At 43.2% G+C, this 57,671-nt stretch carries 47 protein-coding genes (1 of these 47 only partly in view); 20 read left to right on the forward strand and 27 right to left on the reverse strand.

Annotation, left to right across the window (positions count from 1 at the left end; translation table 11 throughout):
- Window positions 1–2: 2 nt before the first annotated feature.
- Window positions 3–1,577 (reverse strand): GMC oxidoreductase, encoded by a 1,575-nt coding sequence (locus J7I42_RS30365; protein ID WP_209143388.1) that lies wholly within the window; start codon window positions 1,575–1,577, stop codon window positions 3–5.
- A 288-nt stretch (window positions 1,578–1,865) separates the two neighbouring features.
- Between J7I42_RS30365 and J7I42_RS30370 the strand changes: the two genes are divergently transcribed.
- The 5 genes from J7I42_RS30370 (at window position 1,866) to J7I42_RS30390 (ending at window position 8,175) form a co-directional block, all read left to right on the forward strand.
- Window positions 1,866–2,354 carry a hypothetical protein gene (locus tag J7I42_RS30370; protein ID WP_209143390.1) on the forward strand — a complete coding sequence of 163 codons (489 nt, stop codon included), beginning with the start codon at window positions 1,866–1,868 and terminating at the stop codon, window positions 2,352–2,354.
- Between the two features lie 230 nt (window positions 2,355–2,584).
- A complete protein-coding gene (locus tag J7I42_RS30375; protein WP_209143392.1) occupies window positions 2,585–3,988 on the forward strand; it encodes a tetratricopeptide repeat protein in 1,404 nt (467 codons plus the stop codon).
- A 416-nt stretch (window positions 3,989–4,404) separates the two neighbouring features.
- Window positions 4,405–5,493: a type I restriction endonuclease gene (locus J7I42_RS30380; RefSeq protein WP_236065615.1), complete on the forward strand. Its 1,089-nt coding sequence runs from the start codon at window positions 4,405–4,407 to the stop codon at window positions 5,491–5,493.
- Between the two features lie 215 nt (window positions 5,494–5,708).
- The gene (locus J7I42_RS30385; RefSeq protein WP_209143394.1) at window positions 5,709–7,169 is read left to right on the forward strand and encodes a tetratricopeptide repeat protein; all 1,461 of its coding nucleotides are present in this window, start codon (window positions 5,709–5,711) and stop codon (window positions 7,167–7,169) included.
- Window positions 7,170–7,728: 559 nt separating this feature from the next.
- Complete coding sequence (locus tag J7I42_RS30390) at window positions 7,729–8,175, forward strand: hypothetical protein (RefSeq protein WP_209143396.1); 447 nt, start codon at window positions 7,729–7,731, stop codon at window positions 8,173–8,175.
- On the opposite strand, the gene J7I42_RS30395 is transcribed toward J7I42_RS30390, so the two are convergent.
- On the reverse strand, window positions 8,167–8,760 hold the full coding sequence (locus J7I42_RS30395) for an RNA polymerase sigma factor (RefSeq protein WP_209143398.1): 594 nt from the start codon (window positions 8,758–8,760) through the stop codon (window positions 8,167–8,169). The genes J7I42_RS30390 and J7I42_RS30395 overlap by 9 nt on opposite strands.
- Before the next feature lie 784 nt (window positions 8,761–9,544).
- Between J7I42_RS30395 and J7I42_RS30400 the strand changes: the two genes are divergently transcribed.
- Both J7I42_RS30400 and J7I42_RS30405 read left to right on the forward strand, forming a co-directional pair.
- A complete protein-coding gene (locus J7I42_RS30400) occupies window positions 9,545–11,374 on the forward strand; it encodes a hypothetical protein (protein WP_209143400.1) in 1,830 nt (609 codons plus the stop codon).
- Window positions 11,375–12,100: 726 nt separating this feature from the next.
- Window positions 12,101–12,736, forward strand: a complete 636-nt coding sequence (locus tag J7I42_RS30405) for a hypothetical protein (protein ID WP_209143402.1) — start codon at window positions 12,101–12,103, stop codon at window positions 12,734–12,736.
- Window positions 12,737–12,833: 97 nt separating this feature from the next.
- On the opposite strand, the gene J7I42_RS30410 is transcribed toward J7I42_RS30405, so the two are convergent.
- Window positions 12,834–13,325: a hypothetical protein gene (locus J7I42_RS30410; protein ID WP_209143404.1), complete on the reverse strand. Its 492-nt coding sequence runs from the start codon at window positions 13,323–13,325 to the stop codon at window positions 12,834–12,836.
- Between the two features lie 265 nt (window positions 13,326–13,590).
- Between J7I42_RS30410 and J7I42_RS30415 the strand changes: the two genes are divergently transcribed.
- The 3 genes from J7I42_RS30415 to J7I42_RS30425 all read left to right on the forward strand — a co-directional run bounded on the left by J7I42_RS30415 (window position 13,591) and on the right by J7I42_RS30425 (window position 15,581).
- Window positions 13,591–13,869 carry an Atu4866 domain-containing protein gene (locus J7I42_RS30415; protein WP_236065616.1) on the forward strand — a complete coding sequence of 93 codons (279 nt, stop codon included), beginning with the start codon at window positions 13,591–13,593 and terminating at the stop codon, window positions 13,867–13,869.
- Complete coding sequence (locus J7I42_RS30420) at window positions 13,862–14,653, forward strand: SDR family oxidoreductase (protein ID WP_209143406.1); 792 nt, start codon at window positions 13,862–13,864, stop codon at window positions 14,651–14,653. The genes J7I42_RS30415 and J7I42_RS30420 overlap by 8 nt, the downstream gene beginning before the upstream one ends.
- Before the next feature lie 109 nt (window positions 14,654–14,762).
- Window positions 14,763–15,581: a helix-turn-helix domain-containing protein gene (locus J7I42_RS30425; RefSeq protein WP_209143408.1), complete on the forward strand. Its 819-nt coding sequence runs from the start codon at window positions 14,763–14,765 to the stop codon at window positions 15,579–15,581.
- A 110-nt stretch (window positions 15,582–15,691) separates the two neighbouring features.
- Here the strand turns inward: J7I42_RS30425 and J7I42_RS30430 are convergent, their stop codons facing one another.
- Entirely contained in the window at window positions 15,692–16,024 is a 333-nt protein-coding gene (locus tag J7I42_RS30430; protein ID WP_209143410.1) for a hypothetical protein, read from the reverse strand.
- A gap of 112 nt (window positions 16,025–16,136) precedes the next feature.
- Between J7I42_RS30430 and J7I42_RS30435 the strand changes: the two genes are divergently transcribed.
- Window positions 16,137–16,946 (forward strand): class I SAM-dependent methyltransferase, encoded by an 810-nt coding sequence (locus J7I42_RS30435; protein ID WP_209143412.1) that lies wholly within the window; start codon window positions 16,137–16,139, stop codon window positions 16,944–16,946.
- Between the two features lie 16 nt (window positions 16,947–16,962).
- Here the strand turns inward: J7I42_RS30435 and J7I42_RS30440 are convergent, their stop codons facing one another.
- Window positions 16,963–17,208 (reverse strand): hypothetical protein, encoded by a 246-nt coding sequence (locus J7I42_RS30440; RefSeq protein ID WP_209143414.1) that lies wholly within the window; start codon window positions 17,206–17,208, stop codon window positions 16,963–16,965.
- A gap of 234 nt (window positions 17,209–17,442) precedes the next feature.
- Here J7I42_RS30440 and J7I42_RS30445 point away from each other — a divergent pair, with 234 nt between their 5' ends.
- Complete coding sequence (locus J7I42_RS30445) at window positions 17,443–18,186, forward strand: acyl-CoA desaturase (RefSeq protein WP_209143416.1); 744 nt, start codon at window positions 17,443–17,445, stop codon at window positions 18,184–18,186.
- 28 nt (window positions 18,187–18,214) lie between these two features.
- On the opposite strand, the gene dapF is transcribed toward J7I42_RS30445, so the two are convergent.
- Window positions 18,215–19,078 (reverse strand): diaminopimelate epimerase, encoded by an 864-nt coding sequence (dapF, locus tag J7I42_RS30450; RefSeq protein WP_209143418.1) that lies wholly within the window; start codon window positions 19,076–19,078, stop codon window positions 18,215–18,217.
- 731 nt (window positions 19,079–19,809) lie between these two features.
- Here dapF and J7I42_RS30455 point away from each other — a divergent pair.
- The 6 genes from J7I42_RS30455 (at window position 19,810) to J7I42_RS30480 (ending at window position 22,997) form a co-directional block, all read left to right on the forward strand.
- The gene (locus J7I42_RS30455) at window positions 19,810–20,175 is read left to right on the forward strand and encodes a helix-turn-helix domain-containing protein (RefSeq protein ID WP_209143420.1); all 366 of its coding nucleotides are present in this window, start codon (window positions 19,810–19,812) and stop codon (window positions 20,173–20,175) included.
- Between the two features lie 403 nt (window positions 20,176–20,578).
- The gene (locus J7I42_RS30460) at window positions 20,579–20,755 is read left to right on the forward strand and encodes a hypothetical protein (protein ID WP_209143422.1); all 177 of its coding nucleotides are present in this window, start codon (window positions 20,579–20,581) and stop codon (window positions 20,753–20,755) included.
- Window positions 20,756–20,940: 185 nt separating this feature from the next.
- Window positions 20,941–21,324: a helix-turn-helix domain-containing protein gene (locus J7I42_RS30465; RefSeq protein ID WP_209143424.1), complete on the forward strand. Its 384-nt coding sequence runs from the start codon at window positions 20,941–20,943 to the stop codon at window positions 21,322–21,324.
- Between the two features lie 295 nt (window positions 21,325–21,619).
- Entirely contained in the window at window positions 21,620–22,120 is a 501-nt protein-coding gene (locus tag J7I42_RS30470) for a MauE/DoxX family redox-associated membrane protein (protein ID WP_209143426.1), read from the forward strand.
- On the forward strand, window positions 22,117–22,608 hold the full coding sequence (locus J7I42_RS30475; protein WP_209143428.1) for a TlpA family protein disulfide reductase: 492 nt from the start codon (window positions 22,117–22,119) through the stop codon (window positions 22,606–22,608). Before J7I42_RS30470 ends, J7I42_RS30475 begins: the two co-directional genes overlap by 4 nt.
- Window positions 22,609–22,778: 170 nt before the next feature.
- Window positions 22,779–22,997 carry a hypothetical protein gene (locus J7I42_RS30480; protein ID WP_209143430.1) on the forward strand — a complete coding sequence of 73 codons (219 nt, stop codon included), beginning with the start codon at window positions 22,779–22,781 and terminating at the stop codon, window positions 22,995–22,997.
- 107 nt (window positions 22,998–23,104) lie between these two features.
- On the opposite strand, the gene J7I42_RS30485 is transcribed toward J7I42_RS30480, so the two are convergent.
- From J7I42_RS30485 to J7I42_RS30525, 9 genes are all read right to left on the reverse strand, one after another.
- Window positions 23,105–25,945: an alpha/beta hydrolase family protein gene (locus J7I42_RS30485; protein WP_209143432.1), complete on the reverse strand. Its 2,841-nt coding sequence runs from the start codon at window positions 25,943–25,945 to the stop codon at window positions 23,105–23,107.
- Window positions 25,946–26,041: 96 nt separating this feature from the next.
- The gene (locus J7I42_RS30490) at window positions 26,042–27,343 is read right to left on the reverse strand and encodes a thioredoxin family protein (protein ID WP_209143434.1); all 1,302 of its coding nucleotides are present in this window, start codon (window positions 27,341–27,343) and stop codon (window positions 26,042–26,044) included.
- A 99-nt stretch (window positions 27,344–27,442) separates the two neighbouring features.
- On the reverse strand, window positions 27,443–28,891 hold the full coding sequence (locus tag J7I42_RS30495) for a RagB/SusD family nutrient uptake outer membrane protein (RefSeq protein ID WP_209143436.1): 1,449 nt from the start codon (window positions 28,889–28,891) through the stop codon (window positions 27,443–27,445).
- Between the two features lie 30 nt (window positions 28,892–28,921).
- A complete protein-coding gene (locus J7I42_RS30500; protein WP_209143438.1) occupies window positions 28,922–32,143 on the reverse strand; it encodes a SusC/RagA family TonB-linked outer membrane protein in 3,222 nt (1,073 codons plus the stop codon).
- 454 nt (window positions 32,144–32,597) lie between these two features.
- On the reverse strand, window positions 32,598–33,779 hold the full coding sequence (locus tag J7I42_RS30505) for a FecR family protein (protein WP_209143440.1): 1,182 nt from the start codon (window positions 33,777–33,779) through the stop codon (window positions 32,598–32,600).
- An 88-nt stretch (window positions 33,780–33,867) separates the two neighbouring features.
- Window positions 33,868–34,476: an RNA polymerase sigma factor gene (locus tag J7I42_RS30510; RefSeq protein WP_209143442.1), complete on the reverse strand. Its 609-nt coding sequence runs from the start codon at window positions 34,474–34,476 to the stop codon at window positions 33,868–33,870.
- A gap of 361 nt (window positions 34,477–34,837) precedes the next feature.
- On the reverse strand, window positions 34,838–35,431 hold the full coding sequence (locus J7I42_RS30515; protein WP_209143444.1) for a dihydrofolate reductase family protein: 594 nt from the start codon (window positions 35,429–35,431) through the stop codon (window positions 34,838–34,840).
- Between the two features lie 302 nt (window positions 35,432–35,733).
- Window positions 35,734–36,561: a hypothetical protein gene (locus tag J7I42_RS30520; protein WP_209143446.1), complete on the reverse strand. Its 828-nt coding sequence runs from the start codon at window positions 36,559–36,561 to the stop codon at window positions 35,734–35,736.
- 329 nt (window positions 36,562–36,890) lie between these two features.
- Window positions 36,891–37,763: an alpha/beta fold hydrolase gene (locus tag J7I42_RS30525; RefSeq protein ID WP_209143448.1), complete on the reverse strand. Its 873-nt coding sequence runs from the start codon at window positions 37,761–37,763 to the stop codon at window positions 36,891–36,893.
- A 141-nt stretch (window positions 37,764–37,904) separates the two neighbouring features.
- On the opposite strand from J7I42_RS30525, the gene J7I42_RS30530 reads away from it, so the two are divergent.
- Both J7I42_RS30530 and J7I42_RS30535 read left to right on the forward strand, forming a co-directional pair.
- Window positions 37,905–38,249 (forward strand): lipocalin family protein, encoded by a 345-nt coding sequence (locus tag J7I42_RS30530; protein WP_209143450.1) that lies wholly within the window; start codon window positions 37,905–37,907, stop codon window positions 38,247–38,249.
- A gap of 464 nt (window positions 38,250–38,713) precedes the next feature.
- The gene (locus tag J7I42_RS30535) at window positions 38,714–38,941 is read left to right on the forward strand and encodes a superinfection immunity protein (protein ID WP_236065617.1); all 228 of its coding nucleotides are present in this window, start codon (window positions 38,714–38,716) and stop codon (window positions 38,939–38,941) included.
- Window positions 38,942–39,019: 78 nt separating this feature from the next.
- On the opposite strand, the gene J7I42_RS30540 is transcribed toward J7I42_RS30535, so the two are convergent.
- The 12 genes from J7I42_RS30540 to J7I42_RS30595 all read right to left on the reverse strand — a co-directional run.
- Entirely contained in the window at window positions 39,020–39,472 is a 453-nt protein-coding gene (locus J7I42_RS30540; RefSeq protein WP_209143452.1) for a hypothetical protein, read from the reverse strand.
- A 69-nt stretch (window positions 39,473–39,541) separates the two neighbouring features.
- Complete coding sequence (locus tag J7I42_RS30545) at window positions 39,542–40,162, reverse strand: hypothetical protein (protein WP_209143454.1); 621 nt, start codon at window positions 40,160–40,162, stop codon at window positions 39,542–39,544.
- Between the two features lie 4 nt (window positions 40,163–40,166).
- Window positions 40,167–41,684 carry a DUF4329 domain-containing protein gene (locus J7I42_RS30550; RefSeq protein ID WP_209143456.1) on the reverse strand — a complete coding sequence of 506 codons (1,518 nt, stop codon included), beginning with the start codon at window positions 41,682–41,684 and terminating at the stop codon, window positions 40,167–40,169.
- Complete coding sequence (locus J7I42_RS30555) at window positions 41,672–42,049, reverse strand: hypothetical protein (RefSeq protein ID WP_209143458.1); 378 nt, start codon at window positions 42,047–42,049, stop codon at window positions 41,672–41,674. Before J7I42_RS30555 ends, J7I42_RS30550 begins: the two co-directional genes overlap by 13 nt.
- Before the next feature lie 157 nt (window positions 42,050–42,206).
- Window positions 42,207–42,875 carry a hypothetical protein gene (locus J7I42_RS30560; protein ID WP_209143460.1) on the reverse strand — a complete coding sequence of 223 codons (669 nt, stop codon included), beginning with the start codon at window positions 42,873–42,875 and terminating at the stop codon, window positions 42,207–42,209.
- Window positions 42,876–42,896: 21 nt separating this feature from the next.
- Window positions 42,897–43,298, reverse strand: a complete 402-nt coding sequence (locus J7I42_RS30565; protein WP_209143462.1) for a hypothetical protein — start codon at window positions 43,296–43,298, stop codon at window positions 42,897–42,899.
- Between the two features lie 250 nt (window positions 43,299–43,548).
- The gene (locus J7I42_RS30570) at window positions 43,549–43,788 is read right to left on the reverse strand and encodes a hypothetical protein (protein ID WP_209143464.1); all 240 of its coding nucleotides are present in this window, start codon (window positions 43,786–43,788) and stop codon (window positions 43,549–43,551) included.
- Between the two features lie 569 nt (window positions 43,789–44,357).
- Window positions 44,358–46,736, reverse strand: a complete 2,379-nt coding sequence (locus tag J7I42_RS30575; RefSeq protein ID WP_209143466.1) for a glycoside hydrolase family 127 protein — start codon at window positions 46,734–46,736, stop codon at window positions 44,358–44,360.
- 166 nt (window positions 46,737–46,902) lie between these two features.
- Window positions 46,903–49,014, reverse strand: coding sequence for a S9 family peptidase (locus J7I42_RS30580; protein WP_209143468.1), 2,112 nt, complete (start codon window positions 49,012–49,014; stop codon window positions 46,903–46,905).
- A gap of 160 nt (window positions 49,015–49,174) precedes the next feature.
- The gene (locus J7I42_RS30585) at window positions 49,175–49,630 is read right to left on the reverse strand and encodes an Imm26 family immunity protein (protein WP_209143470.1); all 456 of its coding nucleotides are present in this window, start codon (window positions 49,628–49,630) and stop codon (window positions 49,175–49,177) included.
- Between the two features lie 11 nt (window positions 49,631–49,641).
- Window positions 49,642–55,758: a DUF6443 domain-containing protein gene (locus J7I42_RS30590; protein ID WP_209143472.1), complete on the reverse strand. Its 6,117-nt coding sequence runs from the start codon at window positions 55,756–55,758 to the stop codon at window positions 49,642–49,644.
- A gap of 38 nt (window positions 55,759–55,796) precedes the next feature.
- Window positions 55,797–57,671, reverse strand: the 3' portion of a protein-coding gene (locus J7I42_RS30595; RefSeq protein WP_209143474.1) for a hypothetical protein. Its footprint extends 1,785 nt past the window's final position; 1,875 of the gene's 3,660 nt are visible here — the last part of the coding sequence; its start codon lies off the right edge, out of view; the stop codon is at window positions 55,797–55,799.

The following is a 57,671-nucleotide window of genomic DNA, read 5'->3' on the forward strand; positions in this document are numbered from 1 at the left end:
AGCTATTTATTATTAACAATGTTTCTCGCTCCTCTTACAGCTAATGCGACATTGGTAAGGGTTGGATTACAAGCGTTAGAAGTAGGAATAATACTATTACCGCCTATGTACAAGTTATCAATATTCCAAACCTTTGAATATGGGTCAACCACACTTTTGCCATCATCTTTTTCGCCCATTCTACAGGTTCCTTGCGCGTGAAGACAAAGTCCCCAAGGCATAAATTTGGGTTCTGAACCGGGTAAAAATCCCCCAAGAGATTGTGCTGCATTTGTCATATCAATCATCATTTCGTGCATTAGCTTAGCATCTGCCTCACTAAAACCATATTCAAAAGTAGGTTGAGGCATGCCAAATTCATTAAAGATATCCTCTTCGAAAATTACCCGATTTTCGGGGCGCGTTTCAATACGGGCAAACCATCTTAAATCAACAATAACTCTATCATCAACATTTGCAGGCAGATCTCCGTAATGAAATGCATCCTTCGTTATTTGGCAATGCCAGGGACGTCCTTCTGAAACCGGAATCCAAATATTAGGTGCGGGATCATTAATTGGAATAGGTAGAGGATCATTTGCGGCAAACGACAGTTTATTTTCACTAGACCTCAATTCGGAGCTCATTTTTTCAATAAGTTCCTTACTTAGTATTACCTGGCAAAAGGCAATCGGATGGTCATATAAATATCTCCCCAAAGCTTCTGGCCTGATTCCTGACGCCCAAAGCAGTTGCGCACTCATAATAGTACCACAGGCGACAATGAATCTACTTGCATAAATATTGATACGTTCACCATTTTGTAAATCATCAACTTCCGCATACACAACGGCTCCATTTTCAACATGCAATCTTTTAACACGATGCTGAGGCCTTATTTCAAACCGGCCATCATTTATTTCAGGGTTATCGATAATGGGAGATAAAATTGTATCAGTACCAGTAAAGCGAACCAATTCACTATTTATTGAACTTCGTTCAGCTCCCATCGGTAAGTTTTGCACGTGGTACGGATATTTAAGATGAGGATAATAACTAGATAACACATCTTTTAATACCGAATTACGAATCGATTTTTCATATACATCAGTATGTTTATTTAATATTTTTTCCGCTTCTGTATAAAGATCCTCCCATTCATCATTAGAAATAAATTTAATTCTCTCAAGTTCGGGATGGTGCCTTGGAACTGCCCCGGTCCAATGAAGAAGCATACCACCTACAGAATAGGCGGCAGCAGCGCCATCAAGGTTTTTATTTGGATCTTGACGAGGATTCATTGCATTTTTTATAAATCCGGAATCTGGTTTATATGTGATCGGATCTAAAAAAGCTGAGCTTCCTCCTGAGGTAGGAACAGAAATTAAATGTAAAAATCCTCTAATCATACTCGCGAAATTTCCCATATTCCTTTGGAAGGGGAAGGAATTTTTCAAATTCTCTCCAGGCCTTTTACTGTATTGAGGGCCTGTATCAACCATAATTGTTTTTAAACCTTCTGACACTAAAACCCGGGCATATGTACTTCCAGATGGGCCTGCTCCGATTATTAGAGCATCGCATGTTATTCTTTTCATTGTAAAAAAATTGAAGTTGAATAGTAAGCAGACAAGATTCATCTTGAGGATGTAAATAAGCAAGCTATTTGATTTCTACATATCACAGGTACCGTTTTTTCACCCAATTTAAACTGATAACCGTATTGAAAGAATATAAAGTCGACAATTACCTTTTTATGATTCTTATCAGAAATTTACTTTTGAATGGGCTTTAAAAAAATAGCAACACGACTGTAATGGTTTAAAAACAGGAAAAACACCCTTGTCAATAAATTCATAAATATATATTTTCAATAAATTTTATTGATGAAGATGCTTTCACTATATACCGCAGTAACACTAACATTTGCCGCATGCGATAGTTATCACAAAATTGAAAATAAGACTCTCGCTGATGGCAGCCCTGACACAGCAAAACAACAACAAATATGTTCAAATTCCGCTGTCCCAAACGGCTACGTAATAACAGGTTATAGCAACTGCATTAGTTGTCCGGGAAATGGGAACAACTGCATAACTATCCAAACTCCTTTTCCTTATCCTAATAGCACAACAATTTGTGCTTCATCGCCCATTCCAGCAGGGTATGTAATTATTGCTCATGCCTTTGCAATTGCCTGCCCCAACAATTCCGGCAACAATGCATTCACAATTAAAATACCAAGTGACCAAGAAACCATATGTAATGGATCACCTATTCCTCCAGGCTACCACATGATAGGTCAAACACATTCGAATGTTTGTGCCAATTGGAATTTACCTGGCAATAATGCCATAATCATTCATAAGAAATAGATGTTATAATAAACGTAGGCTTGAGGAGACGGCACCTCAACTCCCAAATGGGCGGGGCCTTGTAAATTGGTATTTTTAATGTATTGATAGTTTTTGCACGCTGAAAAGAAATGTCAAATATTAAAATACTTTAGGTGTAATCGACCCTATAGCAATACAGAGGTGATTTCCATCACCCTTACCTCATAAGGGCTTAAGATGTGTTAAATTAGCATTCGAAAAGCACAACCATGAAACCGCTGCTGCTTTTGTTGATGCTGGTTGTTCTGTCGAATGATCGCCTCCATTCGCAGGAGATAAAAAAGCGGCTGTTTTATTGTAGTTATGGAGAGGGGGATGACGATATTGAGCAATGCAAATTGCAACAGCAAAACTTCTTTACAGGCAACGACCAGGCTGAAAAAGCTGTCGACAGGATACTTAAACCCTTGGGACTGTCAGGAAACTTTGTATTGCTCCCCTGCCCTTACATTAAAAATGCGGCTGCAGTCATTTCTGAAGATGGTATTCGCTATATCGTTTATGAAAACAAATTCATGGAGCGAATCAACAATGTCGCTAAGACAGATTGGGCAAGTACTTCCATACTAGCCCATGTGATCGGCCATCATCTTTGCGGACACACCTTAAGAGGTTCTGCAGACCCCGCAGAACAGCAGCAAAAGGAACTGGAAGCAGATGAGTTTTCAGGTTACATGCTATTTAAGTTGGGCGCCTCACTGAGCCAGGCAACTAAAGCGGTGAATCTTGTTGTCAGCGATGACAATGACAGCAACTCTGACCACCCTAATCGCAGCAAACGTTTGACGGCAGTAGAAGCAGGCTATAATAAAGCCAAAAAGAAACAACCGATAGCCAATGTTGACAATTCACCCAGTGCAGAAAAGTTCATTAATGATGGCAATAGATTACGTAAACAAAAGAGGTTTCAGGACGCCATTGACCAATATACCAGGGCTATTGAATTGAAGCCAGCTTTCGGCGATGCTTATATCTGGCGGGGACTTTCCAGGCATGACGCAGAAGACTATCAGGGAGCCATTGCTGATTACAACAAAGTATTAGAACTCGATCCCAATAATGCTATCGCTTTCTTCGATCGCGGAAATGCAAAATATGCGTTGATTGATTACCCGGGCGCGCTCGCTGATTACAATAAAGCAATTTCCCTGGATTCCAGCGACGCAGTTTATTTCAATAACCGGGGCAATGCAAAATACTATTTAAAAGATTACAAGGGGGCAATTGCCGATTACTATAAATCCATCGTCGTAGACCCGGATTACGTCCTGGCATATAACAACCGTGGCTATTCAAAAGATGTCTTTAAAGATTACGAAGGGGCGCTTGCCGATTATAACAGATCAATTGCCTTGGACCCTAATTACGCCCTCGGTTACTTCAACCGTGGCCTTACAAAAGATGCATTAAAAGACTTTTCGGGTGCCATTGCTGATTATACAAAGTATATCCAACTATCACCCTCAGCCCCCGAAGGTTATTACGAGCGGGGCCTGACAAAGCAAAAAACAAACAATTGGGCCGGCGCCTGTGAAGACTTTAAAAAAGGATGCCGTTTAGGTGATATCCATAGCTGCAATAAATTAAGAAACGATTGCCAGGACAAGCAATGAGATCCTGGCCATTCAGAAACAAGATGGCTGCTCAAAGGTTGGCGTCTGCATCTTTTGAAACGTCCATAAATCGGGGCAGGCTCTTCCATGTGACCTGTAAGGTCTGCCTCATTAACTCGCCGGGCACGCGTGATAAGCAGACCTGACAGGTCGGATTCGAGAGGAGCCTTTTATTTTTCACCTACCCCCTCGGGAGATAAAACACAAACTCGCACGATCAGGCTCTGGCGACATTCTTCTTGACCATAATCAACATCTTCGCCTAAACGTAATAAAAACCCCCACACACCAGTTACTAATTTGTATTTCTTTAATAAAAAACGTGAAAAACACCCTTTTAAATCAGAATAATTGTTTGTAATCTCGAAACCCAACTGACAGAAATCATAATTATTTAAATCCTTAAACCCCTCATCATGGATTTCAAAGACGAGATTAAACTATTTGGTGATAGAGTTGAAAAACTTAAAGACCAAATCCAAACCGAAGAAGCAACTAAAAATGCCTTTATCATGCCCTTTATAAAAGCATTAGGGTATGATGTTTTTAACCCCTTTGAAGTGATGCCAGAATTTGTCGCCGACATTGGCATTAAAAAAGGTGAAAAGGTTGATTATGCTATCATGAAAGATGGTGAACCCTGCATCCTTGTAGAATGTAAACATTGGGGCGAAGGCCTTGACCCACACAATTCTCAACTTTTCCGATATTTTCATACTACACCCGCCAAATTTGGACTCTTATCAAATGGCATTGTATACCGATTCTACTCAGATCTAGTAGAACCGAATAAAATGGACGAAAAACCATTCTTTGAATTCAACGTAACAGACATTAAAGACAACCAGGTTGAGGAACTAAAAAAGTTCCACAAATCGTATTTTGATGTAGGCAGCATACAGAATACCGCTAGCGAGCTTAAATACATGAACGAGCTGAAGGTGCTTATCAATGCAGAATTTCAAAACCCATCAGAGGGTTTTGTTCGTCATTTTGCCAAACAGATCTACAATGGCGTTTTAACATCCAGATTGATGGAGCAATTTTCCGGACTAACAAAAAAGTCCATTCAGCAATACATAAACGATCTAATAACCGAAAGGCTAAAATCAGCTCTTAAAAAAGAAAATGAGGAGCAGAAAACCGTAGAAGAAGAACCTGCGAATGATCAACCAGACGCGAAAGATGCCCGGATTGAAACAACAGAAGCCGAACTGGAAGGGTTTATGATCGTGAAAACAATTATGCGTCAAAAAGTAAAATCCAATCGTATTGTTTACCGGGATGCACAGTCTTATTTTGCCATCTTACTGGATGACAATAACCGAAAGACCATCTGCAGGCTTTATTTAAATGGGTCAAAAAAGTACATTGGCATTTTTGATGAACTGAAAAAAGAAACAAAAAACGAAATAACAAGCCTGGATGACATTTTTAATTTCACCGAGCCACTACACAAGACAATTACTTTTTATGATGGCGAAAAAGGGACGCTATTAAACTAATTGATACCTATCTCAAAACTAAAAGGGCTGCCTGGCAAAATACAGGGCAGCCTTTTTATTGTAGGCTTTCAAAGTTAATTAAGAATACAATATCTACTAATCTATTGCGTTTGCATTCACTATAATCACCGATGTAAAATAAGCATTACGGGAAAGCTTAGGTAATAATCAGATGAGTTTACTTACGATAGCTAAGGCATTAACCCCTAAACCATATGGAAAACCTTTTTACTTTTATAAAATCAGAGACAGGAAAATACAAAAATGTAATTCAAACACTAACGGGACTTGTTTCAATTTTGGCTGGATTTTTATCCCTGATAGCAAGTGTTTTTGACTCAAAGTCCAATATCGCTGTTATAAGCATCGGCCTTTTCTTAATAAACCTTGGAATCTGCAATAACTTACTCAAATCCAAAAAACAATCATTCGGCGTCACTGCAAACAGGCTATCTAATACACAAATAAAAAATGTAAAACGACTTATTATTGCCAGCTATTTGCTGTGGATATTCCCTGTATATCATGCCATTAACTATTTCCAATCAAAAGGCAACAATTGCAATGACACAGCAAATAACATAGGCTTAATTATAACAAGCTTTACAACCTCTAATGATGATGACTTCTCCTATAAGCTATTCACGCTATTAGAAACTGAATTGGAAAATGCAGATACCATTAATACAATTAGAACCGAAAAATTCATAAATGCAGGGAATAAGTCATATCAGGACAGCATAAATCAACTATTTAGCTCTAATTGCTATAAAAAAGGGCTTCTTGTTTTCGGTAAAAGGAGCAATCAGTCAAAATTGTTTGATTGTTCCATCTACCTTAATAACTTTTTGAATATTAATCCAATCGGAATACAAAACAAAAAAATTATAAATCTACAAAATCCCGATCTCATTAATTTTTCTATCGAGTATCAAGCTCAGGCTGTTTCTGAATTTATACTAGGATTATTATATAGCAACTCTAATAACTTTTTACAATCCACAATAAAATTCCAACACTGCTCCTCTTTAGTCTCAACTGACGATAATAAAAAGCTAAAATCTTATTGCGCGTTGTTTATTGGAAACAATTTTTACAAAGCCAATAACTACATATACGCCATCGAATCTTACCAGTCGGGTATCAACCATGATCCAGAAAATGCTTATTTACATTTCAACTTAGCAACCGCCTTATTAGGAAACAATGACTCATTAAACGCAAATGAAGAATATAATATCGCAAACAATTTAAATAACAAATTGGTTAACCCACTTGGAAACATAATTGACTTAGTAACAGTCAATAAGGGAGTTAGTTTACAGCCAACCGTTAACCACGTTAGTTTTAAAATACAAAATTCTATAAGTCAAGGAGATTCTATCCCAGAAAAATATCAAACCTTAGAAAATGATGATAGTCAGAGCGATTATTACGGAATTATGCTTAATAACAAATATGGAGTAGTAAATAAAAGAGGCGACACAATCATTAAATGCGCATATGATTTTATCGATAAAAATGTTTTTGTTTACAAAAATCAACTTTTCTTCATAGTTGGTAGAGGACAATTTTATGGATCAGTGGACATGTCCGGCAAACTTGTAGTACCCATAAAATCTTCATCTGTTGAAAATGTCGTATCAACCATACGGGTTCAAATGAACTCAAAATAAAAACCAACAAGACCCTTTTTATAATAAGTAGTCTCCTGTATCATATTTATCTATTCCGCCCCTGACACTACTTCCACTTGACCACTATCAACTTCTCCCCCACTTTTTTGCCATTTCCCTTCAGCACCTTTACTTTGCGCCCATTCTTCAGATAGTCACATTTTAATATCCAGGTCCAACAAGCGAATTCTCCCTTACCATTGCTGCTTTCAGGCAATTTATTTACTTATTTGATGGTCATTTAAAGGTAGCTAGCCGGTTCACAGCTCGTGATCAGACCTATTATCCATTAACGGTGTGTATTTTGTATGAAAAAGGTGAGAACTTCGAAATAAACATCCTGAATATGGTAAAGGTAAAGTCGCGCCATGTAACCCCAGGTGTAGTGAAAGTAATTCTTATAGCACTGGCTTTCGTTTGCGTTATCCTCACCCTCCTCAAAACTATAACACCCGCTTGACAATCGTCAACTTCTTAATAACAAGCACATTAAACCGCTCATACCTGCCAATATCTTCTTAAATTAATGGATCAATTAATCCATTAAACCAAATTTACCATGTTAAAGATCGTACAGGTAGGTCCCACCTATTTCTCGGACATAAAAGTCCCCACCGTTCCTATGCTTCGCGAGAATAATATAGTAGATATTGACATCGCCGTGATCCCCAAAAAGTACAATGCCCCCCCAAGAGACCGCCAACGAATAATGGTAATGGTGAATTATGACTTCAAAGTGTTCCTGGACAAAAACCCTTTTCAGGTAGCCAGCGCCGGTTGCGACTTTGACATCTTCACCGACCGCGATCTGCATTTAATGGAATTATACCGGATGGCGGTATCGGTGGCGGTATCATTAAAAAAGCATGTCTTTTCCCAAAACCTCCCCTTCTTACAGGACGAAGATTTTCCCCTGGATGCCCCGGATGTGATCAGGCAGAAACTGTTGCCTGAGTTACAACGGATCAATGATTCAAAAACGTTGTCTAAAACAAATTTAAACTGACCGCAAACCACAAAGCCCTGCAATTACGGTCAGTAACTTCCGGTCAAACAACACATTCCTGAGTTGTTTCAGGGCTTTGTTTTTATTTACATACACGGCTGCCGGCGTCATATTGAGCTGCCGGGCTATTTCCTGGGAGTCGAGCCCATCTATGAAGAGTAACTTAAATACCGTTTTGCGAATAGGCGGCAGGTTCTCTATTTCCTTATACACCTCCATCAAAAATTCACTACGTACCATTTGGGCAAGAATATAATCATCCTTTTCATCCTGCAGGGTGCCTAATTCCTTTTCGGATGCCTGGTGGCGTTTGGTAGCATCCAGGTATTTTAAACATTTATTTTTTACGGTAATAAAGAGAAACGCCTTGATGTTGGTCATGGTCACAAAATCGGCGTTGCGACGGAGAAGGATTTCCAGCGTAACTACGGCAATATCCTCCGCCTCGGGCGCATTTTGGGTAATACGCCAGGCGAAATGATATAAGTGTTTAAAGTACATATTATAGACCTCATTCATCGCCCTTGCATCCCCCTCATTGAATCGCTTAACCAATAAATCATCTGAAGATTGACCTGCTTTCAATATGTCAAATGTTTTTATCTAAACAAAAAGAAATTTTGTTTAAACATGCCAGTTATGCTTTGCGTATACGTATACGTATACGTATACGTATACGCGTATAGATGGTTATGGTATTTAGGGTTTCAAGAACATAGTAAGGACAAAGCAGCACGAAGCATCGTTTAATAGGAATAACGGTTTAGGGTTGGATAAGAGTCTCCAATTTTAGGACTTTTTCCGATATTATAGAACAGGGTGCCAAGTAACTTGATCGTCGTCAATTCATGACTATAGTCAGTTTTTTTTCGTTAGGCGTGGTGCGTTATAGTACAAAGGGGCAAAAGGGAATGGGGAATGGGGGAATGGGCAATAGGCAATAGGCAATGGGCAGTCAGCAGACCTGTAAGGTGCATCATTTGAGCTAGCACAGACAGAGAGATGTTTTGCACCTGACAGGTCTTGTAGGCAAGGAGTCGCCTTTTACTTTACCTCGCGAAATCTCATCAGGCCTCCCCTTACGGTCGCAGACCTGTAAGGTGGACAGCAGAGAATATAAAATCAGCGGGCTAAAGTCCACCTGACAGGTCGGAATGAAAGGCAGAGGGCCGCCCTTTATTTTTACCTCGCTCAACTGCATCAGAGCCTCCGCCAGAGGCGGACAAGTTCTTACAGGTCTTCTCTCCCAGCCATCCCCCAATCCCAACAATCCCAGTTCAGACCAACAAAAATGGGGTGTTTAAACGGTGCCGGATACCGATTGAGAACCTGGTATTTTGTAATTTATTTACAAATAAAGGAGGCGGTTATGATTGCGTTCTTTCGGGTGAGATGGCCTGATACACCAGCTAAACAGGTCTGGTCTGATACAGTCGCCACTAACTGGCTGAACCCGGCTATTCCGTTCAGCCTGGCGCATTATTGGAAGGTATCAACCTTCCAACAGGCAGACATGTCCAATGTCGTTTTTCCCCCACTGATAATTAATAACCCAGGTGTCGATCGCGACCAGCTGGTTTATGCCGTGCTGGCAGCGGCCGAACAGGCTTTTCATCCAACCTGGAGCCAGTTCGACCGTTGTATTATTTACTTTGCGCAGCACACTGATCTTTTCGGTGGCGGACCTTACCAAACGGCTGACGGGAATCATCTTATGGCGGCGGTTTTTGATATTGAAAGTACGTTTGATCTGGCTTGCCAGGAAGTGGGTCATACGTTTGGATTATGTCATGAACTGGATAAAACGACGAACGAATACCAATGTCCCTATTCGGTGATGAGCGCGCTTACTACAGATCTTTGGTTCACCCGGACACTAAACCCCAATTTACCAGGGGCCGACAGACCAGAAAACCCGCAAAACAGGGTTGGGCCATACATCCCTACTGCACACCTGTACATTAATCAGTACAACCCAATAAATCCGCACGGCGTTTTCAATCATCCCGATACGGTTTCATACATCACAACAACATATGAATACACCCCCGTCAATGTGCGTTTGTACGCACGAGATGTGGCGATCGCAGCATGGCCAAACCGGCGGACCGTATTAGCAGTAGTACCGCCGATTGTCCCGGGTGGCGATACTTATTTTCTCGAATTGCGCCGGCGCGACAATTCATATGACCACGGCATCGGCAACACATCGATCATCATTCTTTCAGCTAATTTCTTCGCCTGGAACCCCTGCATGTTTGCTACCAACACGCCACGCCTGCATTATATTGATCGCATAGACATGGAGGATGTAAAAGGCGACCTCGACTATCACTCCTTTAATGGGCGATTTGTGATTCGGGTGAATAACTTCGCCCCTGATCTGTCCTGGGCGAATATTAGTATCGGCGGGGGCAATGCCTGGCAGAATTTCCGGCTACTGTTCGAAGAACAACTCAATGACACCCAATTGATCGCCTCCGGTGACTGGAAGCGGGGGCTGATAGCCCCCTGCCCTATTGAATTAAAGCGTGTGTTCAGGTATAGGACCAAAACTTACCATACCTTTTTTGTGTTACGGGCCCGTTCAATTGGCTATGAGGCGCCAGGTTATTCATGGAAGTTACAAAACGTGCTGCTCACTCCGGCTGATAACTCAATAACGTTACAGGTCTCCTGCCGGGACCATACCGGCCAAAACCTGAATTCACCTTCCTTACACCCGGTTGACTGTCAATACGCGGTGAACAGCGGAAGACTGGAACTAACGGTACTCAGTCCCTTCGCAGGCATTACACTTGATCTTGAGGTTGTAGTAGCAGAAACATCCCCGTCGGTGATGAAAAACTACTATCCAAGCCGAACCTTGCAGACTACCGTTCACGCTAACAATCTGGGTATTGAATGGGACGATGACTACAAGGCGGCTTCCGCCGCTTGTTGGAAGCGTTTTCAAAGCGCCTTTGATCAGATCCCCAAATTTGAATTACCACACCCTAACCCTGGCGATCCGGGTCCGGATTATTTCGAAAAGATCGGCATTCGTGAGGTCATCCGTTTTCTCGCAGCACGTGATCCGCAGGCAGCGCGGGCTGTCGCTGCCATCATTGCTGACAAGGCAGCTGTATCGATAGAACAGGTTATGGAAGCTGCTTTGCGAAACACCAGGCTGTTGCCAGGGAAAACTGGCCGCTATTAACGGTCGCAGACCTGTAAGGTGGACAGCAGAGAATATAGCAATCAGCGGGATAAAGTCCACCTGACAGGTCGGAATGAAAGGCAGAGAGTCGCCTTTTATTTTTTCCTCGCTCAACTGCATCAGGGCCTCCCCTTACGGTCGCAGACCTGTAAGGTGGACAGCAGAGAATATAGCAATCAGTGGGATAAAGTCCACCTGACAGGTCGGAATGAAAGGCAGAGAGCCGCCTTCTATTTTTACTTCGCATAAGCAGACCTCCTCGCGATTCCAATTTACCTCGCGTAACTTCAGCAGGGCTTCCCCTGCCCCTCCCGACCTGTCGGGAGAGGAAAATACCACCTTTCGAATATTGTTTACCGCGTGCAATAAATAACACCCTATGGGATAATACAACCATTTCATTTTGTTTACGCGTCCCGGCTATAACAATTTGTTATTTTTCAACTATTTAAACCTATCGCTCTCCCTGTAAAGCCCCCTAAACAGACTGCATAAGCGTTACTTATTATACGAATATGCCTGGGGGGGGTGCACTGATATATATTGGGGGTTGCACTGAGTAGCAGGGAGCCGGTGCAACCCACATAGAGGACTAGTGCAACCCCTCCGGCGGAAAATGGCTATATTGTGAGTATATCACGTAATACCGGCGTGGTATTTTCTACCTCTTAACCAACCTTACAATACAATATGAAAAAGAAAAAAAGTACAGTAAACCGAAGGCGAGTGCTAGCGGACCCTCTTTTTGAACTTACCCGGCAAAATAACGCCGAGTTTTCCCGTGCGTGTACAGCCAACCGCCTGCTGCGGTTAGCCTTTGCATTGGGGTTAAAAAATAAAGCCGACAGGTATGTTTCAGGGCGCCTTACCAAAAGAATGTTTAACATCCTGCAAAGTGACTCCGTGAATGAACGTGGCGAACGCAGAGTACCAGCAGGCATATTAGGCATTCTGGAAGGCTTTAACTTTAACCGGGACACAAGCCTCCAAAATGTTTTATGGGCGCCTTATTCGATTACACTCAATCAGACGGCCATGCTGACAACCATCAGCATTCCTTCATTCATTGCCAAAGCCATGATAGATACAGCAAGCGGTGCAAACACTTTTAGGCTAACTGCCATGGTTGCCTCAGTGCATTTTGAAAAAGAAACCTTTCCGGTTGAACCGGTTCAGACTGATATACTGGATCGATCCCTGCAACTACATGAGAACCTGCAGCTGCAAATGCCTGTTATTGACCACCAGCCTGATCATTCAATTATTGTCGGATTGGGAATTGAATTCTTTCACCAAAAACGAGCAATCATTGAACCAGTTGATAAAAAGCATAATGCATTGGCTGTAGTAAAGGTCTTTTGAATGTGATAATCCCCAATAAGTTGTGTTGCTGATAATAATAAGAGATTGAATACTCCCTTCCGTCACCTCGGGAGAGCAGGGAGCATTTTGCTGCCATCTATAGCGGTTGAATAGATGAAATTTTAATGCCATTAAAACAATCATCCTGGCAGCCATCATTAACATAACCACACGAAGAGATCATTCCATTGTTTGCTGTTTCAAAATATACATGTACTTTATCTCGTTTGATGAGCCATTCTCTTTTCGCTTTGTCATAAATTTCGTCCAGCGTTACAGGGGCAGCAGCAAGCGATTGCGTGTGCGTATTTAATTCAGTTGCGGTTTCAGTCCATTCCAGTTGATCGGCAGGAATATTCACAGTACTGCCTGGAATAGATAACTTAAAATAACGTTGCGTGGGTTTTCCCTCAGTGATGGTAATAATTGTCGTCCAGCTATAGCCAATCCAGCTGCCGCCCACCACTTCATATCTGTAAGAATTCCCTGAGGTTTTCTTGAAGTTTGACCATGCGCTAAAACTTTTATCATAGTCGCGCTCAAAATTTATATCGTCTTTTGTACAGGATATAAATAATGTATTTATCAAGATAAGACCGGTTAAAAAAAATGAATAATTGCAAGTCATAAGGCAGTAGCGTTTAAGTGACTTGACAACAAACTATTGGTAATTCGTTGCATGCCAGGGAAGCATCACAATTGCCTAACATACAAGTATAAATTATTCCATATTTGAAGTGCCACGCTCCCGCAACAAGCTTCCCCGATTGTTTGATTTACGCAATTTTCCGTTTGAAACCAGTAACAGGAGGCGCCCGGCCAGTATGTAATTTTGTTGCAATAAAAAAACGATTATGGCAACAACATCAATGACCATGGAAGAAAGCCAGGAATACCTTGGCACCTGGGTAACCAGCGATGGCTTTATTCAACACCAACTATTACCCGGAAACCGGTACGACGAAGCACGTGGCAACCGAAAAAGCGCATATCTGGGCCAGTACCGGGTAAATGGGAATCACATCGAATACCAGGATGACACGGGATTTACAGCCGACGGTGATTTTGAAAATGGTATACTCTATCATGCCGGAATGATCTTGTACAAACAAAAAAACAGCAACAATGAATAATAAAGAAAACAAAAAGGTATGGTTTGTTACCGGCGCCTCCAAAGGGCTGGGACTTGCATTAACGAAAGCATTACTGGAAGCAGGATACCGGGTCGCAGCAACCTCCCGGAACCAGGAGCAGCTTATTTCATCAACAGGGGTTACTTCTGACAGGTTTTTGCCCCTTGGTGTAGACCTTACCGCTCCGCTTGCTGTTAATAAAGCAATAGCAGATACCGTGCAGCATTTTGGCCGGCTGGATGTGATCGTGAACAATGCCGGTTATGGCATGGGCGGCACCGTAGAAGAATTTTCGGAACAGGAATTAATACAAAGTTTTGATGTAAATGTTTTTGCGCCCGTGTATGTGATGCAGGCGGCCCTTCCTTTCTTACGCAGCCAAAAGAGTGGACATATCATCAACATTTCTTCCATAGCCGGTTTTGCCCCAGCGACTGGTTGGGCCATCTATGCAGCTACAAAATTTGCATTGACCGGAATGACCGAAGTGTTAGCGCAGGACCTAAAAGAACTTAATATTCATGCAACTGTAGTGGCACCGGGTGCTTTCGTACCCAGTTCCTTTCTGACAATTCGCTGGTATTTATCCAAAACAGCATCAGCGATTATCGTTCGGTACGGACCTCGCACGAAAAATACCGGAGTATGCACGGTACGCAAGCTGGCGATCCGGATAAAGCCGCTGCCGCACTTATTGAACTGGCCGAAATGCCTGTTCCGCCGACCAGACTGTTCCTTGGTTCGGATGCTTATAACAGGGCAAAAGGAAAGATCGATGATCTAAACAGATCGCTGGACGAACTAAAAAACCTTACCTTTTCAACCGATTATTAATACAATGAAAGTCCCGGCCACCGCCTTGGGACTTTTTTTTATTATTTGTAACATTGTGTATGGAAAGAGCACAAACCCTCGAAGAGTTCTACAAATCGAAATTCAAGTGGATTCCCGCAGAACTGAAAGAAGGGCTCGGTCATTTCAATGTATTTAAGCTAGACCCTTTCGTGGGGAAAAATGCCAAACCGCTCCCCTACAACCGGAAAGACTTTTACAAGATCACCTTGCTTATTGGAAACAACCGGATACATTATGCCGACAAAACGGTTGATTGCCCGAATTATTCTTTGCTATTTGGCAATCCCATGATCCCTTATAGTTGGGAACCGCTGGATGATAACCAATGCGGTTATTTTTGCATTTTCACGGAAGATTTCTTTAGCCATTTCGGTAACATAAAAGAATATCCGGTTTTCAAACCAGGAGGCGATAAGGTATTTATATTAAATGAAACAACTGTGCAAGCGGTGACAGACACCTTTAAACAGATGTTGACCGAAATTGCATCGGATTACCAGTTCAAGTATGATGTACTGCGCAATCTGGTACACGAACTGGTACACAAGGCACAGAAAATGCCACCAGCCGCTTCCGCTACAGCAACTGAAACCAGGGGCAATGCGGCTATGCGAACCACGGCCATTTTTATTGAATTATTGGAAAGACAGTTTCCTATAGAATTGATAAATCAGCAACTAAAATTAAAAACTCCAGCTGAATTTGCCGAACAACTGGCAGTACATGTGAACCATTTGAACCGGAATGTAAAAGCAGTAATGGGCAAAACAACCACGCAGGTAATCGCCGAGCGCATAGCGCAGGAAGCGCGTGCCTTGTTAAAACATACGAACTGGAATATTTCAGAGATCGCCTAGTGCCTGGGATTTGAAGAGCCGGCGCATTTCATTCATTTTTTCAAGCGCTTCAATAGTACTACGCCAAAGGAATTCAGGAAATGAGATTAGTCGCGAAACAGTTCTTACTGTTAATTCAAATGTACCTCCCATGTTCTGCCCTGATCATCTTCAATAGTAGCATTTCCATTTTCATCCAATGCGGTGGGTGATATATGATCGCTATCCAGCCACCCGCCTTTGGGGAAATTTATCTGAACCACTTCACAATCCTGCACTTCTACCTCCAGATCATATGATGCTTTATGTCCCGTGTCAGGATTATAATAGTCGACCGTTGAGGAATGTGTACCATCCTCATATTCACAGTCTGAATTTGTTTCTTCCTGTGGTTCATTGATTGATTCGTAATTACAACTTACGTAACAGCAGCTAATAAGAAGAAATAAAGTGGCAGTTTTCATTAGGGGCAATTTATTGGCTATGTGATAAATATACTGTCAAATTTCGAGCTATGCAAGCGGTTTAAATCAGGTTAAACGAAGGTTGTACCTTTACCATACAAAACCCTCTATCATGAAAGCAGTATCAAAGACCGCTTATTATTGTGGTGGTGTTCGTATGCAGGATGCCGAATCTGCTAAACCTCTTATTGGTGATCACTATGCAAAGCGCCTGCTTGGTAAAGAAGGAATTGCTTACTGGGAGGAGTTTAAACAATTCACCCGGCCAAATGCTGGTAATACGGCAAGACATTATCTCATTGACTCATTGATAAAAAAAGAACTGGCTGCTCATCCCGATGCAACGATCATTTTAATTGGAGCGGGGCTCGACAGCCGTGCTTATCGGCTGGATGGCGGAAAATGGATAGAGATTGATGAAGAAGCAATCATTGCCCACAAAAATAATACCCTGCCCATCAACGAATGTAAGAACCCGCTTGAAAGAATACCTATAGATTTTGAAAAAGAAAAACTGGCCGATAAACTACAGCCTTATAGCGGAAGACCTCATGTGGTCTTTATTGTAGAAGGGGTATTGATGTACCTCACCGATGAACAACGAAACGCAATGCTCACCGTATTAACCACGCTTTTCCCAAGCCATGTACTTTTTTGCGACCTGATGAATAAAGGATTTTTTGAAAAATTCAGCGGGGAGATCTACCAAAAACTGCTCGAAAATGGGGCCATTTTCAAAGACATCTCCGATGAACCGGATCGTATATTCATTGCAAAGGGATACAAAAAAAGATCAGTGACCGGGATGCCGCAAGCTATACATGACCTGGGCTTGATAAGACTTCCCTGGTTCGTTAGGAAATTTGTCTTTGGCAAATTGATCAACGGCTACGCGGTATATCATTTTACCTATGGACTCTGAGCATCCATACCTGCATTCACTTTTTCGTTCGCGAGGCGAAATAAAAAATAGCCGCCATCCCACACATATAAACTACCCCGACAATGCCAATGATCCAAAATGGTGACAACACCCATTTCCACGACCAGCCTGCTACCGGCCGTACCCGGAACAGCTTTAGCACAATGATCACAAATGGGAGTAAGCTGGTTAATTGAACGCGGAGGGGAATGTGATCCCTGATACGGGTTGATGGTGGTGTTGGTGATTTAGACGCTGACATTATTACACTTTAAGGTAAATAGGAATTAAAAAGTAGCTGGCACAAAATAATACAAAATATTTTGTTGATCAATTACCCCATATACTTATGGCAGAATTGGTATCTCATTAACGTTATTTGCTGTAACTTGCGCCTCAATAGATTTCGCGTATTACTTTTTTACTTTCACTCCAGCTTAATAGAGCTTTCGAAAAGAATCAGTTTTCCGCATGTTCTATTTCAAAAATTAAAATTATGTGGGTGCTGATCGTTTTTATTGCTATTTGGTATTCTTCTCTTTTTTGTCAAACCTTTTTTCAACATAGGTACGCCGCTCATCAGGCATTTACCATGAATAAATTCTGGGAAAGGACCTTTTTTATCTTTACTTACATTACACAAGGCTCGTCTTATTTAAGTCCGCGTGCTTATGCTATTATGCACCGGATGCACCATGCCTATACAGATACCGAAAAAGACCCCCATTCCCCGGAGTATTCCCGCAATATGTTGCAAATGATGGTGCGCACCAGACAGATCTACAGCAGCATCTATAAAGGGGAATTTGAAGTAGAAGAGCAATTTACCCGTAACCTGCCTGATTGGCCGGCATTTGACAAATGGGCGCACTCTACCTTTTCCCGCATCTTGTGGATCCTTGGCTATACAGCCTTATTTATTTGGCTAAGTCCTTCCCTTTGGTGGCTGCTGTTATTGCCTTTTGTAATTGTTATGGGACCGCTTCATGGCGCCATCATCAACTGGTTTGCCCATAAATACGGATATACCAATTTCAAATTAAAGAACACCTCGCAAAACCTGCTTTCGGTCGACTTTTTAATGCTGGGCGAATCCTATCATAATAACCATCACAAAAGTCCAAGTGCTATTAACTTTGGTAAACGCTGGCATGAAATAGATCCCGTTTATCCGGTGATCAGGTTATTGGCCTCACTACGGATCATTAGTTTACGTACAGACAAGCTTAAAACGAAATAAAGCGATATTGAAGATTTCAGTTAGCGCGCTAACTGAAATCTTCAATAAGTTCCTTGCTCAGGACGCCCCTGCAGATCTCGCGGACTTCCCCCGTCATTCGGATGGCATAATCAGCATCAACATGAATAGTCAGTTGTCCGCCTAACATCTTGATGGTAACATGTTCGTCAACCAGGTTCTTTTTTCTCAACACGCTTGCCACTGCACAGGAAGAAGTTCCTGATGCCAGGGTAAATCCGGCGCCCCGCTCCCAGATCAGCACCTCTACCTCATTGCGGTTGATCACTTTCGCAAACTGTACATTGATCCTATTGGGAAACATTTGATGGTTTTCTAATAATGGCCCAAACTCTTTGATCTCCTCAATTACCAATTCCTCTTTGATTATAACACAATGCGGATTGCCCATTGAAACACAGTTTACGGTAAAGGATTTTCCGCCGGCATCAATAAGGGCATTGTCAACCTGGCTTGATTCAAAGTTTGTCGGGATCAACTTTGAGTCAAAGATTGCTTTTCCCATGTCAACCGTCACAATTTTGGCCCGGTCATTTACCACTTCATCAATTTTTGCCTTCACGATCCCGCCTTTTGTTTCCACGCTGAACGTTGTTTTGTCAACAATGCCATGATCGAAAACGTACTTGCAAAAAATACGTAGTCCGTTCCCGCTTTTTTCAGCCTCGGAGCCATCAGGATTATAGATGCGTAACCCAATATCAGCTTTATCGGAAGCAACCAGCAAAAGAATGCCATCAGAGCCTATTCCAAAGTTTACGTTGCAAATTCTTTTAATGGCTTTATCGTCGATTGTAAAGCTAATATGGCGGCTGTCCAGTACAATATACTCATTGCCCAGCCCATGGATCTTTACAAAATAATTCGTTTCCATATCGTGTTTCAGCTGATTTTTTGCGCAAGTTGCGACTTTACTTTGAGATCTTCATTGTAAAGGCCGGCAATTTTTTATAATCTGAAGACAATACCCACCCCTCCCCCTCCCAGGAGGGGATTCCTTAAAACACAATGTCGTTTAGGTAATGCGGCACTCCGACTCGCCGGAGCGTCATTGTAGTCTGCTGCTGCATTCTTCCGCGCTGAGGTGTATTCCTCTCTGCCGTCTGCCTTCTGCCTTCTTCCGCGCTGAGGTGTATTCCTCTCTGCCGTCTGCCGTCTGCCTTCTTCCGCGCTGAGGTGTATTCCTCTCTGCCGTCTGCCTTCTGCCGTCTGCCCTTTCAGTAAAGCACCCATATCACCACCTTTTCAGGAACTGAATGATTAAATTAAAATAAACACCATAAATAAAAGTTTCGCCGGCTGGCAGATAGGCCTCACCGCAACAAACATGCCCTGAAAGAAATACGCTGGTCCGTTTCCGAAAAAGATAAAATGTTAAACTAAAAAAATAAATAAATTACTCTAAAAATGTAAAATTAGCTTCTTTAACTTGCATGTCAAGGCACCACTTCGGCTGTCTGTTTTGAAAAGGCAATCATACAACCCCGCACGCTAGTGATAACGCTTACAGCTATTGGATAAGAATACCGTTACTTACTAACCCACCACGACCTTATGAGACGCATCATGTAGTCCCAAGCCGACCTTCACTAAAAACTTATCCAAATGAAAAAAGTGCATGTAACCACAGAAGATATTACAAAGTGCCAGCTGGTAAAAGCAATGCTCGAAAAAGACTATGCGCAACATCAAACCATACAATTGCTTGCCCGGCAGGTGGGTACTAATGAAAACAAATTGAAAGTATGTTTTAAACAGCTTTTTAAAAAGACAATCCATTCGTTTGTTACCTGTATCCGGATTGAAAAAGCAAAAGAACTCTTAGAATATTCGGAGCTGCCCATTGACACCATCGCCTGTAAATTGGGACTGGACCACAGTAACCTGATCAAACAATTTAAACGACACACCGGTTATACGCCCAGGGAATGGCGGCACATCAAAAGCAATAACGATAAAGTACATGTATAGCAGATCCGCTTTTAAAATAGTCCCATTTCGCCAATTAATTGTTCCGATTCGCCAATTTTAAGCGTGTAACTTGCTTCAGGACCGGCGGCACCCTTTAGTCAGTTCCATCATTGACTTAAACTTGTTGATATGAAAAAAAAAACAGCCTTTACTGGAATTTCTGGAGAACCAACTGCCTTCCTACCAAAACCCTTTAGGTGTAGCATTCTATTTAAATACAGATAGCACGATATACATATGTGCTGACTTCCCTGGCATTGAATCATCAGATAACGTTTCGCTTGAGATCTTTCAGGAAGTTAACACTTTAGAAGATCTCCTGAAATTACTGAAGCTTTCGAAATTGGAACAATTACTGAAATTGTGCCCAGACAATTTACTGGAATTATACGAGCGGGGCCAAATGGCTGTTATCTGCATGCTGGACGGGGACCGCGACCTGCAATTTACCAAACACCTCAACTGCACCTGGGCCGGGAACACTAATAATGAAATGCATGAAGTCAACACGCATTTAAACAAGGCCGAAGATTTCATTAGCTATACCAACTTGTACTATGGTATAAAACAAACAAACTGACAGTATTCATTGTAAGAACGTATTCTTTCAACTTATCCCTTTGTTAAAATAAACTTAACAAGCTTATTTAATAATTGGATATAAGAGACTGCCCTGCCCGCGCTTTCCAGCAGGGGCACCGGGGTCTCTATTATAGTCCTGCATTTTTTTCAGTGTCAATTCAACTAATATAAAACCTTACTCACATGCAATTTTCCCAATCAGACTTTGAAACAATTCAGCAAGTGAAAGAACTATTAGAAAAGGAATTTAAATACCAGCATGCGCAGACTACGTTAGCCCGGCGTTTTCACATCAATGAGAGTAAACTGCGTAAAGGATTTGTATTGATTAACAAAATACCCATTTACGAATACATTGTGCGTATTCGGATTGAAAAAGCAAAGGAGCTACTGGCCTGCACCGATAAACCGGTAAAAATGGTGGCTTGCCAGGTAGGCTATCATTTAAAAAGTTTAGAAAAGCAATTCAGGAAGTTGGTGGGCATGTCGCCACTGGAGTGGCGTAAAATATACACCGACCGCATGTTAATGCAAGTAAAACAAAAACCGGAACGGAGTATAGTTTGACCAGAACGGCGTATTTTAAGGAGGTAACTTGCTTGCAGAATGAATGAAGCTCCGGCTGATTGTCACCGGAAGAAAACATGAAAAGACCACTTGCAGAATCAATATTCTCCACTTATACAGGCAATCAATTCCAGTCACAGAGAAATACATATAACCGGGCTCAGCTGCTGGTGAGGCAATTTACTTATTGTAACGAGGGTTAATGAATGTTATTAAATGAATTGTCTCCGTTTTAGCGGAAAGAATGGACGCTACCATTTTTCACCAGCACTGGTTTCGGGAAAACCTTATAAATATGGAAAACATACTAATGAATGAAGGCGCGCCCAGAAGAAATTTGTTAATACGAATTATTACCCTGAGCTGGCTAAAGAAACGCCTGGCTGTTGAGATCATTGCCCTCTTGTTCGTTATCCTATTCTTATACACGGGCATTTCAAAACTGATGGAATTTGATGTATTCCAGGAACAATTATACGACTCGCCGATAGTTGGTACTGTTGCACCCGTAGTAGCCTGGGGGCTTCCTATTACTGAGTTCATTGTATCGCTATTGCTGTTTATACCCAAATACAGGCTTTGGGGTTTGTATGCAGCATTTATACTAATGATCCTTTTCACGGCTTATGTGGGCATTTTATTAAGCATCAGCACTGAACTTCCCTGTAGTTGCGGCGGCATAATGGAAGCCCTCTCCTGGCAGGCGCACCTGGTTGTAAATATAGCGCTGATAGCACTGGCATTTACGGGGATCATCCTGGCTAAAAAAATCAAAAGGAATGGAGGCGGGTTATGAAAAAAGCTATCATTATCTTTTGCATGGTCATTATTGCCGGTTGCTATAGTAAGAAGCCAAAATCGACAACACTGACAGGAAAAATAATGCCTCCCATTTCATTGCTGGGATTTGACAGCACGACAGTCTTCCATACAGATAGCATCAAAACGGGAAAGCCGACCTTACTATTTTATTTCGCAGCTTCCTGTCCATTTTGTCGCGCTGAGACCCGGATGTTGATCTCGGATAAGCAGCCCCTGTCAGATTTTAATATCGTTATGGTGTGCGTTTCCAAATTCTCCGAGTTTAAAAAATTCTATTCAAAATTTGACCTCCAAAACCATCGCAGTATTCAGGCAGGTGTTGATGCGAATGACTCGTTTAAAAACTATTTTGCCACCACCCAGGTCCCCTATTTAGTGATCTATGATAAGAACAAAAAACTAAAATGTATTTACCTGGGAAAAACATCGCCAGCAACCATTAAAAAGGCAGTTTCAACATAAGAAACACACATCCATCACCACATAAACTCTTTCTTTATCTATCTGATGCATCATAGGTAATGAAAACAGGAGAGCAATCCTGGCATGGAAAAGCCGAAAACCATTATAAAAGAGTAGGCATATTACATCAATAATTTTAGCTTTTTTAATCAAAAAAAGCAACACTTATCATGAAAAATTTAAGATTTGTTGCCACCGCAGCTTTTGTATTTGCAGTAGTTGGAAGTTCATTAGCTTTCAAAAGCACAAAAAATCTTTATCACAGAGGCAGCAACGGAACATGCAATGTGTTTGTGAAAGTTGTAGATAATGGAACTACCATTACTGATACACAAGCAAGCTTCACAAGTGGCGCCGCATGCACAACCGTTCAATACAAGAACCAATAATAATCTAAGATTGCCCTAGAAAAGCAGGCGCATTTGGCGCCTGCTTTTTTGTAACTTGTTTATTAAGATTGAAACCAATGGTCCGGTGCCGGCTGCTCCGATCTCTGCTATGGTTTTGCCCCGCTTTCATCAGGTGCATAGCCTGTTTCAATTCCTTTCAATTTGGCCGGGACACCCTCTGTCATCCATTTTGCAGGCAATTTCCCTTTTAAATAATAATCGAAATACTGTGTAAGCCGGATCGTATAATCCAGGGCATTCACATCATCAATAACGGTATGGTCCTCATTATCGTATTGGAGCATCCAGACCTTTTGTCCCAATCTTCTAAGAGACAGGTATAATTCCACCGACTGGCGCCACTGTATTTGCCCATCCAATTTATTATGCATGATCAGCAATGGGGTTTTTACTTTATCAGCATTCAGCACTGCAGAGGAAGCAAGATACCTATCCTTTTCAGCCCACAGCGTCCCCCCCATTTGAGTTTCAAGCGTCAACTGTTTATCCATAGTTTCCACCCGCGTTCCAGGGGGGTAAAATGGAATAAGGGTTGAATAACCACTGACAAGATCAGTTAGCCCTGAGGCTTCGGCAGCAGCGGCAAACACTGAAGTCTTTGTTATAATGTAAGAGGTTGTACCACCGCCAAAACTGTGCCCCTGAATGCCCAGTCGTTTGGTGTCGATATAAGATAATTTAGAAAGATAGTTCACAGCTGAAATAATAGCATTGTAAGCCTGCTCACTTGTACCCTTTCCAGCCTTCTCAGGAGGCAGGAAGTGGATATCAGGGGTCAATACCAAATAACCCTGACTTACAAACCAGGGTATGTTCATATCTCCTCTGGTGAGATTGGGCATGGGGAACTCATATAACCGGTCTGAAAACCGCCTGTAATGATGGATAATAACAGGATATTTTTTATCGGGGTTAAAATCCTCCGGTTTGTAAAGTATTCCTTGCAAGATGGAACTGTCATCTTCCTTCCAGGTGATCAGCTCCCCATTGATCCAGTTAATGTCTTTCTGCGGCTGGATATCGCTAACCGGAGTAAAGGTTTTCAGGTCCCGGGTTATAAAATAGTTCGGCGCGTTCGTGACTGACTGCCGCTTCACCAGCCAACATTTTGCATTGGCTACTTTTAAAGGTTCCATACCTTCATCAAAGCCAATATATTTTGCCGGTGCTTGTGAGGGTGCATGATAGTAAGTATAAGGCCCCATTGTCAATAACTGCGGATCAATATTCCTTATTAAAAAACCTTGATAAAAGCCATTGTATTTGTTTAAGATATTAAAGCCGACCAATAACACCCTGTCAGTTAAATCATCAATTGGTTCTTCCAATGTTGGTTCATGCAGCAGTCTTAGTTGAGTCTGCGTTTTTGTCCCATAGCCCCGGGTTAGGTTCCTGGGCGCAACCCCACCTGCAGGGTCGATCTTCCACATGTCGTAGTTGTCATAAATAATAAACGCCTTATCGTTTGTAAACCAAAAGATATCCTGACCAACCTGGGACCTCAAATTATACTCCCCATACTCAAAATCATCCGTTAATTTAACTGAAACTCCTTTTGTAACGTTTATGATCTTACCTGTAGCAAGCTCACAGGAAAAGTAACTACCAATCTTTGAATCAAAAAATATCAAATATTTCCCCAAGGGGGAAAATGATAACCCAGCAGTACCTATATTTTGATTCCAATCCTTCCCTCCTATGGGGATCTTGTGTCCGTCGACTAAAGACATTACCGACAATACGGGTTGCTTTGACCATTTCCACCAGGTCGGAAAGTAGTTGTGTTGAAAAACATAATTATCAGCTATCACTATAAAATCGCCCGTTATCTTGTCAGGGAATGTTTCAATCTTATCAGTTTCGCCGAATATCCGTAAAGCCGCATCGGCATTACTCTGCATTACAGCAGTCAGCGTTTTAGTAGCAGGCAATTCCGACTGGGCAGGCTGTAAAATAGCATCCTTATAGGACCATAGATCGACACTGGCGGCAGTGCTGTCTTTTATCTTGTTTGACCAGGGTTCTTGCAGGTTAAAAAAGATCCATTTTCCATTTTGGCTAAAGCCGGTTATCGAACCTATCGTATAACCTGAAATCCCCGCTGTTTGCGCGGAGACCTTGATCTTTGCCCTGTCCATACTGGTATTATAATACCAGATCGTTGCACTTTCGGGCGAATCATTGGTTGTAGTTGAAAATAATAATTGTTTGCCCCGGCCATCGAAAATAAGAGACGAGGGGTTGACCTTTGCATCCTTTAACAGATCGCTTGACCAGATCTCTTTGGTCTCCATTTTCGGTAACGAGAGGAGTTTCAACACCGTGCATTTACAAGAGTCTTTGCTATCGTTGAGTTGTATAAGGAAATGTTGTCGGGACCTGTCAAACGCAAAAGATTCAGCATTAGGAAAGATCCGCTCCTGGCCCGAGGCTACATCGCGGAGCACAACATCCTTTGTTTCATTTTTCAATTGATATGCTATCCAGTTATTCTGGCCCGCAGCCGGAAAGTCGAATAAACTTGCATCCGCAACAAATTTAACGGGATCCTTTCCTATCTCTATCATATAAAGGCTATCATTAACCGTGAATACCCCAAACCGGCTATTTTCTAAAAATGTAAAATTCTGACCATTTGGAATTTCCTTCTTCCAGGTACCATTCTGTGAACGAATGATCAAAGTCACATTTTTTTTTGGTGTAGTATAACCTGCCGGAACTTCGGTGTTATAGCCAACGAATTCACCATCATTGCTTATACAGGGATTACTTACTGAAAGCCAATTACCCAATTCCGTTACGTCAATTGATCTTTTCTGGGCAATTAAAAACCTAGTATTTAAAAAAATAACCCCAAATAAGAGAAACGTTTTGAGGTAGTTGCCGAATTGCAGCTTAACGCAGCTGGATAAGATAACAGTTGCCATGTATACGTTAGTTAAGATGTTTGCTATTTTATATAAGTTACCGAATTTTGCGGGAGCCGCATTGGCTGTTAACATAAAACCAGCACTGAAAGCGCTCTAGTCCCAGGTCAGTTGACGGGTTTCCATTTTATGCAAGGTCTGCTCGTACGTTTCGTCATACGGGCGGTTATCTGCCTGCGCAAGATCACTCTCCACCGCGGCAGCTTTCGTTTCCCATTGAATGGCTTCTTTAAATTTTCCGGCCTTATAAAGCAAATTTGCATAGGTATCAATGATGGAAGGATCAACATGGTCTTTTTTTATGATCTCCATCCAGGAAATAGCCCTGGTTAATTCAGCCATATCACTGACATGCTCAACGAACAGTTTCCAAATTTTGTTATTGGTAACAACCCACTTGAAGCCGGATGTATCCAGTCCGTACTTTTCAACTTTTTGCACAAAGACCTCCCGCTCCTTTCGCCAATCTTTTTTAAAACTGAACCAATTCAATTTCGCACTCAACACATTCCGGTCAGCCACCACTTCACCGTATTGAGCCCTGATATTTTCTGTAAGCCGCGTCCACGCCGGTTCTTTGCCACTTATTTTGGAACTATCATAAGGTGGTTTGATCTGTTCTTTCCAAACAACATAATCAATAATGTCACTTGAAAAGGCCGGATCGCCAGATATGGTATCAGCTTTGGAAGCATTCGCTAACAGTTCCGGGAATATTTTTGTGCCGGAGTGAATAACATGGATAAAATCACGGATAAAACCTAAATTATCCCTGGTAAATAGTTTCTCTGGATTGTTTGTGAGATAAGAATCAATATACTTACATGCGGCGCTGTTTGCAAAAGAGGTATCACCAACTTCCCTGGCGCATTGTGCCAGATAGGGAATGGCTGCAAGTGCAATTGTCCCAACCTCATACTTCTTTTTAAGCGTATAGTATTGTTTACTTGAATCGATCCCATTTTGAATTAACTGAAGGAATTGGTCCACATTTTTATACCCAATGCTCTTATGTACCAATTCGCCCGTTGGTGAGAAAAAAAGAAACGTGGGAAATTCCTCAATATGGTACTGGCGTGACAAACCGTTAGCAGCATTGCGAGTCATCCCACTTTTTATGTTCTTTGTCTTTATCGTATCAATACGGAGTTTTATCGGGATCAAAGGTTTCAATGCATTGATCACTACCTCTTTTGAGTACACTTTCTGGTCCATTTGTTTACAAGGCAAACACCAACTGGCAATACAGTCAACAAAGATATACCGGTTTGTGGTTAACGCCTCTTTCCTAAGGTTCACCCAATCTGAATCACTTTTCCAATTCACTTTGTTGGTCTTATTCTGGGGAAAAGCTACGAGATGAGGAAATATAACAATTAACAAAAGCAATAATTTCATTGTGCCTATTTGAATTTAGAGATATTATACTGCATACGCCAATAGCTACCCTATTAATGGTGCATAACAGCGATACCAGCAAGGAAGAATTGAAAATTTTCAGTACCCGGCATTCTGGTGAATATTCGGGGCATTTTTTAAATCCGATAAAGGAAGGGGAAACCACTGTTTATATGATTGCCAGGTTAGACCTGGTTCCTTGACGGCAAGTACTGGAGGCATAATAGCATCGACAGTTGCCGTTCTTTTTATATCGAGCCAGCGGGCGCCCAATTCAATAAACAGTTCAGTTTGTCGTTCATGTAAAATAGCTGCTAAGGAAGAATTCTTATCAACGGAGGCATAGGCTGGAAGTCCGGCTCTTGTGCGAATTACATTCAGGTCGGCATCAGCACCGGAGAGGTTGGCCAATTGGGCCCGCGCCTCGGCCCGGATCAAATACTGCTCACCCAGACGAAGAATGGTTAAATACTCTGTAACCGGTGCGCCATCCTGGTTTTCTTTATACTTGTATACATAATAATAATTCGTTCCGGAAACATCCGTACTATTTACCCATTGCAACATCCGTTGGTCACCGGGTTCAAAACTATTCAACAGCTGATCACTCAAATAAACCGGGTTAGATGCTGAAAGACCAGTTGGCGGTATTATGAAAGTCACCGCATCGAAAGTATTCGCTGTGGGCCCGTTACTCACTGACTGCAATTGCCAGATGGCTTCTTTATTATTCTTTAGAAACGCCTCATTTAAGGGAACAGTGTCATAAAGCGGCTGATTATTTATCAAAGCGGTAGATTGCAATTCCGCATTCTGCCAATCACCTGTATAGAGATACTCCCGGGCCAGCTGCGCGGTAGCAGCCCACTTGGTTGGACGGACTCTTTCCTCCGTGCCTCCTGTGTAAGGCTGCAACTTACCATCCAGGTAGTCTGAACTCAGGAGGTCCTGGGCCTGTCTTAAGTCGGAGATTATTTGCTTATTTATATCGTCTTTAGATGAGCGAGCTAATGAGCTGGTAGCTTTATAGTCTGTTGAGGTGACCAAAGGAGCATCGCCATACAGATTAACAAGGTAAAAATATAAGAATGCGCGCATAAACGCTGCTTCTCCAAGCAATTGTTGCTTTACGGCTGGAGTCAGATTTTGGACCTTATTGAGATTTTCAATTGCATCATTGCAGCGAAAGATGTATCCATAGAACTTTTTCCAGTATTCAAATCCCGAAACATTACTTCCTAAACTATTTGTATAATACGCCTCACGATCTGCTTCAAATCCTAAAGGAGACAACGTTAGTTCATCAGCCGATAACCCTAAGAATAAAGACAGCGAAGATACTGTTCCCGGGAAAACGATATCTCCAGCGCTGATATCAGTATAAAGACCGGTCAACACCGACGTTGCAGATTCATCACTACTGTAAACGACATCCGAAACGGTCGCTGTAACCGGAGTACCTGCATCTACAAACTTTTCGCAACCCATTGCAAGCATTAAAAAAAATGCAGCGAATATTCTATATGTAAAATGAATTAGCTTTTCCATATCCAAAAATTTGAGCTTAACTAAAAGGGATCACAGTCCAACGTTAATTCCAAAGGTCAATACGCGTAATGGGGGCAATGCGAGGTCCAGACTGGCCGTTTCTGGATCAAGGCCTTTATAACTGGTAATGGTAAAAAGATTTTGCCCCTGAATAAAAAGCCGGCAACTTCTCAATTTCATGCTCTTCATTAGCTCATCGGAAAACTCATAAGATAAGTATAGATTTTTTAGCCGGATGAATGAACCATCTTCATATGCATAAGAGCTGTTGGGCAAGTCGAAATAGGTACTAAACAGACTAAAATTCGAACTATACTTTTGAGCATAAGCGATGTCTCCCGGTTTTTGCCACCTGTCTGTGATGGCTTCGGGTTGATTGTTGAAACCGCCCTGAAAACGGCCAGGTACGCGCATAGGGATATATCTGGGGCTTAATTTTTTAACAAACTGTAAAAAGACCGTTAACTGAAATCTTTTATAAGTAAAGTTATTTTCAAAGCCGCCGTAGTATTTGGGATTAATATTGATCATTTGAGTAAAGGCATTCAGGATCGTGTCAGGATTGGACGTCATCCCTTTCTCCCCATCACTAAATGAGTAAAGTCCGGTAGCGGGGTCTACCCCGAGGTATTGATAGGCTTTTACAATATTTACAGGCTGCCCTACTACAAGCCTTTCCGCATAAGTTGAAGTTGCCAGATCGGGAAAAGAGACCAGTTTATTTTTGGGAATAGTTAAATTGAAAGATGAGGTCCATTCAAAATTCCTCTTTTTTATATTAAAGGTATTAAGTGTTAATTCCCATGAAGTATTTTCTACCACCGCAGGGAAATTAGAGTAAACCTGTTCAGATCCGGTAAAACTAGGTAACGAATAATTCAATAACTGGTTTGATGACTTGTTATGAACATAGTTTGCAGTCAACAGGATTTTATTTTGCACAAAGCCTAATTCAACTCCGCCCTGCAGTTTTTTAGTTACTTCCCATTGCAAATAAGGATTGGGAAAACCACTGGCAGCTAGCCCTGCATTCCCCTGATAGGGCACCGGTGCAGTAGTAGGATTGTATAAACTGAAATATTGGTAGTCGCCGATCTGATCATTTCCTGTGGTGCCGTAACTGCCTTTAATTTTACCGAAACTCAAGAACTTTAATTCATCGGTACTCCATTTTTCGTTACTAAAGATCCAGGCTGCGCCTACTGAGCCAAAATTATGGAACCGGTTGTCTGCACCAAATCTACTGCTGCCATCCCTTCTACCTGTCAAATTGAGGATGTACTTTTTTTGCCAATTGTAGGTGATGCGACCAAAAAGGGCCTGGTATTTATATACCGCATTCACATTGGAACCGGTTGTTACACCCGATACGATCGATGCGGCAGAATGAATGTCTTCCATAGCAGCGTCACTGTTATACCCGGTGCCCACTAAATAATTCCCTTTACTGGTATTTTGCAAAAAGGTCGTTCCCACCAATCCCTCCAAGTCTCCACCTCCCATTGATTTTGAGAAGATCAACTGTGGCTCAACGATCCATGAATTGACATTACTATTACCGTATAAGGCACTCCTTTGGGTATAAGGCCGATCTTCCGGACGAACTGCTATTAATGGTTGGTAAGCGTCATATTCATTAATTTGCATAAAAGTGTAGCCAAAATTACTCTTGACACTTAAATATGGTGTCAAATTATAGCTGAGCACAGCGTTATTGATCAGATTTATTGTTTTACCCTTGTAGTTAATATAAATATTTTGCAAAGGATTGTTTATTGTAGAGGTACCGTCTGCGTTTGGTACCCAGTTTAATGAACCATCAGGATTTTTTAAATCCGGCGCATTGGGAGCAAGCGTTATATAATTGGTAAAATCTACAACAGGCAATCTGTTATAATCATACATGAAATTTTGGGACAGTTGAAAATTAAAACGCTTATCAGCTGAAGCGCTGTTCAAACTAAAGTGAGCAGACGCTTTCTGATCACTATAATTTTCCGGAAATACCGTGGTCTCCCGATGGTATGTTCCGCTTACAAGATATTTTGTATTGGCACCTCCTCCTGACAGCGCAACTTGTGCATTTGTGTAACTGGCTGTTCTGCCAATCATTTCTTTTTGCCAATTGGTATACTTTGTGGTATCCCATAATGTCAGATCATATTGATTGTCGGGTATTGGTGATATTCCGTCATTTTGTAAACCCTCATAGCGCATATCCAGGTACTGACGGGTATTCATCAGGGATATTTCTTTTGGCACCTTACCGACTCCCTGGTAAAAATTAATGTCAACCCTGGTTTTGTCAGCCTTGCCGGATTTGGTTGTAATTAAAAGCGCGCCATTGGCAGCACGTGACCCATAAATTGCAGTCGCGTCGGCATCTTTTAACACATCTATCCTTTCGATATCACCTGGGTTAATAAAACTAAGTGGGCTTCCACCTGCAAGCGGCGAGCCGCCAATACCAGCATTGTTTGCCAATGTAGAGGTAGGTAATTCACTCACGTAGGGCACTCCATCTACAACAATTAATGGTGCATTTCCTTGAAGAATACTATTTTGTCCCTGAATGTTAAATTTTACATTACCACCAGCTAATCCGTTAGATTGGGTTATGTACAATCCAGGCACACGCCCCTCCATGGCGACTATAGGATTACTCACGGGTTGCTTTTCAATTTCGGTCCCTTTCAACGTAGAAACATTACCTGTCTGAAAACGTTTTGTTGTTTGCCCATAGGCTATCATTTGCACCTCATCTAAAGGCCTTACCGAGATTCTTACGGCTATTTCCAATTGCGTTCTGCCATCCGCTTTAATTTCTGTGGTCTCTATACCCACTCCGCTTACTATAAGCGTAGCACTCTCCTCAACCCCGGTCAAAACAAACCAGCCATCCTTATTGGTGGCTGTTCCTTTTGTTGTACCCTTTACGGTTATGGAAGCTAATACCGGCTCGCCTTTTTCATTGACCACCCGGCCTTTTATATCTATAGGTTTGGGGAGGTCTTTACTGTTGTTTTTTTTTGGCGTAATGGTAATGGCATGCTGGTTGATTTGGTAGGTAAATGGTTGATCTTTGAAACAGATGTCCAGCACCTGTTTAAGCGTGGCATTCTTAACCTCGATAGTTATAGGTTTAGCTTCCTTGGTAGTTTCGTCTGAAAGAAAGAAGCTATAACCCGTTTGCTTTTGAATTTGAGTCAGCACTTTAGACAGGCTCGCGTCCTTTTCTTTAAGTGTGATCATCTCCTGCGCGCCTGTTTTTGCGCTAACGTGCAAACAGCACACTAATAATATGAATGCCGTGATCTTCATTATCCGAACGAATTTCCGAAGGCTGCCTCCTTTGAGCAGGCATAGTTTTGGCAATACCCCAAATAACAGGGCTTTGCAAGTATTAAATTCTTGCATACCTTTAATACATTGAAGGTTAAATAATAAGTGTCTTGCTTTTGGTTAACCTTTTATAAGCCGGTGTGTACCAGACACCGGCTTTTTTGATGCCTTAACGGCATCTGGTCTACCTTTGATGGCTCAATGGTTACAAGGACTCGATTCGTTTAGTGGACTTCAGGCTTAGCACGAGGTGGGATAGGGAGGGATAGGGTGATGTATTGAAAGAAAATTGGATAAGGTCCAGATCGTAACCCAAACAGGCTGACGATCGTTGCACCTGGTAGGTTTTATGGTAAAGAAATAATCAGGGGGTTACTGTAATGGTGCGTCCTTCGATCTTAAAATGCACGGTACTTTTTTCCAGCATATCTAACACCACTGTTACCGGCAAATTGCGGTCAATGATCCCGGTAAACCGGTCAAAGATTGTTCCTTTATAAACAACCCGCACATCATACCACCGCGCCAATTGGTCCATTACAGCTTGCACATTATCTTCTTTAAAAACAAAGAGGCCTTTTTGCCAGCCGGTTGCTTTTTCAAGGTCCGCCGTTTTTTGTAGCTGTATGTTGCCCGAAGGCAACAACGTTGCCTGCTGACCGGGCATCAATACTTTTGTATTTTGCTGGCTGGTCAGCTGCACTTTCCCTTCCAGCAAGGTGGTGGTCGTCATATGTTGGTCTTCGTAGGCATTCACATTAAACACCGTTCCCAATACTTTTACCTCCAGGCCATTTACCTGAACAATAAAGGGTTGATGGGGATCTTTAGCTACTTCAAAATAGGCCTCCCCTAATATATCTACCCTTCTTTCTGAGCCTGAAAACCCTATGGGATAGTGTACAGAGGAGGCGGCATTCAACCAAATTTTCGTCCCATCGGCCAATACCACGGAATAACTTTCTCCTCTTCCCGTTGATAACGTATTATAAAGAACCTTTTCCCCGCCCGCTCCGGGTTGCCTGTCATAAACCAGTTGTCCCTTTTTATTTTCAACACTGGTTTTACCCTGCGTAGCCAGTTTTCCCAAACCAGCACTATCCAGCAACACCACACTCCCATCGGCAAGGGTCAGCCGCGCTTTATAACCGCCCGGTCGCACCGGCGCTTCTACGGGAGTAACCTGCACTTTATCCAACCGTTGTGGTCGTTTATAAAGGGACCACCACACGCCAAGAACTATCAGGAGAACAGCCGCGGCTGCTACATACCGGAACCAGGTAATGATGGCAGCCTTAGGCTTGTCTGCGTCCCCGGGTATTCCAATTTGCTGGTTTAATAAATTCCAGTATTTTTTTTTGTGCTGCTCCAGTGCGGCAACACTATTCATATCGCCAAGAATACGTTCTGGATTGGTAAGTTGCTTCCATATATCCTCCTCCCCCCTGTTCCGAAACCAGTCGGCTAAAGCCTGCTGCTCTTCAGCACTGATGTCCGGATACCTGGAGAAAAGCTTAAAATATCTATCCATGCTTTCGTCCTGCATGCCAACTTCGTTTAATTTGGTAACCTTTTCTAATAGTACTACGCCGAGGGTGTTTCTTTTCTTAGTCCATTGGGCAACTTTTTTAAAATTATTTTTTAATAGCCTGGTATAACAGGTAGAGAACGAAGAGTAATTGCTGCCTGGAAAAGAACAGTCGCAATTTTTTTACCACCTGGTCCCGGTGCGCATAAACGGTCTTTTCAGCAATGTGAAGCTTTTGCGCAATTTCAGCCGTGGTCTTGCCTTCGAGATAAGAAAGGGTAAACACCTGCCGCTGTTTCTCTGGTAATTGCTGAATGACAGCGTACAGGCGTTCCAGCAGGGCAGCCTCCGCACTGTAACGTTCTATGGCATTCTCTTCTTCTCTGCTCATGGCCCCCATCTGTTCAGCATAATTCCGTTTGGCCTTCAGGGACCTGAGATAAGAAACAGCGGAATTGCGGGTAGTAGTATATAGAAAACCCCGCAGATGGTCTACACTATCAAAATGAGCAGCCTGCTCCCATACTTTAGCATAGGCATCGGTTGCAATATCCAATGCTTCCTCTTCGTTCCCGGTGATCTTTCGGGCAAACAAGTAGAGCTGGGAAAACCAGCGGTCATAAATCGTGTAAAATGCCTTGATATCCTTTTGATTCAAGCCTTTTATTATAAGGTCGTCGTTCATTCCGGTTTCTTGTGAAAGGGTTACGCGCATTATAGACACAAAAGTTTCATGATGGCACTGACCATCATCCGGGAATGTGACCTCATTTGGCTATTTCAGGACTTGCCAGGTGTTGTTGCTCAATAATGGCAACTATGCTTTGTATGTGGTAGGATTGATAATAACTGTAAAGAAACTAAGTCATTGGAGGTTAAGGCACTCTAAGGTAATCACCAAATGGGTACATGCCAAATATATTCGATTCAGTCATACGTGGTTGCAATCAAAGTTTCACTCTTTAACGTACCGCTGGTTAGTTCCTTTTATTCTATCGATCACGTATAATATACACAAAAAGGAGGCTGCTATAAGCAACCTCCTTTGATTTAAGTATGTATCATACACCAGCCGCCTACACCTTAATATTGTCTTTCACCACTTCACCGGCCCGTTGGTAGCTGGCTATAATAACCCCTTTGGTTGTTACCTGACTTTCGGTTAGGGTAAATGCGGCCGGCATAACGCCGTTCTGAAACAGCTTTTTCCCCTCGCCAAGGATCAGTGGGTAAATTTTGAGCCGGAGCTCGTCAACCAGGTCATGGGTAAGCAACAATTGAATGAGCTGACTGCTGCCCCAAACCTGAAGATCTGCGCCTTCCGACTGCTTTAGCTTTTTTAGATCGGCCACATTATTGAGGAATGTGGTATTCTCCCAGTCTGATTGTCCCCTGCTTTGCGAAAAAACGTATTTGGCGCCTTTATTAATGCCAGGCCAGAAGTCGCCATGTTTGGGCCAGTAGGGTTCCCAGATCTCAAATGTTTTTCTGCCCAACAGATAATCGGTCGGTTTCAGTTCTTCTGCCATCACCTTGCCAAAAATCTCGTCATTATAAGATGCCGTCCAGCCGCCATGCTTGAAACCGCCTGCCGTATCTTCTTCAGGCCCACCGGGTGCCTGCATAACTCCATCCAGGGTGATCATTGATAAAACTATTATTTTTCTCATGATATTCGTTTTTTATAAATAAGATAAAAGTTATTATAATAGGGTTATTTTAAAAAACCGTAACGACAATCAGCGGCATTGCTCTAAGCCGGATAAGTGTTTTAAGTGAATTGTACATAACGTTGTTTATATGCTGGTTTGAATGTTATTGACAAGACAAAACTAGCATTCGCTTCTGGCTTTGACACGGGGCAAAAATGACAACTTAGGGGCGAATTGTGCCTAAAAAAAAGGGGGGGGGTTAACGGGAAAATTGGATTCCGAAAATGAATAGCTTTATAAAACAAACGTGGAGCCGGCCCTTAATAATAACTGTATACAGCATCGAAGTGCGACGTATTATTCGGCATTTGGGGATAGCTGATGGTGGTAGATACTTTATCGATCCGGTAATTGTTTACAGTAAATACCTGGTCTTCTATTTTATCAATATACTCTGGGTTGGAACCTGTTTTGACTACGCGGGTCACTTTGGCCGGCAGTTTATGGAGTTGTTGCAATTGTTGCAGTACGGCCATGTTGTAAATGGTATAATTCTCTAACAAGGTAGGGTCCAGGTAATGAGCCGGCAGAAAACTAACCGGAGCTGAATAGGCATCTATAGTATGGGTAATAAGATTTTTGCCAAACTGAGTGACCACCTTTTCAAGATCGCCCCCGGCGTTATAATGGTAAGTACTGGAAGAACGCAGTTCCGTGGTGCCATCTTCATTGAAGACAGCATATTTCATCGCTTGAAGCTTACCGGCATTGTAGAGGAACTCTAACTGGTATTGGGTATCAGTAGGATCAGCCTTTGTTACATTCTTCATTTTCACCGGATAACCGTCGGTATCGTATTCAAATACATTCTTATACAAAGAGCGGTCGTCGTACAATTCGGTGTGGAGGTTGCCGGACCAGCCAAAACCGGTGAAGCCGCCGACGTTCTGATAGGTATAATCGATCTGTTTCAATGAGCTGTCTGCATTGTACACAAAGTTTCCGGTAAGGCCATAATTCCAGGTAATGGATTTAATATGGAATTGCGGTATAACAATTTCAGGCTCATCAATTTTATCGTCCTTATCGCAGGCACCGAGCAATGAGATCAGGCTAAAAAGTAACAGGGGAGATACACGCTTAGTCATAACATCTATTTTCTTCTTATGACCACAAATGTAAACAGGCCGTGGCTTATGCCACTGCATACTTATGACAGTTCATCCCGGTATTTCTACATTTCATACAAAAAAGGGGGCGCCTTGGGATTCCTGAATGGTGCGATTAATAGGATTAGGCCATGTTCCTGCAAGTAATCATCATCAACGTTTCAATTCCTCGATGGAGCGATCTGTTTCCGGCCCCAACTCAATAACCTTCAAGTGACACTCAGCCAACCGCCCCATTATTTATAAAAAAGAGGCCGCTAACAGCGACCTCCTTTGCGAATACAATGTATATTGTTTTGTCAGTACAGTTACTTTAAAAAACTGTTTAGGTAAGCCAGGATTGTTGCTGTCTGCATCATCACGCTCACGTGCCCTTGTGAAGGAACAATGGCTAATTGCGATTTGGGCATTGGGCTCAGATCAGCAGAAACCCCACCGCCCAACAATTTATACGTTTTCATCAACTCAATTTTATCCAGTCCATCATTGTCACCGGAGATGATCAATACAGGCGAAGCTATTTTTGAAATATTGGCATCACCCATGTTAAATGGCTCCTGTGCGAAAGCGATCATTTGGGCTATGAAGTTTGTCCATTTTGTTTTATCCGGCGCCACGGCATCGTATGCGGCTTTCATTGGACTATTGGCAAATACTTCAAGCTTCATTCCTTTGAATGCACTGGTTATTTCGGGTAGCCAGCCACTGGTTTTATAGGTAGAAGAAATGATCACTAATTTTGTTACCCGCTTAGGACTTTGTACCGCCAACTGGTAAGCCACAGAGCCGCCCATACTAAAACCTGCTACATCAGCACTGTCAATTTTCAGGTAATCCATTACGCGATCCACATCACTCGCTAAAGCAGGAAACGATAATTTTCGTTCTGACAAGGGCGTATGTCCATGACCTTGCATTTCAATAGCAATTACTTTCCTGGTTTTTGACAACTCAGGGATCAATTGCGCCCAGTTCAGATCGATAGTCATAAAGGCTCCGTGCAATAAAACGATGGGCCTGCCCTCTCCATATACTTCATAATAAACTTTACTGCCATTAACGGGGGCGTACCCACTGTTAGAAGATTTGAGTGATTGTGCGTTTGATTGAATTGCTGCAAACAAAATGGCGATCAACAGCATTGATCTCAGTTGGATAAGTGTTTTAAGTGAATTTTTCATAACGTTGTTTATATGCTGGTTTGAATTGTATTGACACAACAAAACTAGTATTCACTTCCCGATTTGACACGGGGTGAAAATGACCAATTAGGGGTGAATTGTGCCTAAACTTGTCTGGGATGATTGGGATTTTTGGGATGAATGGGATCAACACTGACCAATGATAATGTCAAATCCTGGAAAGTGAATCCACAGGGCGCCACCACTTATTGTGGTCAAAATACAGTCAATCCTGCAGTGGCCATGGACGACACTTTTATCTTTAATTCAAATGGCACCTTCTCACACCGGGGCGGTACGCTTACAAGAGACCCCAATCTTACTAATTGCAATGATGGTGGCGATTATAACAATACCTGGTCTTTTAATGCCGACCAAACCTCCATCATCTTAGGCGGTGGCATTGAACTTAAAATTGTATCGTTGCAAAAATCAAGACTAATTGTGATAACACCCGATTCAAAATTTGATCTAATACCCAATTAGGTGTCAGGCATTATAGCTCTAGAAGGGTATAAGCGGACGCTTATGCTAATTAAAGAAGGGTACCCCGACTCGTCGGAGCGCCAGATAGGAGGAGATAGAATCAACACTGACTTGCAAAGCGCGCCTCAAAAACCGAAAATAAAAAAAAGGTGTTCAAAATTACTTTTGAAACACCTTCTTGTTCTATCTGCGTGCCAATGAAATGTCTGTTATAAATATAAATACTGCAGGGCAAGGATATCGTTGGCAGCACAAGCGGACCAATGCACCGCATAGAGAAAAATTATGTGTAAGGGTAAAACATTAAACCGTTTTACCTACATTTGTCGACTGCTTCGGTTATAGACTGGTGTTTTTGTTAGATCGTTTACACACATCAGATTTAATATTAGTCAGTAACATATAACAAGAAAGCATTGTAAGATCATTGCAAACTAAATCCGTTTCATTTAAACCCTTACTATATGACCTCTCCAACCCTTTTAATTTCTATGCCCGGTGGCAGCGAATGGATATTAGTAATGTTGGTGTTACTTCCGCTGTATTTTCTTCCTTCGATCATCGCTATAGCCCGAAAAAATCCAAACACAACACCCATAGTTATTCTCAACTTATTGCTGGGCTGGACTTTCCTGGGATGGATAGGAACCCTGTACTGGGCATTTCGTAACAAACAACCGCAGCAATCGTAAATAATACCGGCTGGTTATAAAGCTTTTTAAGGCACTCCGACTCGTCGTAGCGCCAGGTAGGCGGACGCCTGCGCCAGTTTAATAATTATCTACAACAAAAGGATTGTACGCTTTGGGCACCTGACCCATAATAGGTCTGAATAGATCCCAAAAGTCAGGATCAAAAGCATAATCATCAAAAACCTTTACCTGTTTATAATACACTTCGCCTCTTTGGGCTGTGCCGACGCTTCCATTTGGTTTAAAAACCGGCTGGGCGATAAGTTTATCAAGGGCCGCAAAAAACACCTTAGCTGAATCTAATGTAAACACCTGGCTGGTATCTGCAGATTGAACAACAAGACTATCTGCATAATCCGATCCAATGCCTTTAATAACATAGGCATTTCCATTTGTATTGATATAAATGGAAAAAAATCGGGTAAATAACCTCACATCGCACCGGACATTATATAGTTTCTCCTTGTTGGCCTGGTCCTTACAAGCAAAAAAGAATAAGACAGGCAATACATAAAATAGTTTCCTCTTCATGGGCAGATTTAACGGCCTAATAAACTAAAGGCACACCTATATTTGAAATATTCCTCTCTCTCATTATACTCACCGGCCTTTTAAACCTGTAAATTTAAACTCACGTTCCAGCAACGCAATTATTTTCACCATATTCGCTGCCTGCCAGTCCTTGTCTTTGTTGTTTTCGGGCTCATAAAAATCATAATAGGTATATTTACCAGGAGTTAAGATCTCCACACAGTAAGTTATTCCATCAGCTCCACCCCTACTGCTATCCGACAGTTCCCGGATCTTTAATTGGCTCAGGTCGTTTATAAAGGGCGGCCAGCCAGAGGCAGGTTTAACATTTTTCTTCTCATAGTGCTGAATAATATTGTAATTGAGCGTATCAACATAGCCAACATTCATTTCATAGAGCCGGCCGCTCCAGTCGTGATTTTGTTTTTCAATGATCACTAAGTGCTTTCTCAAAGCCATTGAATGATCAAACCATACCCTTATCTGTAAAGAGTCAAATCCCACTTCAACAGGGTTTAGATTGAGTTGTTTGCTTAATTGACGTACATTATGAAAGTTGCTCCAGAAATTGGTGGTATCAGTGCGGATATCCATTAAAACCGGTTGTCTGATCTTATTATTGTTGACCTGGCCCTTACAGGAAGCCAACATCAAAACAGCAACAAGTATTACAAAATTCTTTCTTTTCATAATATTAACGGAGGGTATTGTAAAGTGATCGACTGCGGCCTTTTGGATTAAAATCATAAATTACGCCCTGACTAAAATCCTTATCCTGCATAGCAGCCCGCCTTTCCCTTTCTATCGGCGCCAGACTTGCATTTTGGGATGCAGGTTTTTTTTGAGTATCCGTTGGCGGATGCAAAAAGAGGACCGGTTCTAAATCTTCCGTCGTGGTGCCTGGCGGCAAATTTTCCCAATAGATCTTATTTTCAGTACGCTTGAAATGTGCGTCGGACTGATAAGGAAGGCAATCGCAAATTTTCAAAGCATCACGCACCTTATTATGCTCGTCCATACCTGGATACCAGGACAGTTTTCCACCCGGACTGACTAAGTAAATCGGCATTAAGTAATATCTATCTGTAAGGGCCCTGTCATCAGCAGAAAACATTTCAGTATTATAATCCAGGTTTTCAGCTCCATGTGAATGGATCATTGCGACGCGTTGATCCTCAGGCACGCTTTCTACACTCTTACGCACCTGATCCGGACTTACATTTTTCTCTTTACCTACTACAGGGGTTGTCCAGGTATAATATTTTTTCCCATTTATTTGCACCTTGTAGATAGTTGAAAAGTATTCTTTATTTTCTTTTATCGATTGCTCATTATACATTCTTCCCCATCCCATCGCAGCTGCTCTTGCGCTTTTATAGTAAAATTTATTCGGGTCGGGATCTCCTGGCGTCATTCCATCCGGATCAATAAATGTTAATGGATTATCAAATGCGTACGCATACGGAGACCACCGGCGCATTTTATCGGCCATAGGGTCAGTAACGGGCCACCTGCCTGTTTGTGCATCATACATGCGCGCTCCAAAATCATACCACTCCAGCCCACTCCCATCGGCAAACTCCTTCTCCTGCTTTTCCTTACCATTATACTCAAATTTATTATCCAGTGAACCGCTCGCTTTGCTGCTTATGCCCGCCATCGGCAGCCCAAACGGATAATAATGCGTTTCTTCCATCAATGGCCCACGGAGATGCTCAACCCGGAGGTCATCAAAATATACATTCCCGCGGCTCTCATTGCTCACAAACACATAAATATATCCATTTTTGGTAATTTCTATCTCGTTGCCTGAGTTAGCCTGCAAAAGGGTTTTCTCCTGAGTACCAGTTATAGCCGGTACGGGCACAAACCCGCTGTTGCTATTGACCATTTTAAACTGCTCCTCATCCAGCAACACCCAGTTCAAATAAGCTTTAGGCGCCCCGCTTCCCGGGTTCTGGCCATTTAAAAAACTCTCCATTCCCGGCTGCACAATACTGTTGGTAACCTGACTGCCTAATGCGCCTTTTGCCGCCCCGGCAATCCCTGGCACTAATTGACCTAATAAGTTATTGATGATGCCGGGCAACCCGGGATCAGTTGTATTATCCATTCCTGAAGGCTGGTACCAGGCAAATGTTTGCGCCCTGATCTTATCTCGGAGCGCCATTGCAGGAAGACGCGTGCGCCATTGCAAAGCTATTTGTCGCAACAACTATCTCTTAATGTCACTGTAAAACTATCAATATTCACTGTATAAAAATCCTTTCCGGAATGCTTACTTAGATTTCCCCAAAAATAATAATCGTAACAAATAGCGCAGTTTTTAACCATTTTGTCAATAATCTTTTCCTGACTGGGAAATGTAAAAACCGCTTCCAGATCAGCGCCTTTTATATCTTCGGGCAAAGCATACTCGTGTTTTTTGATCTCTTGAATTTTGTATTTGGCCCCACAATCACCACAAGCATAACCCATATAAATACATTTTAATTCAACATTTCCTTTTATCTGACTTTTGCAACTGAGTAAAACAACCAGTGTAAAAAGGACCATTAAAGTTTTATTTTGAATCATAGTGCAGTTCCTTTGTTTGCGCCAGTCAGTTGTTAGTTTTACTTTTAGACAGGTAATCCCGAACAATTACACCGCCTAGCGTAATAAACATAAATGAATACATCCCAATCATAATATAGTATACTTTTCAGTCTTTAAAAAAATAAATATAGTGCTACTAAAATTTTCTCACCTGGTAAAAACCAAATTCATTTTCAACTAAATCCAGGATATCTTCAATATTCCGGGCTTCTTTAAACTGGTCCTTATGCACTGATGGTGCCTGATAGGAATAAGTCCGGTACTGTTTTTTACTGGCTATCTCTACTATTAAAATATCTCCATCCATCCCCTGGTAATATTCAGGAATCTTATGGTAATCGGGCAGGGTTTGAATATGTAAAGCAAACAGCTTATTTATAAATGCCGGCCAACCCGACCTGGGCGCTGCGGTCACAACCTGCTTACTAATACTTTCAATAGAATCCCCTTTTTTGTTCAGATGATATTGAAAGTTATAAAAATCACCCTGCCAAATGCCTTTTGTATTTGTTAAAATCACCAACTGTGACGTATCATGGAACGCATACCCATACCAGAGACGGATCTGTAAAGAATCAAATCCATTCTCCAGGGTAGCAAGCCCCATCTTCTTTTCCACGTCGGGCTTATTGCGGTACCACGACGGTGACAGGCCTTTTTCATCCAAAGGAATATCCTTTACCACCGTATCTGCTGTTGGATTATCTTTTTTTACTCCGCTATCCCTGTTTTGATTGTTGCAGGCTAACAGCGATCCCCAAATAACAATGAAAAGAAACCCGAACACTGACATCGATTTAAACATACTAAGTATTTAATTTTACCCTTACATTCTAGGGTCCTTAAAATAGCTCCTATGTATCCAATCGGGCGGAGTATCCCCATAATATCCCAAGTATTTTGGTCCATTCAAAAAGCCGCTACGCTTTAGCCCCTGCCCTGCAGGTGGGCCGGTTTTCGGCGGTGTATCATCCTTAACAGGATCAAGATCTTTTAGTGATTCATGCGGCCCCTCAAACTCACCCCAAATTATTTTAACTTTATGCCCCTTTGGGTATGGCTTATATTTCACCTCATCCCTTGGAAAGCCAATACCCAACAATACACTGCCCTCATTGTTTGAAGGACTCGAATTCCGGTTTACCCGTAAATCGCCATTAGGAGCTGCGAGATAAAAATCCAGATCAGGATTATGTTTCATAATATCCGCATCCAGATCGCCAGTCATCCCAACAGAAGGTGAAAAATCATTATCCGATTCCTGTTGCCAGGCCCCATGTGAATGGATAAACCCTTTTGCCACCGCCCCTTTAGGCATTTCTTTTCTTCCCCTATCAGGTCTGCATCTTCCTTATTAGGAAAATAATGGGGCGTTGTATAGGAGTAATAGGTTTGCCCATTTTCTGTAAATTCATAGATCACTGAAGAAAGCTCCATGTTATTTTTTATAGAAAATGCAGCATAATTTTTTGTCCAGGCTATTGCAGCCGCATAATTTCATGATCGGCCACTTTCAGGCTGTAGACCGGAATAGACACCGCAGCCGCCCCGGTTACCAGGTTTGGCGACATCCCACCATACGCTCCCAGTGAGGCAGCATTCGGAGACGGCGGTACAATATCTACTTTATTCTCCAACCCCCGTTGGTGATCAGGCTGGGCATTTACTGCAAATGCCAGGAACAGCAAGAAGGCAATAAAAAGAGGTCCTTTTATCATAAGTATATTCTTTCAGACATGACAATGAGCTACTGTCCGGCAACAGCAGTCGCCGGTAAGCATACCTGTACCATTTAGTAAATAGAGAAAACACCTTACCCAGTTGGCAAAACACCACCCGTCATACATCGAGCGGGCATATAAATACCAAAAATGAAGCGGGAAATGTAAATGACATCTAACGAAGTGTAGTACATGCAGAAAAGGGACAACATTGCACAGCAGTATACAAATCTATTGCCCATCAGGCAATGGATTTTCTCATGTGACTTTCCAATTAGTTAGATTGGTTTTACGGAACCAAATATAAACAAGTAGCACATCAATCGAACACGGCTATGCGCTATTTTGATAAGTGTGTAATATTTGGCAATAGCCGTGTTGATTTGGGGAATAAGCGTGTAAGTGAGATAATAATTAATTATATTCTGTAGTTGGCACAAGCGGACGCTTGCGCCAAATAACACATACCTCCTCGCCTACTTTAACAACGACCTGTCAGGAGCGCATGAACCCACTACAAGTGCAAGCTCAAATGGCGCACCTTACAGGTCTCTCTTTCCAGGTTTTTATTCAACAATCCATTCATGAATACCAGTAGCATACTCTTTAGGCAATTGTACCTCCAGCTTTAGCGCGCTGGTAGTAACCGGTTCAAATGTAACCGTATTGTATTTATCCTTAGTCAATTCATATGGAGTAGTATGTTGAACCTTTACCCATTCGCCCGCCTTTAAATAATAGATCGTCCAGCTGGCGGGAATGCGGCAACCGCCCCAGGGCCCATCATCAAACCAATACACTTTACAGGACGACACAGTACGTTCTCCATTAAAATCATACTGCACCCATTCAGTAGTATTCTTCTTTGGCCACCAGTGAAAATAAGGTACGGTGTTGTCTTTTGAATCAACCGGTTCAAACTGATCATGCACCGCCATAAGGCTTCTTGATTGTATACTGGCCGTTACCTTACTGGTATAGGCAACCGTAGGCGCTGGTTGCGGCCGTGCAGCAGATGCGGTATAAGGGATCCACACCGTCATCTCCCCTGCCCCGCGGTTATCCCAGGCATAATAGGGTATTGCGGTTACTGTTTGCCGGGTGGTGATCAGCTCGCTGGTGTTCAACTGGCGTTTGGCACCGCTGCCGGTCATGGTAATGGTATTTACGCCGTTTAACAGGTTGCCGGCATAACTTACCTGCATAGGCGCGTTCTTATCTACCACAATATTCTGCACCAGGCTGTCTTTATTGTCCCACCCTTCCAGACAATACACCATCGGCCCATACTGTACGGCAAACCGCCCCGTATCGGCCGCTACTCGTTTATCGGCAAAAATATGCCGGGGCTGCATGGGCAGCTCCAACACCATACTATCGCCGCTTTTCCAGACCCGGTTGATAATTGCATAGCCATTTTTAACCGGGACACTCTTTACCGGATGCCCAGCTAACAGGAGGCGGAACGGTTGGTTGTCTTCCCTGGAATAATAAAGATTGCCCTGCCGCTCCTTCGCCGATGCCCAACCGGGAATTCGTACATACAGGGCAAACCTGGTTGGCTTGTCAACTCCAATACTTATTGCAATACGTCCACCCCAGGGATAATTGGTTGTCTGCGTGAGTTGCACATTGCCCGCGGGCAATTTGATGGTACTGTGATTGCTCATAAACAGGTTCACATACAGGTCATTCCTATTTTGTGCATATACATAACCAGGTACCGAGGGTAAAAAGCGCGTCATATTACTGATACAACAGGCGCAGGAAAACCAGCCGCTGCGGTCGTGCTGCCCAACCGAGGCAAGCGGATTAGGATAAAAGAATTTCGTGCCGTTTAGCGACATGCCCGACAGCAATCCGTTGTACAGCGTGCGTTCCAGCACATCCATATATTTGGCATCGCCATGCAGCAGGAACATCCGGTAATTCCAATACACGTTGGCAATGGCAGCGCAGGTCTCGGCATAGGCGCTCATATTGGGCAGGTAAAACCCATCGCCAAACGCCTCACCATTATTGGTAGCGCCAATACCGCCCGTGATGTACAGCTTTCTCGTCACCACATCCGTCCAGATGGCATCGATGGCCCTTAGATAAGCGGTATCACCCGTAAGCGCCGCGATATCGGCCATACCACTATACATATACGCCGCCCGCACGGCATGGCCAACTGCTTCGGTTTGGTCCACCACTTTTTTATTGGCCTGGTTGTATACATCGCCCTGTGGACCGCGTACATCCAAAAAGAATTTAGCAAGATCGAGGTATTTCTTATTGCCTGTAATGCGATACAGTTTCGCCAGGCCGATCTCTACGATCTGGTGCCCGGGATAGATCTCCCGTTTGCCCCAACCAAAGTCTTTACACAACAAGTCGGCATTTTCTATTGCGATATTCAGCAGGTTCTTTTTACCCGTGGCATTGTAATGCGCATAGGCGGCTTCGTACAGATGACCGGCATTGTATAACTCATGACTCAGCACCGAATCCATTACCCAGCGTTGGGTACCGATCCACTCATGGGGTTTCGCTGCGTTTATAGTACGAAACGTAAACAAATACCCATCGGGCTCCTGCGCCTGGCCAATGATAGCTATCAACGAATCAAGGTATTTCGCCAATGTTGGATTGGGCGCCACCTGTAAGGCATAGGAAGCACCTTCAATCCATTTATAAACATCGGTATCATCGAATGTATATTCCGAACAAACCTTATTCTCACGCTTACCGGCGGCCGCCAGAAAATTATCGATACGCCCATGTTCCCGACACATTTTTAGAATATAGGGAATGGTGACGGTGGCGTTTATGTTTAGCTTGGGTTGCCAGAAGTTGTCTGTCACTTTTACGTGAGTGAAAGACACAGGTTGTATGGGGTAATCTTTTACCTGGGCAATGGTAGTTATAGGTAGTAATAGTATAAATATGGTGTATCTGTTCATAAAATTGCAGTTTGTAAGTTTGTTAGTTCTTTAGTTAAAAGACAGGGGATTTAAGAACCAATAACTAACAAACTAAATAACTAAAAAACTATTACTTTAACTGGCGCCACGCCTTCAGCGGGATGCCCAACGTAGAATAGGAGGTTCATCTTATCTTAGTTGCTTCTCACTCCCCTTTATTCCGGTCCGGAGGGTCTACGCCAAAGAACTTCCTGACAAAAAAATCACGTTTCTTTAACCGTCCATATGAGCCGCCATCACTATGCCCCATACCCGGGACCACCAGTAAGTCGAAGACCTTACCGGCTTTTATCAAAGCACTGGCAAATCGGTAGGTTGATTCCGGGGGGACATTGTTATCGGCTTCGCCTACAATAAGCAGCAACGAGCCCTGCAGTTTAGCGGCATTGGTAATATTGCTTTGCGCTGCATAATGCGGCCCTACAGGATATCCCATCCATTGTTCATTCCACCATTGTTTGTCGATGCGGTTATCGTGACAACCACAAGCCGACACCGCCGCTTTATAAAACTCAGGATGGAACAACAAGGCGCCGGCAGAGTTTTGTCCGCCCGCAGACGTGCCGTACAACCCTACGCGTGTTGTATCTATATAGGGATATTTCTTAGCCAGCGCTTTTATCCATAAGATGCGATCGGGCAGACCGGCATCGGCGAGGTTTTTCCAGCATACATCATGAAAGGCCTTGGAGCGATTGGCCGTGCCCATGCCATCGCATTGTACTACTATAAAACCCAGCGCTGCCATAGATTGCATTTCGCCATAGTTCATAAAACGCTTTGGCACAAACGCATCCTGTGGACCAGCATAAATATTTTCTATAACGGGATACTTCTGGGTGCTGTCAAACCCCGGCGGCCGGCACACAATGCCCCAAATATCGGTAAAGCCATCGCGGCCTTTGGCCACAAATACTTCGGGCAGACGAATACCCAGGTTTTGGAAAGCGGTTATATCAGCCCGTTCTATGACGGAGATCAATTTCCCGTCTGCTGTACGGCGCAGTTCGGTCACCGCAGGCAAATCGGGACGGGAGTAATTATCTATAAAATATTGACGGTCGGGTGAGAAACTACACTGGTGACTGCCATTGGCGGGTGTGAGCGAAACCAGGTTTTTACCATCGAACCCAATGCGGTAGTAATGGAGGTTGTAGGGATCTTCCCCTGCGTTCAACCCACTGGCCTGGAACCAGATCACCCGTTTTACTTCATCCACACTGTCAACTTTTCGCACCACCCAATCACCTTTTGTGATGGCGTTTTTGACGCCGCCCTTTTCGGCATCTAACAAATACAAATGATTATAGCCATATATTTCACTGCTCCAGATAATTTCATTGTTGACGGCGGTATACCAGGAGAAAATGCGGCTTTCGAAAATAAAGGTGCTCGTTTGCTGCTCGATGAGGTTGCGTGTGGCGCCGGTAGTTGCATTCACCTGAATAATACGATATCGTTGATGACCGCGGTCGGCTTTTTCAAAGGTAAAATAGCTGTTATCGCCGGTGCGCCAGTGGATCCAGGGATAGTCCAGAAAGTTGTATAATTCAGTATCGGCTTTCACCAGCTTTTTATCAGCTACGTTAATGGTGAACAGCTCATACCCGGTGAACGGGTCACCGGGTTGAGCATACTCATGTGACTGTAAAACACCCCGCGACGTGGTATCTACGGAAGACAATACATAATATACCGGCTTCTCGGCCACGGGGTAAATATGAAAAACAACAAGGTGTTTGCTATCGGGTGACCATTGGATTTGTCCGTAAGGGTTAGTAGTATCGCCATTGAAAGAACACTGCACAGCGGCCCCGCCCACTGATGGTCGCAGGAAGATATTTCCCGCCTGGATATAAGCGGTCCATTGTTTATCGGGCGAACAACTATCGGAAGGGCGTTGGCGGACCCAGCGGCTTTTTATGCCACCATTGACAATCCCATTATCGGTAGTAGTTATATAGGATGTACTGTCTGTGAGTTTTGTTTTGGTACCGGTACGGGCTTCTACATACCAGTATTCCCTGGAACTGTCAGCGAGTATATTTCGGTACCAGAACCCTTTGTTATCGGGTTGCCAGTGCGCCCTGACATTTCCTTTGAGCACGGCATTTTTTGCCAATGAATCGAGCCGGGTAGCGGATTTGTAGGCAGCGAGTATTTCGGTACGGGAGGGCTGGTAGGGCGGCAAGGATTGCGCCCAGCCAGTATACCGGCTAGTGATAAGGAATAGTAACCAAAGGAGGCGATTACGCATTGCGTTAATTTTGGTGCTTATATTAAAATTAACGCAATGGCATTGCGTGAACCGGCTTCAGGCTAACCGATCGTTTACCGATATTGACTGGTTGGAAAAGAAAAGCCGCCCGAAGGCGGCAATCTTATTAAGGCGCCCCGCATCGGGGCCTGGTATTGCTTTAGCATTTTAGAAGTTTGGCTAATCGCTTTTCAACAAAACCGTATCCGGCAAGCCCATCATCGGGATATTCATCGGGATTATCACCCTGTGCCATAAGTTCAGTCTTTATTTCATTTAAATTATCATCATAATAAACCTTAGAATATTCACCACTTATCAAATCCTTTCGCTTGAAAACCGGCACATTCCAGCTTGCACCATTAAAGTTTGACATGATACCTAAACTGATCCATGTTCCTTTATCCAGCCCTCTGGAACCAAATCGTTTAATCATAATATATTCCGCAGCATTTAACTTTATGTCGTCCAAAGCCGGAAGTTCCCTGAATGTTTGCTTGAGAAAATACCCTAACAACACCTCTTTTTGTTCCCGGGCTATAACCCCTATTGCATAACACGATCCAATCGGGATCGCAAATACCTGCCCTACACTATATTTACCTTTTTTTTGCATGTATATTATTATTACTTCTTTTGACCTTTTTGCAAATTTTTTATAAAATCTACAGCAGCCTGAATATACTCATCCCTGCTTTTATGATTGTCTCTAATTGGCTTGATCTTATTCAAAGCTGGTTTATGCTTATCATGTAATTGCTGTTCCCTTCCTCGCTGAACTTTATAATCATTTGTCCTAACATCCACTTCGTATTCCAGGTCTTTTGTTTCTTCTGCTCTTGCGTGTTCTTTTTCTCTCCTTTTCAGATCTTTTGTTCTGCCACTACGCTGCACTTTACCATCTTCATCTTTTAGAACGTAGGTTCCTCCCGTTGCCTGTTCAGCTTCGTCACTTTTCTTTTTCGCCAAAAGCATTCCCTGTATCTTCTCTCGTCCAACCAAAAAGGATATATAGTCCTTCTGTTTCACTGTAGTCGTCTGGCCTAAAGCATCGGTTGTAATTACCATTTCTACCGGTTCTACCGGGGTTAATACAGAACCAGCGCTAGCGCCAGCCACCGCCTCAATTGTTTCGAGTGTCCGATAAGTACGATATATGACAACTCCGGTCTCAACCAATTCTTCAAGCACAAAAACGCACGCTGGACAATCTCCTTTAGGATCATTAAACCTGATGGGATTATCATAGTTAGAAACGTATGGAGACCACATTTCCATACGCTCAATTTTCGGATCAATCTGCCACCATCTGCCTAATTGTGGATCAAGATTTCTATAGAACGCATCATACTGATCAAGGTCTAACTCTGTAGTTTGCTCTATTCCATTATACCTGTATTTATTTTCAGGGGCTCCAAAGTTAAGCGCCTTCGAACTTATCCCTGCCATCGTTAACCCAAACGGATAATAATGCGTTTCCTCCAGAACAGGTCCTTTTGTATGTACCACCTGCAGGTTATCAAAGAACACTTCTACCGGGCTTTCATTACTTACAAACACATACAAATACCCATTGCGTTTTACCGGAATACCCATCAACTGGTGATCACTGACCACATTGGCATCCCTTACCCGGTCAAAATTACCGTCAAGATACTTGAAATTTTCATCCAGCAGCACCCAATTTATATAAGCCCTGGGTATTGTTCCATTGCCACGCAAGGGGTCAGTCAGGAAATCACTGACTTTATTGTGAATGTCGCCAATGTTGTTTAAACTGGTGGCAGTAACCGCTTTGCCGGCCGTAGCCCCGGTGGGCGCCGCCAGCAAGCCCGTCAACAGGTCCATTACTGGTATGGGATAATTATCGCTACCGGCATTGTTTTCAAAATAGTACGACTTGCCAAAGATATCAATGCGGTCGCCGCTCATTACCTTCAGCGTGATGCCCAACCCGGTTTCGCCGCCTGCAGCAGTAGCTTTCAGCTTATACAATTGCTGGCTCAACCCGGTTACATTACTATTAGGATTATTATTCACCGGTGGATCATCTGCCAGGTCACCGCCGTTCTTGTTGATATAATCCGTAATACCAGTGGCATCGCCTCGTAACGCAATTTTATTAATGTCGATATTATAATACTCCTTTTCTTTATACACCGCATCTGCCGGGTTCCCAAGGCTTCCTTCGAGTGTAACCGCGGGGTAGATATCCTGTTGTAACTCGTCGGTGATCACCATGCGCACATTGCCGAGGTGGTCCTTAATAAAATAATCATGATCGTAATGAGCAGACTTATTATTTAAAGCCGGCATAAAACGTGTTCGGCCTTCTTCGTGGCTAATGAACTGAAGCTTGTCGGTATAGCCCAGACTGGTAAGTTCTGTTTTTTCATACGCCTTGCTTTCGTATACCGCACCGCCCAAATACGTGGTGGTAGTAGTGACATCGCCAATGTACGGCTGGCCATTATAAGTTACCGTAACACTTTTCTCCAGCACGATCTTCTGTAGTTTGGCGCCCAGCGCATCGTAAACATAGTTGATCGTCCCTTTCTCTTTTGTCAGATCATTCTTGTCTTTTATTTTGATCTCCGCAGGCAGGTTCAGGTGGTTATAGGTAATAGCCCCATCAGTCGCTGCCATATTTTGATCAGGATTGGCTACTCCTTTAATTTGCTTGTTGAGATCGATGACCATGTTGCCATTGGCATCGTACCCATAATCATTACCGGTGGAATTGTTATCTTCAAAATCGCCGAGGCCGCCGCCCAATCCATCGCTTACGGTCATTAACTGGTTACTCAACTCGCTTTTATAATAATGGTACCGAAGGTCATCTATCTGCGCAGGGCCGGTCACTTTCAGTCCGTATTGCTGCATACGCAAAATATTCCCATTGGCATCATATGCTTTGGTGGGGTCAGGCGTACCATCGCCCATGACCACGTTGTAGTTCACCTGCGAATTATTCCATAAATGATCGTTGGTATTTTGTTGTTTGAACTCAGCCCGCATCAACCGGTCGGCGGCATCGTAGGTATAATCATATTTCCGTCTGATGTCGTCGCCATCGCTTTTCCATAACATACCGGTTATATTGCCATTGAACGTGCCCTGTGCAAATGCCTCCCCTGCTTTATTGGCAGTGCGGTCGTATCCCAGTTCATAACCAAACAGAACGCCGTCGGTGGTTTGTCCTTCAATGGTCAGGTAATCGCGGTTCATGCCCTGCACCCAGTTCCTAATGCTATAGGAATATTTCAGATCCTGCAACGGCACACCGGTATAGTTGTTGTTCACGTCCTTTTTCTGGCCGATGCTTTTTATCAGCAGATTGCCAAGGGCGTCGTATTCATTCGAAGCAATAATGGTTTCAGGTTTGTTTACCGCTACCCCATTTATCACGCTGCTGATCTTTTTGGAAACACTGGTGATCTGACCCAGGTCGTTGAGGGTATTTTTTGTAACTATTACATGGGTCTGTGGATTGCTACTACCTGTCTTCTCCTGCTTCTGGATCTGCACCAGCGGCTGGCCCGTGAAGGTATACTGCGTGGTGGTTATATCTGTGCCGCCGGTTTTGTTTTTGCTTTTAACCTGTATTGTTCTTCCTTTATCGTCATACAGCATTACTGAATACAGGTATTCGCTGGTGGTGCCTAACACTTTTACCTGCATCCAGGTTGGTAGTCCCTGAGTTTGCCTGCTTTGAGTAACCGGGTCGGGATAAGGGAAGCTGGTGTAAGCGGTGTTTATATCCGGGCTGCCGGCATAGGTATTATCGATAGAACCGCTGAGCCCGCTTGCGGCCGGAATATTGTTATAGTCATCATAACCTGTTTTGGTAAGCAGCGTAAAACTACCGGTCCCGGGAATAGGATTACGCGATACCAACATTCCCTGATAACTGGTTTCTGCATCAACGCCGGTTAACTGATCAACCTGTAATTGCAAGCTGGCAGTGGTGCCAATCCAGGTAGTGATCCCGCTTATCACCGGTCTGTTCTGCGGATCGTATAAAGTGGTTACCCATTGGTTATCTGGTTTCATGCGGGCATCCTGAGTAAATACCAGGCGATCACGCACATCATACACCATGGTCATTTCACCGGCGCCCGGCAGTTTTCTCCGGGTCAGGCGTTTTCTGACATCATATTCATAGCGGAAACTCAATTCATTGGCCACTTCACCCCAGCCGCCATTGGCGGAAGAAGGCCAGCCCAGGGTATGCAAGGTTTGTACTCCTTTGGGTTGAACCACTGCGCGTAACTGGTTCAGGTCATCATACACATAATAGGTGCATAACCAGCCAGCGTAACCGGAACCGCCTCCATCATCGGGCGCAGCGGTAAGCTGCACCTTTTTCAACAACAACTGTCCCTGCGTATCCTTAAATTCTATAACCTGTTTGCCGTCTTCATCGGTGGTGATCGTTTTACTCAGTTGGCCTTCTGGATAAGCTCCATCCATTATATAATTACCCCAATCATTTACCACGTCGTTCACATGCCAGATCTTCACATCGTCCACGACGGTATTTAAATGATACCCATTTTCAATACCGCGCCCGGCCCCTACCCAGTTGTCACCTGCGGCCATTGTTTTTTCTATCCGGTTTAACGGAGAAGCCTCATAATCGGATTGCTGATAATAATAGGCATCATCGGGATTTTGTATGGCATGGAAGGTGTTTAATTCACTCAGGGCATTCAACTTAAACTTACCATTGGTGGCGCCCGATACATAGGGCAACCAGGATTGCGGCTGCCGGCCATAGTTATCATACAATACCGGGGTCACAACATCTTTGTTATTCTTTCCTGCCTGCATATCAACAGCCTGCATCACTCTGCCCAATCCATCGAGATAGGCAGTGGATTGTTTTACCTCAGCCACCTGTGAAGGCAGTACCGCATCCTGTTCTGTTAAAATGCCTGCATGGGTGAACGCCCTGGTACGGATGTAATTAAGGTTGTCTACATCCAGGGTACCTATTGTTATTACGCATGCATTAGTATAAGCATCTTCAGCGCCACAGCTGACTTTCCGGCGATACCAGGTATTGACAGACAGTGCTGGCGGCTGATAAGTAAGATCGTTGGCGCCGGCTATAGCCGTGAAGGTGATGCCATCGGTGGACTGCTGCCACTCGTACGTATAACTGCCATTACAGCCACCGCCGCTGGCTTTGCCGGCCGACAATTTTCCAGGAATGGCTCCGGCGGGGAGAGTGATGGCCGACGGGGTTAACACACCCGGTTTTAATTGCCGCCAGGCATCTACCCATACAATATTACTGGTCGCCGGCACCCGGTGACTGGTTACTATAACCCGGTACCAGGTTTTGGTTTTTATACCGGTAGGCGTGTAGGTGCTGCCGGTAGCGCCGTTAATATCATGGAAAGTAACCCCATCGGCCGACTGCTGCCACTGATAGCTATAGCTGCCATCGCCCCCACTGATACTGCTTACACTAAGCGGAGTGGCAGTACCATTATAATAAACTATTTGAGTGGGTGGTGTTACAGCGCCCAGTACAATGGCCGGCCAGGGAATCACTGTTACATCAACATATTTAAAGTCTGTACAACCTGCCGGCATGTCCCAGCAAAAACCGCAATCCGTTGCATTGCGATAATGATAGCGGTAAGTACCAACTGCTGGTGGGGTATGCGAAAATGAAGCCTTGTTCGCAAAAGCATTCTGGAAGATGTTCCAGTTGGCGCCCGCATCGTTACTGCACCAGTAATGGGGTGAACCAATGCCACCAGATGTAGAAATAGTAACAGACTGATCAATATAAATAGTAGCGGCGCTTGCCGTAATTGTTTCTTCTCTTGGGGTTGGTATGACGAACACATCCAGCTGCCGGGAGTTGGTCACGCAGCCGTCCGGACTAAACCCCCGGATCAAATAATTATATACCCCAGGTGCGTTCACAGGTAATTCGAACCCGATCCCTTCGAACAGCTGTGCGCCGGTCTCTGCATCATACCAGCGATAGTAACTGCCGTTACCTTCGGCTATCAGCGCGGTTTCCACCCCTTCGCAGGGCGTCAGGTTCCCCGTTACCGTTGGCGGCGTGAGGGACTGAATATCAAAATCGATCTGGTGATAACCAGCCTGTAAACAAGCGCCAGTTTTGGTCACCTTTGAAAAATAGCTATACTGTTGTGAAGGGTTAAAAGCCTGGATCTCAAAATAGCCGGTGGTATTTTGTCCAATCTGGTCATATCCCTGTCCGTTATAATGATACAGCTGAAAGGCAACGCCCGGCGTTGGAGACGTCATCTGGATCTGCGCTATACCAGTACCGCATTCCCGGGCAAAATTGATATAATGCGAAACAGGCGTTTGGAAACTGGGCGAATAGGACATTCGCTCAGATTCGCAGCCATCACTATATAAACTTACCCAAACCTTGCTGCCCTGGCTGGCATAGAAAGTATACTCGCTATAGCCGTCCACACCGTTAAATGCATCAGATTTTATCGGCTCCGTGGCGTCTTCGCTTTCCCACCAGATAAATTCGCCGGAAGTCACAAAGCCAAAACCCAGCTCCGCCCTTGCGGTTACCCAGGCTGGCCCGCACTGGTTGTAAGTACCCTGACCATGAACATACAGATCATCCGTTAAATATTCACATTGGGCGTTTGCTGACACAGCAGCCAGTAATAGAAATATGAAGAGCGTGATCGTTGGCAGATATTGTTTTGCAAAACCGGATAAGAGCTTCTGCATAATAATTTATTTATTCAGCGTAGTGATTGAAGTTTTCCTTACTGTTTGTAGTTATACTTAAAGGTTTTGATGATATTCCCTTTCATATCTTTTATGGCCGTTAACCTGAACAGATCATCATACAAATAGTAGGTTACTTTATTCGATGCGTCACACTGACTGGTGATGCCCACCAACGGATCGTATGTATAGCTAACCATTTGCGCATTGGGCGGATAGATCCGTACTTCATCGATTTCGGTGCCATTAATGGCTACGGTGCTTACGTTCGTGAGGTCCCATTGGTACAGCTTCCAGCCATTCTTGCCATCTGACTGCAGCACAGTGCCGGACGCTCCATTCACCGTAACGTTACCCGATGGCTGACACCAACAGGTAACGCGGTAATTACCGGCTGGCAGTTCTTTTGACATACCGCCTGAAAATGTACTTATACCAGTAATGGCGGTCACATTGGAATGTATGGTGGAACCGGGGTCGATATTATAATCAGACGGGTCGTCATGTTCAAAAGAATTGTAGAACACATTCGCTACCGCTGCATTCACCACTTCTGCCACAGGGAAGGAAGCGTTGTATGACCACAGGTAGGCCCTTTTCACATCATCCTTTTTCTGGACCTCACTGATATTATAGCCATTGTACAGGAAGCGCTGTTTAAGTTTATAGGCATTATCGGCGGGGGTACCGGTTGACAGCGAAGACGTGAAGTTTGATTTGGGCGAATTGATCTCGAGTTCATATTCTTCAACTGGCACTACGCTCGCCCCCCGGGGATCGGTATCCCCGGAAGGTGTTCCATATTTGACAAAGCTGGCCCCGATCACTTTTGTATCGGCGCCGCGTTGCAGCTTAACTACTTTTTCTATAACCGAACTGTGCATATAATGGTCATCATCGCGCATGCCGGCGATGATGCCGGTATTTATCTGCGTGTAATCAGCAGGATAAGTATACTCTGTGATCAAAGTAGATCCGTCGCTTTTTGTTTGTTCCTGTTTGGTTAACTGTAAATGCGCCGGATTGCCATAGGTGAATTGGGTAACCGTTTCCTGATATTTGCTTTCATCTGCTGCATCATAGTTTCTGACGGTTTCTGAATTAACATGTACCCATTCTGAATAAATGTCGTAATAACGGATGTATGGATAAGATAGCTCTCCAAGGCTTTCGCCGAAAGCAGATTCACAGGCATAACATTTCAATCCTTTCACTGATCTTTCCTGGTCATATTCCGTTTTCGGTTCGCGAATAGTTTCAGTGACCAGCTGAAAACCGGTATTATCGGCTTTTCTTTTGTATACCCGGGAGCCTAGCAGGAACCCATTCCGGGGGTTCGGGATGGTGGGCATTTTCACCATGACCACCCCGTCTGCGTTATTCGAATACGTATAAACGGTTTTTCCATTTTCTCCGTTCTCCCCTTTCCATTCCGTTACGGTGCTATAACCAACGGGATTGCCCATAGCGGAAGTACCAAGCGGAATGTTTGATTCTGCCGACAGGTCCAGCAACGTTATCCAATAGGCAACCGGACAATTGCCACCGGTTGTTGATTCGCTGAAAGATTTATATACTGTTGTAAAATACCCATAATTGAGCGGGGCCATTAATTTACCGGAACTAAACCCATAATCATCCACATAAGTATACCGCGTTATTATATCGCTTGCATGATTAACGCCGTCGTAGGAAATAATTTTGGCAATACGCACCCCACCACCCATCTTGCCTTTGGCCTGGTCGGTGGTGGCTATGTCATATTCGAGGCTCACATACGACTCCTGGTCGGAGTTCATAAAGTCGGCCTCAACTTCATAGGTGCCAGGTTCCATGATCAGGTAATATTCAAAAAAACCGGAGGGGCCGCAACCTATATTACACCAGAATACTTTTTGGTAAGAATGTGTTGA

This window comes from Niastella soli (assembly GCF_017742245.1).
Lineage (GTDB): Bacteria > Bacteroidota > Bacteroidia > Chitinophagales > Chitinophagaceae > Niastella > Niastella soli.

Bases quoted from the DNA above. Each gene is read 5' to 3' on its own strand.
- J7I42_RS30365 (WP_209143388.1), bottom strand. From the start codon at position 1,577: ATGAAAAGAATAACATGCGATGCTCTAATAATCGGAGCAGGCCCATCT.
- J7I42_RS30370 (WP_209143390.1), top strand. From the start codon at position 1,866: ATGAAGATGCTTTCACTATATACCGCAGTAACACTAACATTTGCCGCA.
- J7I42_RS30375 (WP_209143392.1), top strand. From the start codon at position 2,585: ATGAAACCGCTGCTGCTTTTGTTGATGCTGGTTGTTCTGTCGAATGAT.
- J7I42_RS30380 (WP_236065615.1), top strand. From the start codon at position 4,405: ATGGATTTCAAAGACGAGATTAAACTATTTGGTGATAGAGTTGAAAAA.
- J7I42_RS30385 (WP_209143394.1), top strand. From the start codon at position 5,709: ATGGAAAACCTTTTTACTTTTATAAAATCAGAGACAGGAAAATACAAA.
- J7I42_RS30390 (WP_209143396.1), top strand. From the start codon at position 7,729: ATGTTAAAGATCGTACAGGTAGGTCCCACCTATTTCTCGGACATAAAA.
- J7I42_RS30400 (WP_209143400.1), top strand. From the start codon at position 9,545: ATGATTGCGTTCTTTCGGGTGAGATGGCCTGATACACCAGCTAAACAG.
- J7I42_RS30415 (WP_236065616.1), top strand. From the start codon at position 13,591: ATGGCAACAACATCAATGACCATGGAAGAAAGCCAGGAATACCTTGGC.
- J7I42_RS30420 (WP_209143406.1), top strand. From the start codon at position 13,862: ATGAATAATAAAGAAAACAAAAAGGTATGGTTTGTTACCGGCGCCTCC.
- J7I42_RS30425 (WP_209143408.1), top strand. From the start codon at position 14,763: ATGGAAAGAGCACAAACCCTCGAAGAGTTCTACAAATCGAAATTCAAG.
- J7I42_RS30430 (WP_209143410.1), bottom strand. From the start codon at position 16,024: ATGAAAACTGCCACTTTATTTCTTCTTATTAGCTGCTGTTACGTAAGT.
- J7I42_RS30435 (WP_209143412.1), top strand. From the start codon at position 16,137: ATGAAAGCAGTATCAAAGACCGCTTATTATTGTGGTGGTGTTCGTATG.
- J7I42_RS30440 (WP_209143414.1), bottom strand. From the start codon at position 17,208: ATGTCAGCGTCTAAATCACCAACACCACCATCAACCCGTATCAGGGAT.
- J7I42_RS30445 (WP_209143416.1), top strand. From the start codon at position 17,443: ATGTGGGTGCTGATCGTTTTTATTGCTATTTGGTATTCTTCTCTTTTT.
- dapF (WP_209143418.1), bottom strand. From the start codon at position 19,078: ATGGAAACGAATTATTTTGTAAAGATCCATGGGCTGGGCAATGAGTAT.
- J7I42_RS30455 (WP_209143420.1), top strand. From the start codon at position 19,810: ATGAAAAAAGTGCATGTAACCACAGAAGATATTACAAAGTGCCAGCTG.
- J7I42_RS30460 (WP_209143422.1), top strand. From the start codon at position 20,579: ATGGCTGTTATCTGCATGCTGGACGGGGACCGCGACCTGCAATTTACC.
- J7I42_RS30465 (WP_209143424.1), top strand. From the start codon at position 20,941: ATGCAATTTTCCCAATCAGACTTTGAAACAATTCAGCAAGTGAAAGAA.
- J7I42_RS30470 (WP_209143426.1), top strand. From the start codon at position 21,620: ATGGAAAACATACTAATGAATGAAGGCGCGCCCAGAAGAAATTTGTTA.
- J7I42_RS30475 (WP_209143428.1), top strand. From the start codon at position 22,117: ATGAAAAAAGCTATCATTATCTTTTGCATGGTCATTATTGCCGGTTGC.
- J7I42_RS30480 (WP_209143430.1), top strand. From the start codon at position 22,779: ATGAAAAATTTAAGATTTGTTGCCACCGCAGCTTTTGTATTTGCAGTA.
- J7I42_RS30485 (WP_209143432.1), bottom strand. From the start codon at position 25,945: ATGGCAACTGTTATCTTATCCAGCTGCGTTAAGCTGCAATTCGGCAAC.
- J7I42_RS30490 (WP_209143434.1), bottom strand. From the start codon at position 27,343: ATGAAATTATTGCTTTTGTTAATTGTTATATTTCCTCATCTCGTAGCT.
- J7I42_RS30495 (WP_209143436.1), bottom strand. From the start codon at position 28,891: ATGGAAAAGCTAATTCATTTTACATATAGAATATTCGCTGCATTTTTT.
- J7I42_RS30500 (WP_209143438.1), bottom strand. From the start codon at position 32,143: ATGATCACACTTAAAGAAAAGGACGCGAGCCTGTCTAAAGTGCTGACT.
- J7I42_RS30505 (WP_209143440.1), bottom strand. From the start codon at position 33,779: ATGCAGGACGAAAGCATGGATAGATATTTTAAGCTTTTCTCCAGGTAT.
- J7I42_RS30510 (WP_209143442.1), bottom strand. From the start codon at position 34,476: ATGCGCGTAACCCTTTCACAAGAAACCGGAATGAACGACGACCTTATA.
- J7I42_RS30515 (WP_209143444.1), bottom strand. From the start codon at position 35,431: ATGAGAAAAATAATAGTTTTATCAATGATCACCCTGGATGGAGTTATG.
- J7I42_RS30520 (WP_209143446.1), bottom strand. From the start codon at position 36,561: ATGACTAAGCGTGTATCTCCCCTGTTACTTTTTAGCCTGATCTCATTG.
- J7I42_RS30525 (WP_209143448.1), bottom strand. From the start codon at position 37,763: ATGAAAAATTCACTTAAAACACTTATCCAACTGAGATCAATGCTGTTG.
- J7I42_RS30530 (WP_209143450.1), top strand. From the start codon at position 37,905: ATGGGATCAACACTGACCAATGATAATGTCAAATCCTGGAAAGTGAAT.
- J7I42_RS30535 (WP_236065617.1), top strand. From the start codon at position 38,714: ATGACCTCTCCAACCCTTTTAATTTCTATGCCCGGTGGCAGCGAATGG.
- J7I42_RS30540 (WP_209143452.1), bottom strand. From the start codon at position 39,472: ATGAAGAGGAAACTATTTTATGTATTGCCTGTCTTATTCTTTTTTGCT.
- J7I42_RS30545 (WP_209143454.1), bottom strand. From the start codon at position 40,162: ATGAAAAGAAAGAATTTTGTAATACTTGTTGCTGTTTTGATGTTGGCT.
- J7I42_RS30555 (WP_209143458.1), bottom strand. From the start codon at position 42,049: ATGATTCAAAATAAAACTTTAATGGTCCTTTTTACACTGGTTGTTTTA.
- J7I42_RS30560 (WP_209143460.1), bottom strand. From the start codon at position 42,875: ATGTTTAAATCGATGTCAGTGTTCGGGTTTCTTTTCATTGTTATTTGG.
- J7I42_RS30565 (WP_209143462.1), bottom strand. From the start codon at position 43,298: ATGACTGGCGATCTGGATGCGGATATTATGAAACATAATCCTGATCTG.
- J7I42_RS30570 (WP_209143464.1), bottom strand. From the start codon at position 43,788: ATGATAAAAGGACCTCTTTTTATTGCCTTCTTGCTGTTCCTGGCATTT.
- J7I42_RS30575 (WP_209143466.1), bottom strand. From the start codon at position 46,736: ATGAACAGATACACCATATTTATACTATTACTACCTATAACTACCATT.
- J7I42_RS30580 (WP_209143468.1), bottom strand. From the start codon at position 49,014: ATGCGTAATCGCCTCCTTTGGTTACTATTCCTTATCACTAGCCGGTAT.
- J7I42_RS30585 (WP_209143470.1), bottom strand. From the start codon at position 49,630: ATGCAAAAAAAAGGTAAATATAGTGTAGGGCAGGTATTTGCGATCCCG.
- J7I42_RS30590 (WP_209143472.1), bottom strand. From the start codon at position 55,758: ATGCAGAAGCTCTTATCCGGTTTTGCAAAACAATATCTGCCAACGATC.